Source organism: Pseudomonas lactucae, from assembly GCF_036688725.1.
Classification (GTDB): Bacteria; Pseudomonadota; Gammaproteobacteria; order Pseudomonadales; family Pseudomonadaceae; genus Aquipseudomonas; species Aquipseudomonas lactucae.
The window spans coordinates 171,479-220,408 of the sequence record NZ_JAQQPT010000012.1 but is presented as its reverse complement, the minus strand read 5'-3'; the positions used below and the strand labels follow the sequence as shown (position 1 = coordinate 220,408).

Genomic DNA, 48,930 nt, shown 5'->3' with positions numbered 1-48,930 from the left:
GAAAAATGCTCCGTATCTTTCGATACGGAGCATTTTCTTCGAGCGCTGCGCAGATTGCTAGGTTTTCACACAGCCTGTGATGGTCGGTTTTTTTATGGGCGAAATTTGGGTTCAGACCATTTGCCCGGTTTTTTCGGAGCGAAACCTATACAAAATTATATTTTTGTACAACCATCAAGCCTTGAGCACCGGCACCCCGTCGCGTGTGATCGAGGAGCCCGGCCATGCCACGTCTTCTGGTTTCACTGTTGCTGCTACTCAGCCTGTGCAGTTGCACAGGCGTTGGGGTGGAACACTATGCCGACCAGCGACCGACATTGGACCTGGAGCGCTTCTTCAGCAAACCCGTCAAGGCCTGGGGCATCTTCGAGAAGCGCTCGGGAGAAGTGGCCAAGCGCTTCGAGGTGGAGATTGCCAGCCGACGCGAAGGTAACGCGCTGATTCTCGACGAACGCTTCCTGTACAGCGACGGCACGCGCCAGCAGCGTGTGTGGACGCTCACCCCCGATGGCCCGGGGCGCTGGCGCGGACGGGCGGGTGATTTGGTCGGCGAAGCCCGCGGCGAGGTGGCCGGTAATGCGCTGCGTTGGCGCTATCGTCTGAACCTGCCGGTGGATGGCTCGGTGTACGAGGTGAGCTTCGACGACTGGATGTACCTGATGGACGAGGACACGATGATCAACCGTTCGAGCATGTCCAAGTTCGGCGTGGAATGGGGTCAGGTCACGTTGTTCTTTCGTCGCCAATAACGTGCGAAGCGAGGGTGAAACATGAATTTGCAGACGTTGAGCGAACTGGCCGAAAAAGGCGAAATACAAGAGTTGCAACTGCTGTCGCTGGAGGGCGGTTTCTATATTGCGCGGGTGAAGTTGGAGCACGGCGAAAAGACTCTGCTGGATGATAACGGCAAGACCCTGCGTCTGCGCTCCAGCACTCATCTACGCGACCTGTTGCAGCGCGTTCCAGCGTTTCCCTGTGTGTTGGTGCAGCAGTGCGTGCATGACGAAATGTGCGGTGTGCGTGACGGGGCTATCGGTGCGTTGCGCATTCCGTTTTCGCTGGCGGCGCCCTTTTAATATCCGTGCGTATCGGCTCCCCTCCCCCTTGGTATGGGCGGCCTGGGAAGGCAAGCCTGTTGCGGTGTTCGCGTGACTTAGGCGGCTCGGTCCACGCGGTCCTGCGCCGCTTCGACCAGCATCAGACCCAGCTCAATCATCTGTTGAATAGCCAAAGCCAGATAGCGATGTTGGGAAGGCAGGCTTTCGGCGAACTCGTTGGTCATCGCGCCAGCACCCGCGATGGTTTCGTAGGCATTGGCGAGCAACGATTCGGTGTTGACCTCGGGACGGACGCTGAACAGTTTTACGGATGGATTACATGAATCAGTACACATCTGTTGATCCTCGTTAGGGACCACCACCCAAGGGGTAAGGGTGGCAGCTGTACGCAGGTTAGTAGACCGGGAAAAACAATCCGAAAACCGGCGCGCCCGAGAGCGCCCTGCGCACAGCTACCAATAAGCACAGGCATGAAAGTGCCTGACAGTAAGGACAGCCGTACGCCAGATTATTTTTTCATCGGGCTACTAAACCCGACCGCTGATGGGCAGCGGCTGACGAACCTTAAAGAGGTCGCCCAAAGCGCACAACTCGGGCGATTCTGATGGTTGCGTAGGCAATGTCGCAAGCTTCAAAACCACTCGCGCGCGCCCCATTCCCGCTGCAAATTTTGGCAATAGGCAAAGCATTCGCTCCTGGCGCAAAACCTCGCAACACCTCTCCCCGACGCCCTTTCCTTTGGCTCATACACTTCATTCAGCGCTCACCGAAACATCAGGCATCGACCGCTGGTAGGTAGAGTGTTGATATTTTATTTTCAGTGGTTATAGCCTCCACCACCACACACCACAAGGAGGTGTTGTGGATAGTCGATATTTGATAGGTCACATCGTTGCAGACGGCTGGTACCTGGTACGCACCCGCGGCAGTCACCATCATTTCAAGCACCCGACCAAACCGGGGCTGGTCACGGTTCCCCATCCCAAAAAGGACCTGTTGGACAAGACCGCCAAGAGCATTTTGAAACAGGCTCTGTTGAGTCAATCGTCCCTGGAGGACAACGCTTATGCTGTATCCCATCGCAATTTCAACCGGCGACGCAGACCACGCCTGGGGCGTGGAAGTCCCGGATATACCGGGCTGCTACTCGGCTGGCGACGATCTTGACGACGCCATGGCCATGGCCCGTGAAGCGATCGAAGGGCACTTCGAGATTCTGGCGGAAGACGGCGCGCCGATTCCAGGCGCGCAAAAAGTCACCGTGCATGCCGCCAACCCGCACTACGCAGGCTGCACCTGGGCGGTCGTCGACATCGATGTCACCAAGTACCTGGGCAAGGCGCAGAAACTCAACATCACCCTGCCGGGCTATCTGTTGAACCGCATCGATGAATACGTGCTGCACCACCCTGAAGAAAAAAGCCGCTCGGGTTTTCTGGCGTCGGCGGCGCTCAAGGTATTGCAACAGGATCGGTAACACCTCGTCAGCAAAGTCCTACAGCGGCAAACGGCCGCTACCCAGATAATGCCGGCTCCTCAAGCCCACAGAACGGGACTACTGTAATGCTCGAACCTGGACAACACACGCCAAAACCCATACTGCGCCAGGTGGTGGGTTGGGTACTGGTTTTGCCGTTTCTGCTTGCCTTGGTGAGACTGCCATACCCGCTGGGACTTTTGCTGGCATCGGGATCCATCGCGGCATCGGCGTATGGCACTTGGGTTGCTTGGCATCACGCAAGCCGCCGCGTGAGTGGGTTGGCATTGGTGACCACAGTGCTCAATACGGTCTCGTTCGGCCTGATAGGCACGGCGTCGCTGCCGATGGGTCTTTATTATATTTCGCGGCTTTATTGGTACCCGCCTCTCTCCAGTTGGATTCACTGGAATTTCTAAGTCCAAAGGGAATTTGATCGCAAGAAACGTAGTTTCCGACCGAGAGAATGCAACTACAGTGGCGACATCACCTTTTGCACCTGCCTTTTGAGGAGCCACCCATGTCCTGCGAATACACGCTCATGCCCTCCCCCGTCGGTCAACTCACGCTGGTGGCGCGCGATGGCAAACTTTGCGCCATCCTGTGGGAAACAGAACGCGCCAACCGAGTACGCCTGGGCCCACTGCACGAAGCCAACGACAGCCCGGTACTGCTGGAAGCGCAGCGCCAATTGAACGAATACTTCGCTGGCACACGCAACCGGTTCGAGCTGGAACTGGACTTCGCCGGTACCGATTTTCAGAAGCAAGTCTGGCAAGCCCTGCTAACCATCCCGTTTGGCGAGACCCGCAGCTACAGCCAGATCGCCCGGCAGATCGGCAACCCCAAAGCCGTGCGTGCAGTCGGCGCCGCCAATGGGCGCAATCCAATCTCGATCATTGCACCTTGCCATCGGGTCATAGGGGCCTCGGGTACCTTGACCGGATTTGCCGGAGGGCTTGAGGCCAAGCAGTATCTGTTAACGCACGAAGATCGCGGCCAGGTAAAACTGCCCTTCTGATCATGCACCTGCGATCGGACCACGAGTAAACGACTGGTAATCGAACAAAGGCTCAAAACCCAACGTGCGGTAGAGCGAGCAGCCCTTCTCTGACGCCTCCAGAAAGCAGCGTTGGGCGCCCAGCCTGGAGGCGTGAAGCAGCGCCGCTTGAATCAATCGAGTGCCATAGCCTTTTCCACGGTATCCGGCCATCGTTCCCACATCATTGAGCCTGGCGCCCGCATCGCTTATCGACAACGTCAGGCAAGACATCACCTGTCCCGCCATGGACAAGGTGAAATGGTAAAGCGATTGACCGGCGTCCAAGGCTCGCTGGTGCCGGGCCTGATAGTGCTTGACCCCCTCCGGGAGTATCGAGAACGCACTGCCCAGGGGGGCTGCCCAGTCATCCAAGTTTCGAGTCAGGCTTATCTGCGAACAGCACTCGCTCACGCACGGAACAAAGCGCGACAGTTCCAAAACCATCGCAGTGGTCTTTTCGGCAGCCTGGAAACCGGCCCCAATCAGCAGCGCGCCCCACTGCTCGGCATTTTCCTCATGAACCACTACCTGGACCGGCAGCAAGGTACGGCGAATCTGGTCCAACGTCGCAACCCTTGCATCATCACGACAGGCTCTACCCACACGCACCAGTAACAAGTTCCAAGGGGCCGCGTACTCATCGGTGAAATAGCTAATGACGCGAGCACAATAACGACGCTGCAGTGGGCAAGTCGTGGAAAAGAACTGATCTTCGGTCTGGTGGTAGAGCGTGGTCAGATCGCAGGTGGCGGTAGCAGTCACGGAGGATATCCAGCCAAAAGCCCAGTGTTGCGCCGGCCACGATCGAGGCGCCGTAGGCCCGCTCCGAAAAATCTGGAGAAAAAACTACAGCGTTCGTGAGCTGGCTATTTGTAAAAAGAAATTTCAGCACAGGACTGCGGTCAGTATTTTCATCACCCACTTTTGAGGAAACCGGTCATGAAATTCTCCGCAGTCTCACAAAAGCTGTCGCGCTGGGCGGGCAGCCCCCGGACGTTCTACACGGCGGTGGGGTTGATTCTGGCGTGGAGCCTGAGCGGGCCGTATTTTCAATACAACGACACCTGGCAGCTGATCATCAACACCTCGACCACCATCATCACCTTCCTCATGGTGTTCCTGATCCAGAACACACAGAACCGCGATAACGACATTCTGCACATCAAGATCGACGAGCTGCTGCGCGTCACCAAGGATGCCCAGAACGCAGTGCTGAGCCTCGACGGCCTGGACCGCAAGACCCTGGAAAAACTGCGTGAGGAATACCGTGAAATTGGCAAGACCGACACGTTGAGTGTTAACGGCAACGACGCGACGCCCGCCAAGACCGACCTGAACCAGGCGTAAAAAAACGGCGGTTGGAGAGGCTCCAACCGCCGTTTTGTATTTGCACGCAGGAATCAACCGTCGCCTTGATGACCTTTACCGTAGGTCGATGCCAAGGCACGCGCCTTCTGCAGGCGCTCCTCCAGCTTGGGCAGGGTCTCATCCACCAGGGCCTTTATTTCCGGGACGTCCGACGCCGCGCCTTCCTGCTTGAACAGCGCGATGGCGTCTTCGTTTTCCTTGACCTGTTGCGCGGTGTAGGCCGCGTCAAAGGAGTCGCCGTCCTTGAGTTCAGGCATCAGCGTTTCGGCCTTGTCGACGATCTTTTCGCGCGGGGCCACAGGCAGGTCGAGCTTCTTGGCGATGGCCGCCAAGTGCTGGTTGGCCAGGGTGCGCTCGTTGATCACCTCGATGGTGTAGTCCTTGATTTCCTTGGATGAGGTCTTGGCGTGGGCCATGCGACTGGTTTCGATATCGGCCATGCCTTTGGCCGAGGCCTGCTCGATGAATTCAGCAGGCGACTGGGCGAAAGCATTGCTGGCGCCGAGGCCCAGCAGCATCGCGAAGCTGGCGGTGCGTAACCGGATAGCCATGCGGCTCATGATGGGTTCCTCCAGGGCAAAAATTGGCGCGGGGGAACACACCCCCGCCCTGAATTCGAATTTTCAGGACGCTAAAGGTTTAGAAAAAACTTGCCAGTACGACGAACGGTCATCGACTCCTCAGGCGGGTTTGCTGCCAAACAGGCCATGGCAATGGGGCATGGGCGCGACGCTGACAGAAGGTGACCGGTTGATGGATGCTGCCGGTTCCGAGGCTACGGGTAAAATTTCATCCCGGCATACGGCTGGGTGCGACAGGCTTGCAGGCGCGATGCCAGGTCGCCGACATGGGCTTCAAGCTTATGGCCATCGGGATCGAGAAAATAGAACGACGCGCCTTCGCTGCGGTTGTCGCGCCACTCCTGCACATCGGCGCCCCGCAGGCGCTCAACCAGCGCAGCGAAATCGCCTGCACCCGCGGTAAACGCATAATGGGTGTAATCGGCCGTTGGCATCGAGTCACGCAGTGGATCCAGCGACAAACATAGCCACAGCCCTGGCAATGACAGGTAGGCCCCGTTGTCCCAGGTGGCATCGAGCCGCAGTTGCAGCAGGTCATGGTAGAAGCTGACGCTACGAGGCACGTCGGTGACTGCCAGGGTCAGGTGATTGAGGCCAGAAAACATAAGGATTCCGTATTAGAAAGGCCCTGACGAACGGGGCAAACCGTTGCTGTGGCGACAAGGTAGTATGTTGCACTACAGATCACTACGTTGAGGTTCATATGTCCGTTATGTCTCTACGCATACCCGAAGACATTGCCCACACACTTGCCAGTCTCGCCAAGGCTACCGGACGCAGCAAATCCTTTCTTGCTGTTGATGCGCTACGCGAATACTTGACACGTGAAGCGTGGCAAATCGAAGAGATTCAAAAAGCACTGAAAGAAGCTGATGCGGGTGACTTCGCAACAGCTGCCGAGGTAAAAGCTGTCGCCGACAAATGGCGCAACAATGCAGGTTGAGTGGCTGAGGGCTGCCCTTAGAAACCTTGACGATGAAGCGGCTTACATCGCCGAAGAAAACCCCAAAGCCGCCCATGAGTTTGTCCAGGCGATTTTGAGTGGCCTTGAATACGTCGCGAAGTTCCCAGCGATGGGGAAGGAGGGTCGAGTACCTGGGACGCGCGAATGGGTGGTGCCTCGCTGGCCATACATCGTCCCCTACAGAATTCGAGAGGGGCGATTGCAAGTAATGCGGATTTTCCACACCCGTCGCCAACCGCCCTCATCCTGGTAGCGTCTATCGAGACGTGTAAACACCCTGCGGCCGGCTGATCAAGCTGTGTTTGTGCAACCTCAGTGCCGCTCGCTGGCCAGGCGATGAATCTGGGCCTGCTCCACCAGCGGTTGCGGCGCGCCATGACGCACCGCCGCCAACATCGCACGGCCGACTGTTTCGGTGCTCACCACCCAGCCCGGTTTTACCCGACGCACCAGCGACAGCAACGGCCCGAGCGCGCTGTAGAACCACTGGTACAACGGCGTCTTCGAGCGTACGCCATGCAACGGCTGGATCACTCCCGGCCGGAACAGATACACCGCCTTGAACGGGAGGCGCAGCAACGCGTTCTCGGTCTTGCCCTTGACCCGTGCCCACATCGACTTGCCCGCTTCGGAACTGTCCGTACCGGCGCCGGACACGTAGATAAACGTCATCTGCGGGTTAAGCCGCGCCAGCGTGCTGGCGGCAACCAGCGTCAGGTCATACGTGAGGTGGGTGTACTTGACCTCGTTCATACCCGCCGAAGAAACACCGAGGCAAAAGAAGCACGCGTCGAAACCCTGCAGCAGGTTTTCCAGCGGTTGGAAATCCAGCATGTCGCTGTGCAGCACCTGGTGCAACTTGCCGTGTTCCTGGGTCAACGGTGTGCGGCCAACGGCGACGACTTCCTGAACGTCGGCGGCCAGCAGGCATTCACGCAGAACACCCTGGCCGACCATGCCGGTGGCGCCGAATAACAGAACTCTCATAAGGGACCTCAGCGGCAAGCCGCAAGCTTGAAGCTCAAGTGCAAATCAACTTGTAGCTTAACGCTTGCGGCTCAAGGCTGCCCCTATCAAAACGCGCTGCGGAAAATCTCCTCGATCTGGCGCTGGTCCGCACGGCGTGGGTTGGTCAAACCGCAGGCATCCTTCAGCGCATTACTGGCCAGCAGTGGGATGTCCTGCAACTTGGCCCCCAGGTCGCGCAAGCCGGCCGGAATGTCCACGTCCAGAGCCAGGCTGCGGATCGCGGCGATGGCGGCCTGGGCACCCTCTTCATCGGTAATACCGCGAGTATCGGTGCCCAACGCACGGCCTACATCGCTCAAACGTTTGGCGCAAACGCTGGCATTGAAGCTTTGTACATGGGGCAGCAACACCGCATTGCACACGCCGTGGGGCAGGTCATAGAAGCCGCCCAACTGGTGCGCCATGGCGTGCACGAATCCCAGGGAGGCATTGTTGAAGGCCATGCCGGCGAGGAATTGCGCATAGGCCATGTTTTCCCGCGCGGCCTTGTCGCTGCCGTCGCGTACGGCCAGGCGCAGATTGGCGCTGATCAGCTCGATGGCCTTGATGGCGCAGGCGTCGGTGATCGGCGTAGCGGCCGTGGACACGTAGGCTTCGATGGCGTGAGTGAGGGCGTCCATGCCGGTCGCGGCGGTGAGCCCCTTGGGCATGCCGACCATCAGCGACGGGTCGTTGACCGACAGTAAAGGGGTGACGTTGCGGTCGACGATGGCCATTTTTACGTGGCGGGTTTCGTCGGTGATGATGCAAAAGCGCGTCATCTCGCTGGCGGTGCCGGCGGTGGTGTTGATGGCCACCAGCGGCAGTTGCGGCTTGGCCGATTGGTCGACGCCTTCGTAGTCGCCGATACGTCCGCCGTTGGTGGCGCACAGGGCGATGCCCTTGGCGCAGTCATGGGGCGAGCCGCCGCCCAGAGACACCACGAAATCACAGGCACTTTGCTGCAACAGTGCCAGGCCTTTCTCGACGTTTTCCACATTGGGGTTGGGCTTGGCGCCGTCGTAGATTACCGAATCGATGTCCTGCATCGCCAGCTTCTCGGCGATCATACTGGCCACGCCCGCCTTGGCCAGGCCGGCATCGGTGACAATCAGCGCCTTGCGAAAGCCATAGTTGTGAATGGCGAGCATGGCTTCGTCGAGGCAGTCGGTGCCCATGATGTTGACGGCGGGAATGAAGAAGGTGCTGCTCATGGCGAATCCTCGGATGACGTTTATGCCCTACAGCATCGGCCTCACATGGCTGCGGCATCTTGATCAGGATCAACGCCGGCTCGTGATAAAGTCACCACCCAGCCGATTTCGAGTAGAACCGCCGCAATGAAGGATTTCCAGGATGTTGACGCCCACCTTGAAGACTGGAGCGCACTGCGCGCTGCCTGCGACTTCAGCGGGATTCTGATCGGCAACGGCGCAAGCCGCGCTATTTGGGAAGACTTTGCCTACGACTCACTGTTCGAAAACGCCCGCACAGTCGAAGAAAAACCCCTGGGCCAATCCGAGCTCAGCGTGTTCGACGCCCTGCAAACCCGCAGCTTCGAGCAGGCCCTGGGAGCGTTGAAAACCACCAGCCGGGTCAACAAGGCCCTGGCCGTCAGCTCGGCGGCGCCGCGCAACCGCTACTACGCGATCAAGGAAGCCCTGATCAATACCATCCACAGCGTGCACATCCCGTGGCGCCTGGTGCAGCCGTCGACGCTGGCGACGATCAACACAGAGTTGAAACACTACGCGACGGTGTTCACCACCAATTACGACCTGCTCAACTACTGGGCAATCCTGCACGCCTGCGGTATCGACGACCTGTTCCGCAGCGCCGATGCCAGTTTCGACCTGCGCAACACCCACACCGATACCCCCCGTATCCTTTACCTGCATGGCGGCCTGCACCTGGTGCGCAACCTCGACGGCACCGCGCGCAAATTGCCCTCCACCGACAGCACGTTGCTCAGCAGCTTCGCGATCAACAATACGATCAAGACCCTGGACGATGTGCCGTTGTTCGTCAGTGAAGGCAAGGTGGAGGAGAAGCTCAAGAGTATCCGCAGTTCGGATTATCTGTCGTTCTGTTATGAGCAATTGCTGAGCCACGCGGGCGCGTTGTGCATCTTCGGCCATGACCTGGGGCCGCAGGATAAACACCTGGTGGATGCAATTGGCCAAGCCAATGTGAACACCCTGGCGATCTCGGTATCGGGACGCAGCGATGGCTTTATTCGCCAGCAGAAGCGCCGGTATTCGCAGTTGTTCGATGGCACGGGCGTTGAGCTGAAGTTCTTTGCAGCACGCACGCATCCATTGGGCAATCCGGCACTCTCAGTACCTGTGGAACGCTGATCAAATCGAGTGAATCCTTTAAATAGAGACAAATGACAATAATTCTCGATAGTATTCGCGACTTTTCCCAGTCGCGCTTCGTCAAGAAGGATATCCATGTCTCGTCCCCAGCCCGACCCGTTGTCGGCCGACGCCGTTCGCGGGGTTTATACGGATATTCTGTATTTCCTGCGCAAACGCACGGACAACGCCAGCGACGCGGCGGACATGACCCAGGATGTCTTCACCCAATGGCTGGATTACGGCGACCGGAGCAAGGTCGAGCAGCCGCGGGCGTTCCTGTTCCAGATGGCACGCAACCTGCTGCGTGATCACTGGCGCAAACAGAAGGTGCGCCAGACCGTTCATTCCGATCAGCCGGACAGGGACGCGGAACCTGTCACCGAGGAGCAAAACGAGCCCATGGCCGCTGCACTTCGCCTGCAACGCTTGGAACAGTTGAAGGAAGTCCTCACCGAACTCTCGCCGCGCAGGCGAGAAGCCCTTATGCTGCACCGCTTCGAAGGCCTGAGTCAGGCGCAGATCGCCGAGCGCATGGGGATTTCGACCAGCATGGTGGAAAAGCACATCGCGTTTGCCCTGCTGCACTGCAAGCGACGCCTTCAACCCGAACCCGGCACGGAGCAGCCAGAATGAACCGCCTGAGCGACACCGACGCCCTGGATATCGAAGACAGCGACGCCATCGATGCCCAAGCCGCCAGTTGGTTTGCCCGCAACCGCAACGACGCGGGGCGTGCCGACCGCAAGGCCTTTGCCGCCTGGCTGGCCGAGCCTGCCCATGCCCGCGCCTATGCCGAGTTCGAGCAACTGTGGGCGGACCTGGCCCAGTTGCAGCAACTGAACAAGCCCGTTGTGCTGCCCGCGCGCAAACCGTCGATCTGGCGCCCGGCGGTGGCGGTGGCGGCCGCCTTGTTGTGCGCAGTGCTGTCGCCCTATATCGGCGCGCCCCTGGAGACTTATCACACCCAGGTCGAAGCCCAAGCCAAGGGCATGCGCACCTTGACCCTGCCGGATGGCAGTACCTTGTATGTGAATGCCAACACCGGTCTGCGCGTGGACTTCACCGCGCAACGGCGCATCGTGCACCTGGACAAGGGCCAGCTGTACCTCGAAGTGGCCGCCGATAAAGAACGACCGCTTTATGTGCAGGCAGGCGAGGCGTCCGTACGCGTCGTCGGCACCGGGTTTGATGTGCGGCGCAGCCCGCAGCAACTGGTGGTCAGCGTCGCTCACGGCCAGGTCGCCTTCGAGCCGGCTGCGAACAGCCCGGTCACCCTGCTCGGCGCCCGGCAACGCGCCAGCTACAGCTATGCCAAGGGCACCGTGCAGCAGCAAACGCTCACCACCGAAGAGGTGGCGGATTGGCGCAGCGGGCACCTGTCGTTTCGCAACCGCGAACTGGCCAGCCTGATCGATGAACTGAGCCTGTACCGGCCCCAGGCGCCCTTGCAGGTCAGTAACGCCGTGGCGCACCTGAAGATTTCGGGCAACCTGGATGTGAATGATCCAGACGCCCTGCTCAATGCCCTGCCCGCCCTGCTGCCGGTGAAAACCGTGGCGTCGGCCGATGGCATCCTGCGGATTGAGCCGAACAAATAATCCGCCAAGCCCACACATGAGAATATTTTGCATTTGCATGTGTGGTTTTTTTTGGCTGCCCCGTCTTCCTCCCGTCTGCGTTTGATACGCACACCTTTTTTGGCCATTTGGCCGCACCGGGGGATTTCATGTTTCGCGCGCCTTGCCCTGTTTCGCACCTGTTTTTCCGACCGACCGTTATCGCCGCCGGCCTGGCCTTCAGCCTCACTGCCCAGGCCGAATCGCTGCGCCTGCAACTGCCCGCCCAGCCGCTGGCCGCGTCCCTGAGCCAGGTGGCGCAACAGGCAAAAATCCAGCTGCTGTTCGATGAAGCGTTGCTCAACAACGTGCAGGCACCAGCGCTTGACGGCGACTTCACAGCACAAGTGGCGATTCGCACCCTGCTGAAAAACAGCGCGTTCACCCTGGTCATGGTGGGCAGCACCTACGTGGTAAAACCCATTGATACCAAGACCACCCAAAGTGGCGCGATCCAGCTGGATGCCCTGAGCGTGATCGGCACCGGCAATGAAGTCGACTCCAGCACCGTCGGCCGCTCCACCCTGAGCCAGGCGGATATCGATCGCTACCAGGCCAATAACATCCCCAGCCTGTTGCAGACGCTGCCTGGTGTCAGCCAGGGCGGTTCGCTCAAGCCCGGCGGCCAGACCATTAATATTCGCGGTTTCGGCGATGCCGAAGACGTGCCGTTGACGGTCGATGGCGCCACCAAGAGCGGCTTTGAGCGCTACCAGCAAGGCACGGTGTTTATCGAGCCCGAGCTGATCAAGAGCATCGAAGTCGAGAAAGGCCCCAACTCTCCGTTCACCGGTAATGGCGGTTTCGGCGGTACCGTCAACATGACCACCAAGGATGCCCCGGACCTGCTGGAGGAAGGCCGCAACAGCGGCGCGATGCTCAAATACGGTTACGCCAGCAACGACCACGAACAGGTCTACAGCGGCGCCGTGTACGGCCGCACCGAAGACGGCCGTTTCGATGCCCTGGCCTATTTGACCCAACGCGACGGCGGCGACATGAAAGTCGCCGCCAAGTTGCCCAACGAAAACAACCAATACCCGATCAACCCCCAGCGCCTGCCCAACACCGCCCAGGATGTGGACGGCAAACTGTTCAAGATCAACGCGCACCTCACCGATGAACACAGCGTCGGATTTTCCTACTCGCGCTCCCACAGTAACCGCTGGACACCCTTTTCCGCGGCCAGCTACCCGACACCCCCCACCCAGGCCAACATCGACCGTTATGGCTACGAAGGCGCGCTCAAGCGATTTTTAGCCCACCGCGACACCGTCGACACCACCTGGTCGGGCAAGTACGAATACCAGCCACTGGACAACCCCTTGGTGGACCTGACCGTCAAGTACTCACAGTCCAACACCGACCAGACCGATGCCCGCGACGACACGGCGTTTTTTCAGTTGGCCACCGGCGGGCGCAGGATGGACACCGCCTACACCGACAAAAACCTCGATATCCGCAACGTCAGCCTGTTCGCCACTGGCCCCTTGCAGCATGCGCTCACCATCGGCGGGCAGGTGCGCAAGCACATCCGTGAAACCGAAATGTGGATGCCCGGCGCCACCTACAACACGCCGCGCTACAACAACGGGCACTTCCAGCCGGGCTTCATGCCCCATGGCAAGGTCGATACCAACAGTTTCTTCATTCAAGACGCGGTCACGTTGGGCGACGTGACGGTCACGCCGTCGCTTCGCTACGACCATGTGCGCAACCGTGGCGAAGCCAACGATGCGCCGTACTACAGCAACCCCGACCCGGCGGTCGGCCATGATTACAGCGACCGCACCTACACCGGCTGGTCGCCACGCCTGGCGGTGTTCTGGACCGTCACCCCGCAGGTCGGGCTGTTCGCCAACTGGAGCCAGACCTGGCGTGCGCCGGTGATCGACGAGCAATACGAAGTGCAAGGCGTGGGCAACCGCACGGCCACCAGCGTGGGCCTGGACCCGGAGCGCATCACCTCGATCACCGTGGGCAACATCACCAGCTTCGACAAGCTGATCACCCAGGATGACAACCTGCAAATACGCACGACGCTCTTTCACAACAAGGTCGAAGACGAAATCTTCAAGGCCACCGGCGTAGGTTGCCAGAACCAGGCGGTCAACGGCGGCACCATTGCCACTGCGTGCCCACCGGGGGCGATGGCCAACTATCGCAACATCGGCGGCCTGACCATCAAGGGCTTTGAAGTCGAGTCGTTCTACAACTCCACCTACCTGTTCGGCTCGGTGTCCTACGCCTATGCCAAAGGCCAGCACGAAGGCGCCTATACCAACCCGTGGGGGCCGGACGTCTCGGCACGCGATATTCCGCCCACCAAATGGGTGCTGGTGCTGGGCACAAACATCCCGGCGTGGGATGCCCAGGTAGGCTGGATGGGGCAATTCATCGGCGCGACCGACCGCCTGCCCAGCGATAACTACTCAGGCGGCCCCGGCTCCAGCGTCGGCGACCAGTTCTACGACCAGTACGGCAACAAGCGCTACAACACCCAGGGCCTGTTCGCCAAATGGAAGCCGCAGCAGGCTTACCTCAAGGGCACCGAGGTCAACTTCACCCTGGACAATATGTTCAACAACAACTTCCGCCCGGCCCTGAGCGGCGACCGCGCCTACACCAAGGGGCGTGACGCCAGGATCAGCGTGACGCGCTTCTTCTGACGCTTACCGTGGCGAGGGAGCCGCTTCAGCCCAACATTCCATCCGCGCGCAGCAAGGTTTCCAGGCAGTGTTCGGTGATGTGGTAGAACGCCTTCAGCGCCTGGATCTTCTCCAGCAACTGCGCGTTATCCACAGGCTCGGCGCGCTTGACCGCCAGGATCATCTTGTTTTTGTTGGTGTGTTCCAACGAGATGAACTCGAACACCTTGGTTTCATACCCGCAGGCCTCCAGGAACAGCGCACGTAAAGTGTCGGTGACCATTTCCGCCTGCTGGCCCAGGTGCAGACCGTATTGCAGCATCGGCTTGAGCAGCACCGGGCTCTGGATCTGCAGGCGGATCTGCTTGTGGCAGCATGGCGAGCACATGATGATCGACGCACCGGAACGGATGCCGGTGTGGATCGCATAGTCGGTAGCGATGTCGCAGGCATGCAGGGCAATCATTACGTCCAGTTCGCTGGGCGCCACACTGCGCACGTCACCGCATTTGAACACCAGCCCCGGATGTTCCAGGCGGGCGGCGGCGGTGTTGCACAAGGTCACCATGTCTTCGCGCAGCTCTACGCCGGTGACTTCGCCTTGGGCCTTGAGGGTGTTGCGCAGGTAGTCGTGGATCGCAAATGTGAGATAGCCCTTGCCCGACCCAAAATCGGCGACGCGCACCGGTTGATCGAGCTTGAGCGGTGAAGAGGTCAGCGCATGGCTGAACACTTCGATGAACTTGTTGATCTGCTTCCACTTGCGCGACATGGAGGGGATCAACGCCTGTTTGGCGTCGGTCACGCCCAGGTCGGCGAGGAACGGCCGGCTCAGGTCGAGGAAGCGATTTTTCTCGCGGTTATGTTCGGCCGAAGGCGCCTCGCGCAGTTGCTGCGGCTGACTTTTGAACAGCGAGCTTTTGTTCTTCTTGCTGTATTCCAGCTGCGCTTCATCAGTCAGCGACAGCAGGTGCGCGTTCTTGAACGAAGCCGGCAGCAGCTCGGCAATCGCCGCCACACCGTCGGCCAAGGGCAAATTCTTGGTGATGTCGCGGGTCTTGTAGCGGTAGACGAAGGACAGGCACGGCTGTTCCTTGACGGTGACCGGCTTGATGATCAGCCGTTGCAACTCGGCTTGCGTGCCCACGTACTTGGCCAGCACCAGCTTGATAAAAGCGTTCTGCGCCAGGCTTGCGCTCAGCAGTTCGATGAACTGGGCGTGATGATCCGGTTGAGCAGTGACAGACATGAACAAAAACGCCTCGGGCAGGGAATGCCGGGCATTTTAGGGGGGATGGGAGTTAAGGGCACGGGGTTATTTGCTCAGTGGTCGATTCCAGCAGCCACAGTAGATCCAAATGTGGGAGGGGCGGTGCGACGATTCGACTTGCTCCCTCCCACACTTTTGCTCAGTGGTGTCTGGTTTATTCGAGTACCACCAGGCGATTGGGCAACTCATTACGCGCCTGAGTCACCGGCACATGCACCTTGAGCAATTCGCCACAGGCCTCAATGCAACTGATAAACCCCGCCAGCGTCTGCCCCTGCTTCACCTGCTGGGTAAACACCTTGACGATGGCATCCCAGTTGCTGTCATCCAGGCGCGTGGAAATGCCCTCATCCACCAGAATCTCCACATATCGCTCCGCCTCGCTGACAAAAATCAGCACGCCGGTGCTGCCGACTGTGTGGTGCAGGTTCTGCTCCAGGAATTGTCGGCGTGCCAGGTTCGAAGCACGCCAGTGGCGCACCGAGCGGGGGATAAGCCGCGTGGTGACCGTGGGCAGCCGAAACACCAGGCACAACACGATGAACGTCGCCCACTGCGCCAACAACAGGGTGTACATGGTCAGGTAGCCCGACACGTAATGCACCACCCCCGGCACCACCAACGCGATCAAACTGGCCCACAGCAACGGGATGTAGGCGTAATCGTCGGCACGCGCGGCCAGTACCGTCACCAGTTCGGCATCGGTCTGTTGCTCGACCCGGGCGATGGCTTCGGCGACTTGGCGTTGCTCGTGTTCAGTCAGTAATGCCATGGTTCTACGTGCTCTTTTCTCGTTATTGTCATCACCAGCCGCCCGAAGCGCCGCCGCCGCCAAAACCACCACCGCCGCCACGGAAACCTCCACCGCCACCGCCGCCGCCGCCGCGCCCGCTGCTGCTGAGGATCGCCAGCAGGATCGTACCCACCGGCAGGCCCATGCGATTACACAGCCACAACACGCCGATCAGCAAAACAAACAGGCCAATGGAAAGCCCGGGATTATCCCTGGCAAAGTTGGCATCCGCCACATGGGCGGGCACCGCCAAGGGTTCACCACCGACCACCCGGATCATCGCAGCCACGCCGTCGCTGATGCCCTGGCTGAAATTGCCGGCCTTGAATTTGGGCACAATGACCTGGTTGATGATCACCCAGGACTGCGCGTCGGTCAGCACGCCTTCCAGGCCATAGCCGACTTCGATGCGCAATGTGCGCTCGGCGCGGGCGACGATCAACAGCGCGCCGTTGTCCTTGCCCTTCTGGCCAATGCCCCACGCGCGGCCCAATTGATAACCGTAATCCTCAATGGTCGTGCCTTGCAGGTCGGGCACGGTGACGACCACGATCTGGTCACCCGAGGTTTGCTCGAGCGCCTGCAACTGCTGGGTCAGTTGCTCGCGCACCGCCGGATCGATCATCTGGGCGGTATCCACCACCCGCCCGGTCAACGTCGGGAAGGTCAACGCCGCCTGCGCGGCACCGACCCAGGCCAACAGCCACAGCGCCAGACCTATCCGTAATAAACGCATCGACACCTCAGTGCAGCCTTATTTGAACTTCACTTGCGGCGCTTTATCGGCATCGGCGCTGGTGGCTTCAAATGTCGCGCGGATCGGCAAGTCGCTGTACATCACGCTATGCCACAGGCGACCGGGGAAGGTGCGGATCTCGGTGTTGTAGGCCTGCACGGCCTGGATAAAGTCGCGACGGGCCACGGCGATGCGGTTTTCAGTGCCTTCCAGTTGCGATTGCAGGGCCAGGAAATTCTGGTTGGCCTTGAGGTCCGGGTAGCGTTCGGACACCACCATCAAGCGGCTGAGGGCGCCGCTCAAACCGTCCTGGGCTTGCTGGAACTGCTTGAGTTTTTCGGGGTTGTCGAGGGTGCTGGCATCCACTTGGATCGACGTGGCCTTGGCCCGCGCTTCGATCACGGCGGTGAGGGTGTCCTGCTCATGCGCGGCGTAGCCCTTGACCACTTCCACCAGGTTGGGGATCAGGTCGGCGCGGCGTTGGTACTGGTTCTGCACCTGGCCCCAGGCGGCTTTGGCCTGTTCGTCCAGGGTGGGAATGTTGTTGATGCCGCAACCGCTCAGCACCGTGCTGATCAATAGCAAAGCCGCGGCTTTCAAGCCCCAGCGGTAACCCTGTGCTGCTTGCATGGTGTTTCTCCTGCCCAATCTTGATGGAATATGACGACTAACCCTATAAACCGCGCGCTTGGGGCATAATCCGCCACCACTGGATTGCATCGAGCCAATCAGCTACAAAGATGCCCAGCGCAAATAAGAGTTCCGAGTGTGCTGCATTTATCGGAACAACACCCGAACAACAATAGACGCTCCCCACATTTTGGCCGACGGCATCCATGGATGCTGCGCAGTGAGCCGAAAAAGGATATTCATGAAAAAGCTGTGTTTGCTCGGCCTTGTTGCCACTCTGGCCAGTCACCCCGTATGGGCAGAAACAAAGCCTGCTGCGCTTAAAGACAAGGACGCCTTCGTCAGCGACCTGCTCAAGCAGATGACCCTCGATGAAAAGATCGGCCAATTGCGCCTGATCAGCATCGGCCCCGAAATGCCCCGCGAGCTGATCCGCAAGGAAATCGCCGCCGGCCGCATCGGTGGCACATTCAACTCCATCACCCGCCCGGAAAACCGTCCGATGCAGGACGCGGCCATGCGCAGCCGCTTGAAGATCCCGATGTTCTTCGCCTACGACGTGATCCACGGCCACCGCACCATTTTCCCGATCAGCCTGGCCCTGGCTTCCAGCTGGGACATGGACGCCATTGGCCGCTCCGGGCGCATTGCCGCCCAGGAAGCCGCCGCCGACAGCCTCGACATCACCTTCGCGCCGATGGTCGACATCTCCCGCGACCCACGTTGGGGCCGCACGTCCGAAGGTTTCGGCGAAGACACCTACCTGGTCTCGCGCATTGCCGAAGTGATGGTCAAGGCCTTCCAGGGCGCGAGCCCCGCGAACGCCGACAGCATCATGGCCAGCGTCAAGCACTTCGCCCTGTACGGCGCGGTGGAAGGCGGGCGCGACTACAACGTGGTCGACATGAGCCCGGTCAAGATGTACCAGGACTACCTGCCACCCTACCACGCGGCGATCAAGGCCGGTTCCGGCGGCGTGATGGTGGCGCTCAACTCGATCAACGGCGTGCCCGCCACCGCCAACACCTGGCTGATGAACGACCTGCTGCGCAAGGACTGGGGCTTCAAGGGCCTGGCCGTGAGCGACCATGGCGCGATCTTCGAGCTGATCAAGCACGGCGTGGCCAAGGACGGGCGCGAAGCCGCCAAGCTGGCGATCAAGGCCGGTATCGACATGAGCATGAACGACTCGCTGTACGGCAAGGAACTGCCGGGGCTGCTCAAGTCCGGCGAGATCGAGCAGAGCGACATCGACAACGCCGTGCGTGAAGTACTCGGTGCCAAGTACGACATGGGCCTGTTCAAGGACCCGTACCTGCGTATCGGCAAGGCTGAGGACGACCCGGCCGACACCTACGCCGACAGCCGCCTGCACCGCGCCGATGCGCGTGATATTGCGCGCCGCAGCCTGGTGCTGCTGAAAAACCAGCACAACACCCTGCCCCTGAAAAAATCCGCGACCATCGCCCTGGTCGGCCCGCTGGCCAAGGCGCCGATCGACATGATGGGCAGTTGGGCCGCCGCCGGTAAACCCGAGCAGTCGGTGACCCTGCTCGACGGTTTGAACGCGGTGATCGGCGAGAAAGGCAAGATTATCTATGCCCGTGGCGCCAACATCACCAACGACAAGGCGGTGGTCGACTACCTCAACTTCCTCAACTTCGATGCCCCGGAAGTAGTGGATGACAAGCGCGCGCCGCAGGTGATGATCGACGAAGCGGTCAAGGCCGCCAAAGAGGCCGACGTCGTGGTGGCCGCCGTGGGCGAGTCCCGCGGCATGTCCCACGAGTCCTCCAGCCGCACCGACCTGAACATCCCGCAAAGCCAGCGCGACCTGATCAAGGCCCTCAAGGCCACCGGCAAACCGCTGGTGCTGGTGCTGATGAACGGCCGTCCGTTGTCGATTCTCGAAGAGAACCAACAGGCCGACGCGATCCTGGAAACCTGGTTCGCCGGCACCGAAGGCGGCAACGCCATCGCCGACGTACTGTTCGGTGACTACAACCCGTCGGGCAAGCTGCCGATCACCTTCCCACGCTCCGTGGGGCAGATTCCGACCTACTACAACCACCTGACCATCGGCCGACCGTTCACCCCAGGCAAGCCGGGCAACTACACCTCGCAGTACTTCGATGACACCACCGGGCCCCTGTTCCCGTTTGGTTATGGCCTGAGCTACACCACGTTCAGCCTGTCGGACATGGCGCTGTCGTCCACCACCTTGAACAAGACCGGCAAGCTCGACGCCAGCGTCACCGTGCAAAACACCGGCAAGGTCGACGGCGAAACCGTGGTGCAGCTGTATATCCAGGACGTGGCCGGCTCGATGATCCGCCCGATCAAGGAGCTGAAGAACTTTCAGAAAGTCATGCTCAAGGCCGGCGAAGAGCGCACGCTGCACTTCACCATCACCGAAGAAGACTTGAAGTTCTACAACACCCAGCTCAAGTACGCGGCGGAACCGGGTGAGTTCAATGTACAGATCGGGCTCGATTCCCAGGATGTGCAGCAGCAGACGTTCGAACTGCTCTAACGCGTGACGCGGTCAAAAAATGTGGGCGGGGCTTGCTCCCTCCCACATCTGACCTCAGTGTTCTTGCTAACCGCGCCGGTCCAGCAGGTTCACCACCAGCCGATCTACCCATCCCCACACCCGCTGCTTCACCCGCCGCAACACTGGCCGTGCCTTCCACGCTTCCAGGCTGACCACCTGGCTCTGGGCAAAGTCCGCAGTAAAACTCATCACCACTGCCTGTGTAAGCTCAGGGTCCAGCGCTTCCAGATTGGCTTCCAGGTTGAAGCGCAAATTCCAGTGGTCGAAATTGCACGAGCCGATGCTCACCCAGTCATCCACCAGCACCATTTTCAGGTGCAGGAAGCACGGCTGATATTCGAAAATCTGCACGCCTGCACGTAGCAGGCGCGGGTAATAGCGGTGCCCGGCGTAACGCACCGATGGGTGATCGGTACGCGGGCCAGTCAGCAGCAAACGCACGTCCACACCGCGCCCTGCGGCACGGCGCAAGGCGCGGCGCACGCTCCAGGTCGGCAGGAAGTACGGCGTGGCCAACCAGATCCGCGTCTGACTGTTGTTGAGGGCGCGGATCAGCGATTGCAGGATGTCACGGTGCTGGCCGGCGTCGGCATACGCGACGCGGCCCAGGCCAGGCCCGGTCGCCGGCACCTTGGGCAGGCGCGGCAAACCGAAATGGGTTGCGGGTTTCCAGGCGCGGCGAGCCGCATTGGCGTGCCATTGGCGGTCGAACAACGCCTGCCAGTCCAGCACCAGCGGCCCGTTGATCTGCACCATCACTTCATGCCACTCGGCGGTGTCCTGTCCAGGTGTCCAGAACTCATCGGTGACGCCGGTGCCACCGACCACAGCGACGCCCTGGTCAACCAACAACAGCTTGCGATGGTCGCGGTACAGGTTGCGCATCCAGCGTCGCCAGCTCAGGCGATTGTAGAAACGCAACTCCACACCCACATCGGTCAAGCGCTTGCGCAGCCCGAGGGTAAACGCGAGGCTGCCGTAATCATCGAACAGGCAACGCACCCGCACGCCGCGCTCGGCCGCCTGCACCAGCGCCTGCACCATGGCTTCGGCGCAGGCACCGGCTTCCACCAGGTACAACTCCAGATCGACCTGACGCTCGGCCCGGGCAATGCCCAGCAGCATCTGTGGAAAAAAACGCGGCCCGTCGATCAACAACTCGAACCGGTTGGCGCTGCGCCACGGGAATACCGCGCCGGCCACGTCAGCGCGCCGTGAAAATCAGCACCGCACCCACCGGCACCGACAAACTGATCGACTTGAGCCCCGCTGCTTCACGCAACGCCGCCACTCCCGGCGCCAGGTCGAAATCCTCGGCATGCAACACCAAAGGTTCCAGCGTCACGACCTGAAAACGCCGATCATCCAGGCGCGTGGCCAGCAACTCGGCGCTGTAGGTCTGGGTCTTGCCGTGCAGCGTCACTGAAAGCGGCAGGCGCAGTTCCAATTGCGCGCCAGGAGCCAGGTCGTTGATCGGTTGCAGGTTGATCTGAGCACTGATCAACGCTTCCGGGAAGGTCTTGACCTGAAACAGCGTATTGCGCATGCGTTCATCACGCAGCGGGATGCCGCTGTTGACCGACTCCAGCTCCACCTCCAACTGCGCCGCCCCCTTGCTGTCGACCTTGCCGTGCAACACCAGAAAGCGCTGCACTTCGGCGACTTCGGTGTTTTTGGTGGTGACGAAAGACAGGCGTGAGGACTCGTTGTCCAGGTACCAGTCGGCGTGGGCGGGGACGGCGAACGCGGCCAGCAGGGCCAAAGCCAGGGGTCTGACGTTGAACATAAACACTCGTGGGGCAAAAAACCTGCACGAACCTTAAGCGCATGTCACGAACGGCGCAAACCCAAATGTGGAAGCGGATTTACTGTGGCGAGCAAGCTTGCTTGCGCTGGGGTGCGAAGCGCCCCCAAAAAGCCGGTGGCGACTACGCGATCAAGGGGGGCGGTGCCACGACCCGACAACCTCCCTCCCCACAACAGCGATTTGCCACCGGTTGCGAGGGCACGTACATAGCGTTAATCTCCCTACCGTCGCTGCTCATCAGCGACCGGGCGTGGAATCCCGAGAAAGAAGACGCCACAGCGTCGTCATACAATCAGTCGGCGCTTTTTTGTGCCCGCTGTTTGTGCTTTATGGCGGCTGTGCGTGGGAGGCCTTGTGCCTGCCGAGTCGCTTCTTCTCGGATTCCAACCTGCGTACAGCTGCCACCCTCACGCTTGGAATCGTGACTGGCAGCTCATTTGGGTAGTACCAAGGAGCAAGTTTATGCCGTACGAAAAAACCTCGATTCAAACCGCAATGCCCGCTCAGAACCTCCGGAAATCAGGAGGTCAGCAATGAGCACCCCACTCTCAGCAGAAACCGTTGGCGCTCAAAACTTCGGCGAATGCGGCGAAGAAAACAGCGATTTGAAGCTGTTTCGCGTCAACGCCGGGGTCCCGATTCTGGAAGCCCTTGAACACGCAGCGCACGTGCTCTACTACGCAAACATGCTCTCACTTGAAGCCGCTATGGATCCCAGGGCGGAGAGGTTCGCGTTTGCCTCGCACTACCTGGGTGAGATGGGCAAAGCTATCATCGATGATCTGGTCCTGGGGTTGCAGCCAGGAGGCCCCCACCCGCAGTAAGTAGTTCGCGCCCGGTGCATCGCATCGGGCGCCTGAAGCTCGCTATCAGCTCCCCCCTCGATACCCGCCCACCGCCGATTCACCAGAAAAAACAACTGCCTCGCTGGCCATTTCGGAGCACCCCCGATTAATCTGTAGCTCTGCACATTGCCGGGTAGCTGTCGCCAACTGCAAGGCTGTGACGAAACCGGCGCAGCGGACATTAAGGACGAACAACATAACGCCAAGGTAGCGACCAACCGGTGTTATCACCTACGGAATTGTCAGGTTCCAAATGACGTGTAACGAAATCATATTCATGTGGTGGTAGTTTTTTCGTAGCAATACTGAAATTGCGACCAGCCTGGGCGACCCCTCGCCCCACCTCTTCGCCGGTACCACTAACGCAAGCGATAATAGTCATTACATACTGGCCGGTGCTGCCCTCAAGCTTGCCTTCAATAAGTGCAGTATTAGAAGTTAGGGGTGTTACCCCTGTAATCGTTGTTCCAGGCATTTTCTTCACCTCTTACGAGTATCGGTTGATGATGCCTTGACAGTGTTGGTCGTATATTTTTTTACGGCAGCTGTTAGAAATCACAGTTCCGATAAACGGCAGCGCAGCTGCAGGTTGCTCTTGAAGCGCGGGATGGTGTCGTAATGGGCGTGAGCACGCCAAATCAAAGGCCTTTCCCCTACGCGATGTCATGCCAAACTCACGGCAACAACCGACACCCCTGCCGCTCCCCCACCCACCGCGCCGTGTGCGTACGCCCCAACCCACTCGCCGTCACTTCACTGCGCTCGGGGTTATCCCTGAACGCACTGGTGGGCACGTACTGCTTCACATACCCCAGGCAATACTGCGCCGGGTTGTTCGCCACGTACCGGCACGAGCAGTACTCCTTGGCGGTGTACGCCGCGATGATGTCGGGGAAGGCTTGCAGGTTGACGCGCTCGTGCCACACCCAGCCGAGCAGGGCGAGCAACAGCAGCAGAAACACGCTGGTGAACGGCCGACGACGAATCATGGCTGCACCGCCGCGAGCACGCGTTTGAGCAGTTCGTTGTGACGATAAGCGCCGTCGCGATCATCGCCGTAGCGCACGATCACCAGGTGTTCGGCGGGCATTACGAACAGCGCCTGGCCCCAGTGACCGAGGGCGGCGAAGGTGTCGGCGGGGGCGTCGGGCCAAGGCTTTGGGGTGCCTGTGTTGAGCCACCAATGGCCACCGGGGACGGCTTCGTCCTGGCCGGTTTTGTAGTGATCGAACGGCCGGCGGTTGAAGGCGACCCACTCCTTGGGCAGCAACTGTTGCTCGCCCCAGCGTCCGTCCCGTGCCATCAGCAAGCCGATACGCGCCAGATCGCGGGCGGTGAGGTAGGCGTATGACGAGGCGACGAAGGTTTCGTCGGCGTCGGTTTCCCAGGTGGCGTTGTGAATGCCCAGCGGTTTGAACAGCGCATCCCACGGGTAACTCATGTAGGCCTTGTGGCCGAGCATGCCCTTGAGCGCGGCGGACAATAAATTGCTGTCGCCACTGGAGTAACGGAACGCCTGGCCCGGCGCGCTGAAGGTGTCCATGCTGGCGGCGAACTCCGCCATATCGGTGTGACCACGGGTATAGAGCATCGCCACTACCGAGGATTTCAGCGGCGCGTATTCGTAGTCTTCCTGCCAGTCCAGGCCCGAGGCCCAGTGCAGCAGGTCGGCCATGGTCACCGTGGGGTGCTGTTTCATTGGCGGATAAAAACGCGCCACGGGGTCGCTGAGTTTGAAGCGGTTATCGCCGTAGGCCACGCCGAGCACCGTGGCCATCAGGCTTTTGCTGATCGACCAGGTCAGGTGCGGCGTGCTCACGGTGGTGGGCGCGGCGTAGCGTTCATAAACGATCTGGCCATCGCGGATCACCAATAGCGCATCGGTGCGGACGCCTTGGCGGCTGGCGTCATCACGTGGAGGGAAAGCGTAGGTGTCGAGGGCGTCGACGGCGGGGCCGGCCAGTGGCGTGCCCCTGGCCCAGTCCTTGTCGGGCCAGGTGTCGGCGTGGGCGGTAACGGTGACGAGCAGCAGGGCAACACACAACAAGCCTCTGACCATGGACACGAACTCAAGGGGGCATTCAAGCCCGCGAGGCTAGCCCAGACGTATGACAGATTGGCGACAAAGAGGCTGTCATCCAAGCGTCACCATAACTTCATGGAGATGACACCGGGGCTCCATAGCCTGAGTTTGGACAAACAAGTCGACCGGCCGAACAGTGGCTGGCACTCGGAGATTCGCCATGACTCAGATCGCCCGCATCAGCGACACCGGCAATGAACGCCGTCTGCAAGCCGAACGCCTGGTTGGCGCACAGGCATTGCAGGAAGCACAGGCCCTGCGGTTCAACGTGTTCAGCGGCGAGTTCAACGCCAAGCTGAAAGGCGCGGAACTTGGCCTGGACATGGATGACTATGATGTTCACTGCAGCCACATCGGCGTGCGGGATTTGAACAGCGGCCGGCTGGTCGCCACCACCCGTTTGCTCGACCACCAGGCCGCCAGCACTCTGGGCCGGTTCTATAGCGAAGAAGAATTCAGCCTGCACGGTTTGCTGCACCTGCAAGGGCCGATCCTGGAGATCGGTCGCACCTGCGTCGACCCGGCTTACCGCAACGGCGGTACCATCGCGGTGTTGTGGGGCGAGTTGGCCGAAGTGCTCAACCAGGGCGGTTACAGCTACTTGATGGGCTGCGCGAGCATCCCAATGCACGACGGCGGCATCCAGGCCCACGCGATCATGCAGCGCCTGCGCGAACGCTACCTGTGTAACGAACACCTGCGCGCCGAACCGAAAAAACCATTGCCGGCGCTGGACCTGCCGTCCAACGTCATCGCCGAGATGCCGCCGCTGCTCAAGGCCTATATGCGCCTGGGCGCGAAGATCTGCGGCGAGCCGTGCTGGGACGAAGACTTCCAGGTCGCCGACGTGTTCATCCTGCTCAAGCGCGATGAGTTGTGCCCGCGTTACGCGCGCCACTTCAAGGCGGCCATGTGATGAGCCGCCTGCGCGTGTACGGGCGCATTGCCCGCGTGCTGGTGGTGGTGGCGCTGGGCTTGAGCATGGCCAGTGTGTTTGGCCTGTTCGAACGCTTGGGCGTGGCCAACTCGATGGTGCGCCGCCAACGCTGGTCGCGGTTCTTTATGGCCCGACTGACCAACGCCCTGCCCTTTCGCGTGACGGTGCACGGCGAACTACCGACGCAGCCGATGCTGTGGGTGAGCAACCATGTGTCCTGGACCGACATTCCGCTGCTCGGCGCCGTGGCGCCGATGTCGTTTTTGTCCAAGGCCGAAGTGCGTACCTGGCCGGTTGCCGGTTGGTTGGCGGCCAAGGCCGGCAGCCTGTTTATCCGCCGCGGTTCCGGTGACAGCCAGTTGATCCGCAAGCAGATGACCCGCCACCTGGAGCAACAGCACCCGCTGTTGATGTTCCCGGAAGGCACCACCACCGACGGGCGCAGCCTGCGAACCTTCCATGGTCGCTTGCTGGCCAGTGCGATCGATGCGGATGTGTCGCTGCAACCGGTGGCGATTCGTTACCTGCGCGATGGACAGGTGGATGCGTTGGCGCCGTTCATTGGCGATGACGATTTGCTCTCGCACCTGATGCGCCTGTTCGGCAATGATCAGGGCGATGTGGAAATCCATGTGCTCAAGCCGATTGCCTGCGCCGGGCAGGAACGTGCGGCGCTGGCGTTCCAGGCGCAGCAGGCGGTGCAGAAGGCGTTGTTCGGGCCGTTGCCGGAGACTGAGCAGGTAGACGCCCGACCTGCCTTCGCTGCCTGACATGAGCTAAACACTGTTCCAAATATGGGAGGGGCTTGCTCCCGATAGCGGGAGCAAGCCCCCTCCCACATTTAGATCTCGGTATTCAGTTGGTGTTGTGCGAATGCCTGCAACTCGGGGTAGAACACCCGGAAGTCTTCACTCAACGGTTCGTACAGTTCATGCAATTCGCGCATTGCAAACCCTAGCGCGTCGGGGTCGCTCAGCCGTCGCGAAATCCCCCACAACACCTGCTCCATCACCGCGAACTCACGGTACGAGCCCAGCCAATCGTCCGCCGCCATATACGGTGCAATCTGCGCCAGCCGCCCCGGCAGCTGCGGTTCGGCCGCCAGTACGCGGTACACCTGCGCCGTAAAGCGCTCCAGCGGCTGGTCGGCATACAGCGCCCAATCCCGCGCCAGGCAGTGATCGAAAAACACATCGAGGACAATTCCCGCATAACGCCGGCGAGTCAGGCTGAAGCGCGACAACGCCTCGCCCACCAACGGGTGGCTGTCGGTAAAGCGATCGATAGCGCGGTGCAACTGGATCGCCGCTTCGATGGGCGGGCTGAACTGCCCTTGCAGGCGGCCCTTGACGAAATCGCCATACAGGCTGCCCAGCAGTTGCGCTGGAAGTTGGCCGCCCAGGTGCAGATGTGCGAGATAATTCATGGCGCGCAGTCTAGCACTGCCGCCAACGTATCGTTATAACCCGATATACCGATTTAGCCTGGACTCAGATCAAAATCATATTGGTATATCGGGATATAGCGATTTAAAGTTCGCCTCATCGCGATATAACGCTTCAAGCCACCGAGCAACTGCCATGTCCATCGACCTCGACGAAATAATAAAAGCCCTGGCGCACCCAGTACGACGAGACATCCTCACCTGGCTCAAAGACCCGAAAGTGCAGTTCCCCGAGCAACTGCACAACCACGAATACGGCATCTGTGCCGGGCAGATCGACCAGCGCTGCGGCTTGTCCCAGTCAACCGTGTCGGCCCACCTGGCGACCTTGCAACGGGCGGGACTTATCAGCAGCCAGAAGGCCGGGCAGTGGCATTTTTTCAAGCGCAATGAGGACGTGATCCAAGCCTTCCTCGCGGCGCTTATCACTGAACTCAGCGCTGAAATCAGCGCGCCGCTGTAAAGGACACGAAAATGCCTCTCTCGCTACTTATCCTGGCCCTGAGCGCCTTCGCCATCGGCACCACCGAGTTCGTCATCATGGGCTTGCTGCCCGATGTGGCGGCGGACCTCGGCGTGTCGATTCCCGGCGCCGGCTGGCTGGTCACCGGCTACGCCCTGGGCGTCGCCATCGGCGCGCCATTCATGGCTCTGGCCACCGCCAGGTTGCCACGCAAGGCGGCCCTGGTAGCGTTGATGGGGATCTTCATTATCGGCAACCTGCTCTGCGCCCTGGCCAGTGACTACAACGTGCTGATGGTTGCCCGTGTGGTCACCGCACTGTGCCATGGCGCGTTCTTCGGAATCGGTTCGGTGGTCGCCGCCAACCTGGTGCCGGCCAACAAACGCGCTTCGGCCGTGGCCCTGATGTTCACCGGTTTGACCCTGGCCAACGTGCTCGGTGTGCCGCTGGGCACCGCGCTGGGCCAGCAAGCCGGCTGGCGCTCGACCTTCTGGGCCGTGACAGTGATTGGTGTGGTCGCGCTGATCGGCCTGATCCGCTTCCTGCCGGCCAAGCGTGACGAAGAAAAACTCAATATGCGCGCCGAACTGGCGGCCCTCAAAGGTGCCGGTATCTGGTTGTCGCTGAGCATGACCGCGCTGTTCGCCGCGTCCATGTTCACCCTCTTCACTTACGTTGCGCCGCTGCTCGGCGATGTCACCGGCGTGTCGCCCAAAGGGGTGACCTGGACGCTGCTGTTGATCGGCCTGGGCCTCACCGTCGGCAACATCATCGGCGGCAAGCTGGCCGACAAGCGCCTGGCGGCCACCCTGATCGGCGTGTTTATCAGCATGGCCGTGGTGACCACCGCGCTGAGCTGGACCAGCGTCGCGGTGATCCCGACTGAAATCACCCTGTTCCTGTGGGCCACCGCCTCGTTTGCCGCCGTGCCGGCGCTGCAGATCAACGTGGTGACCTTCGGCAAGGCCGCACCGAACCTGGTATCCACCTTGAACATCGGCGCCTTCAACATCGGCAACGCCCTCGGCGCCTGGGTCGGCGGCAGCGTAATCGCCCACGGTTTCGGCCTGACCAGCGTGCCTTTGGCGGCGGCGGCCCTGGCGATCCTTGCGCTGCTGGTGACCCTGATTACTTTCCGTCAGAGCGGCGACGCCGACCTGGCCCCTGCGACCAACTGATCAACTCACTTGAAGGGTGTTATCTCATGACGACTATTTTCGATCCGATCACACTGGGCGACCTGCAACTGTCGAACCGCATCATCATGGCGCCGCTGACCCGCTGCCGTGCCGATGAAGGCCGCGTGCCCAACGCGCTGATGGCCGAGTACTACGTGCAGCGTGCCTCCGCCGGGCTGATCCTCAGCGAGGCCACTTCCGTGACGCCGCTGGGCGTAGGCTACCCGGACACGCCGGGCATCTGGTCCAACGATCAGGTACGCGGCTGGGCCAACGTGACCAAGGCCGTGCACGGCGCGGGCGGCAAGATCTTCCTGCAACTGTGGCACGTGGGCCGCATCTCCCATGAGTCGTACCTGAACGGCGAAACCCCGGTGGCGCCGAGCGCGATTCAAGCCAAGGGCCATGTCAGCCTGGTGCGTCCGCTGGCCGACTACCCGACGCCGCGCGCCCTGGAAACCGCTGAAATCGCCGACATCGTCGACGCTTACCGCACCGGTGCCGAAAACGCCAAGGCGGCCGGCTTTGACGGCGTGGAAATCCACGGTGCCAACGGCTACCTGCTCGACCAGTTCCTGCAAAGCAGCACCAACCAGCGCACCGACAACTACGGTGGCTCCCTGGAAAACCGCGCGCGCCTGCTGCTGGAAGTGACCGATGCCGCCATCGAAGTCTGGGGCGCCGGCCGTGTGGGTGTGCACCTGGCACCGCGTGCGGATGCCCATGACATGGGTGATGACAACCTGGCGGAAACCTTCACCTACGTCGCCAGCGAACTGGGCAAGCGCGGCATCGCGTTTATCTGCTCGCGCGAGAAAGAAGGCGCCGACAGCCTCGGTCCACAACTGAAGAAAGCCTTCGGCGGCGTGTACATCGCCAACGAGCGCTTCACCAAGGACAGCGCCAACGCGTGGCTGGAAGAGGGCAAGGCGGACGCAGTGGCGTTTGGCGTACCGTTCATTGCCAACCCGGACTTGCCGGCGCGCTTGAAGGCCGATGCGCCGCTGAACGAAGCGCATCCGGAAACCTTCTACGGCAAGGGCGCGGTGGGTTACATCGATTATCCGACGCTGTAATCACCTGAAACGCAAACCAAATGTGGGAGGGGCACCGCCCCTCCCACGTTTTGACCGCATGTATCCGTTTGGTAACATCGCTTCACAGAACCGCAACAAAATCCCTACAAAATACTTAGGCGGCTACCTATCAACCGCCCGCCAGCCCGTATATAAAGTCACCCCACCTATCAGGCAGAAGGACGATTGACTGTCCTTGGGCTTTACTGTTGACACAACCTGATGCAATTACGCATTTTGTCTCAATTGCGCAGGCTGGGGCTCAAGCGCAGCATATCGAGCCCCGCGTCCACCCAGCGTTCGGCTTCCTGGTGCAACTGGAAGCTGTCGGGTACCAGCAACCATTGACCGATCAGCCCGTTGATGTAGGCATGAATGCACACGGCGGCGCGGGTAGTGTCGAGATTTTCCGGAAGCTGTCCGCGATGGACCGCGTTACGCAGTGTCAGGCCGATGCGCAGGTTGCATTCCAGGCTGTGGGTCTGGCGCTGGCGGCGCATGTCACACATTTCATCGGTGAATTCGCACTTATGAAACAAAATCTCGTTGATGCGCCGGGTTTTCGGGTCCAGGGCCACTTGATGAAACAGATGAATCAGCAGCTTGCGCATGCAGCCCAGCGGGTCGAGCTCATCCTCGCTTTCGCTGGCCCTGGCCAACTCATCCAGCGGCTCATGCAAGGTATCGAGCAGCGCCTGCAGCAGATCGGATTTATTGCTGAAGTGCCAGTAGATGGCGCCCCGCGTCACACCGGCCAACGCGGCGATATCCGCCAACGTAGTCCGCGCAACGCCGCGCTCGTAAAAAGCGTGCTCGGCGGCATCGAGAATTTGGCTGCGCGTTTCCTGAGCTTCCTCTTTGGTGCGACGAACCATGGCAGTACAACCTCAATCAGGACACTTGAGACTATCGTTAACGCAGCGTTAATAGACGTTAACGATCATCAGAGAATTTTGTGGGGCGAACACCGTCATGGGTGCCGAACGTAATGAAATCGAGGTTTCGAACGTTGCTTTGTCAACATTGCGCGAAACCTGTCAAGAGTTTACAAACAACCATGAACGTAAGTATATTGCGTAGCAAGCTACTTATCTACTCGCCGTTTGTTTTTTACCCTTCCACACTTCTTGTGCGCACCCTGCGCGCCTGACCCGAGGATCTTCATGCAACTTAAGCCAGCTGTTACCGCTCTGGTCACTGCCGTCGCCCTGGCATCGCTGCTCAGCGGATGTAAAAAGGAAGAAGCGGCTCCGCCCGCTCAAATCCCTCAGGTCGGCGTGGTCACCATTCAACCGCAAGCCTATACCCTGACATCCGAGCTGCCAGGCCGCACCACCGCCTACCGCATCGCGGAAGTTCGCCCACAGGTCAATGGCATCATTCTCAAGCGCCTGTTCAAAGAAGGCGCGGACGTGAAGGAAGGCCAGCAGCTTTATCAGATCGACCCGTCGGTGTACGACGCGACCCTGAAAAGCGCACAAGCCACCCTGACCCAGACCAAGTCCATCACCGACCGCTACAAGCAGTTGGTCGATGAACAAGCCGTCAGCCGCCAGGAATACGACACCGCCGTCGCCAACCGCATGACCGCCGAAGCAAACGTTCAAACGGCCCAGATCAACGTGCGTTACACCAAAGTGTTCGCGCCGATCTCCGGGCGTATCGGCCGTTCTTCGGTGACCGAAGGCGCGCTGGTCAGCAATGGCCAGGCCGATGCCATGGCGGTGATCCAGCAACTGGACCCGATCTACGTCGATGTGACGCAGTCGTCCGCTGAAATGCTCAAACTGCGCCGCGACCTGGAAAGCGGCCAGCTGGAAAAAGCCGGCGCCAATGCCGCCAAGGTCAAGCTGACCCTGGAAGATGGCAGCGACTACGGCCAGGAAGGCAAGCTGGAGTTCTCCGAAGTGTCGGTCGACCAAACCACCGGTTCGGTGACCCTGCGCGCCGTGTTCCCCAACCCTGACCACAACCTGTTGCCGGGCATGTTCGTACACGCCCAGTTGCAAGCCGGTGTGAACAGCAAGGCCATCCTGGCACCGCAGCAAGGCGTGACCCGCGACATCAAGGGCATTCCGACGGCGCTGGTGGTGACCAAGGACAACAAGGTCGAGCAACGCACCCTGGTGGCCAACCGCACCGACGGCGCCTACTGGCTGGTGGAAAAAGGCCTGGATGCCGGCGACCGTGTGATCACCGAAGGCCTGCAGTTCATCAAGCCGGGCATCGAAGTCAAGGTCAAGGACGCTGACAACGCCAAGCCCGCCGGTTCCGCTCCTGCTGCCGCTGCTGGCAAAGGGGAATAACCCATGTCGAAATTTTTTATCGACCGTCCCATTTTCGCCTGGGTAATTGCCCTGGTGATCATGCTGGTCGGGACACTGTCGATCCTGAAGTTGCCCATCAACCAGTACCCGGCCATCGCGCCGACCGCTATTGATATCCAGGTGACCTACCCAGGCGCGTCCGCACAAACCGTGCAGGACACCGTGGTGCAGGTCATCGAGCAACAGCTCAACGGTATCGACAACCTGCGTTATGTCGCCTCGGACAGTAACTCCGACGGCAGCATGACCATCACCGCGACGTTCAACCAGGGTACCAACCCGGACATCGCCCAGGTCCAGGTGCAGAACAAGCTGAACCTGGCGACCCCACTGCTGCCTCAAGAAGTGCAGCAGCAGGGTATCCGCGTGACCAAGTCGGTGAAGAACTTCCTGATGGTGATCGGTCTGGTGTCGGAAGACGGCAGCATGACCAAGGACGACCTGTCCAACTACATCGTGTCCAACATCCAGGACCCGATTTCCCGTACAGCGGGTGTCGGTGACTTTCAGGTATTCGGTTCGCAGTACGCCATGCGTATCTGGCTGGACCCGGCCAAGCTGAACAACTACCAGTTGACACCGGTCGACGTCAGCACCGCCATTTCCGCGCAGAACGTGCAGGTGGCCACCGGCCAATTGGGTGGCCTGCCCGCCCTGCCCGGCACCCAGTTGAACGCAACCATCATCGGCAAGACTCGCCTGCAAACCGCAGAAGAGTTCGGCAAGATCCTGATGAAGGTCAACGCCGATGGCTCGCAGGTTCGCCTGCGTGACATCTCGCGTATCGAACTGGGCGGCCAGAACTACAGCATCAGTGCGCAGTTCAACGGCAAGCCGGCTTCGGGCATGGCGATCAAACTGGCCTCGGGCGCCAACGCCCTGGACACCGCCAAGGCCATCCGGGCCACCGTGGCGTCCCTGGAGCCGTTCTTCCCGCCAGGCATGAAAGCCGTGGTGCCGTATGACACCACACCGGTGGTGACCGAATCGATCTCCGGCGTGGTACACACCCTGGTCGAAGCGATCGTGCTGGTGTTCCTGGTGATGTTCCTGTTCCTGCAGAACTTCCGCGCCACCATCATCACCACCATGACGGTACCGGTGGTATTGCTGGGTACCTTCGGGATCCTGGCAGCGTTCGGTTTCACCATCAACACCCTGACCATGTTCGGCATGATCCTGGCCATCGGCTTGCTGGTGGACGATGCCATCGTGGTGGTGGAAAACGTCGAGCGGGTGATGGCCGAGGAGCACCTGTCGCCCAAAGAAGCCACGGTCAAGTCCATGGGCCAGATCCAGGGCGCCCTGGTGGGTATTGCGCTGGTACTGTCGGCGGTATTGCTGCCGATGGCGTTCTTCGGTGGTTCCACCGGTGTGATCTACAAACAGTTCTCCATCACCATCGTTTCGGCCATGGCGCTGTCGGTACTGGTTGCCCTGATCTTCACCCCGGCCTTGTGCGCCACCATGCTCAAGCCGATCGACCCTGAGAAGCACGGCCAACCCAAGCGTGGTTTCTTCGGCTGGTTCAACCGCACCTTCGACCGTGGCGTTATCAGCTACGAGCGCGGCGTGGGCAACATGATCAAGCACAAGTACCCGGCGTTCTTTGTGTACCTGATCATCTTTGTCGGCATGATCTGGCTGTTCACCCGCATTCCAAGCGCGTTCCTGCCCGAGGAAGACCAGGGTGTGATCTTCGCCCAGGTACAGACCCCGGTCGGTTCTTCGGCTGAACGTACGCAAAAAGTCATCGACGACATGCGTGCTTTCCTGCTCAACGACAAGGAAGGCGAACCCGGAGAGGGCAAGGCCGTGAAATCGGTGTTTACCGTCAACGGCTTCAACTTCGCCGGTCGCGGCCAGAGCTCGGGCCTTGCGTTCGTGATGCTCAAGCCATGGGATGAGCGCGACGCTTCGCAGTCGGTATTCGAAGTGGCCAAGCGTGCCCAGGGTTACTTCTTCGGGGCCTTCAAGGACGCCATGGTCTTTGCCATCGTGCCGCCTTCGGTTCTGGAATTGGGTAACGCCACCGGCTTCGACGTGTTCCTGCAGGACCAGGGCGGTGTCGGCCACGAAAAACTGATGCAAGCGCGCAACCAGTTCCTCGGCATGGCCGCCCAGAGCAAGATCCTGGCCGGTGTGCGCCCCAACGGCGTGAACGATGAGCCGCAGTACGAACTCACCGTCGACGACGAGAAGGCCAGTGCCCAAGGCATTACGCTGTCGAGCATCAACCAGACCCTGGCGATTGCCCTGGGTGGCAGCTACGTCAACGACTTCATCGACCGTGGCCGTGTGAAGAAAGTGTACGTGCAGGGCGACGCCGCCAGCCGGATGTCCCCGGAAGACCTGAACAAGTGGTTCGTACGCAGCGACTCCGGGAAGATGGTGCCCCTGTCGGCCATTTCTTCGGGCAAGTGGATCTACGGTTCGCCCAAGCTCTCGCGCTACAACGGTGTTGCGGCGATGGAAATCCTCGGTACCCCGGCACCGGGCTACAGTACCGGTGATGCCATGGCCGAAGTCGAACGCATCGCCAAGCAATTGCCGGCGGGCGTGGGCTATGCCTGGACGGGTCTGTCGTACGAGGAACGTCTGTCCGGCTCCCAGGCGCCTGCGCTGTATGCCCTGTCGCTGCTGGTGGTGTTCCTGTGTCTCGCGGCGCTGTACGAAAGCTGGTCGATCCCGATCGCGGTGGTACTGGTAGTGCCGTTGGGTGTGGTGGGTGCGTTGATCGCCACCAGCCTGCGCGGCCTGTCCAACGACGTGTTCTTCCAGGTGGGCTTGTTGGTGACGGTGGGCCTGGCGGCGAAAAACGCCATCCTGATCGTCGAGTTCGCCAAAGAACTGCATGAACAAGGCAAAGGCATCGTCGAGTCGGCCATCGAAGCATCCCGCATGCGTCTGCGCCCGATCATCATGACCTCCATGGCGTTCGTGCTCGGCGTACTGCCGCTGGCGATCTCCTCGGGCGCCGGTTCCGGCAGCCAGCACGCCATCGGTACCGGCGTGATTGGCGGTATGATCACGGCCACTGTCCTGGCAATCTTCTGGGTGCCACTGTTCTTTGCAACCGTGTCCGCCGCAGGCGAGCGTAAACAGACTGAACCCAAGCACACTCCTAAAGAGGCTGGCCAATGAGCAAGTCGCTACTTTCCTTAGCCGTCACGGCATTCGTGCTCAGTGGCTGCTCGCTGATACCTGACTATCAGCGCCCCGAAGCGCCGGTGGCGGCGCAGTTCCCGCAAGGCCCGGCGTATTCGTCGGCCCAGGCGCCGAACCAGACCGCCACCGAGCAGGGCTGGAAGCAGTTTTTCCATGACCCCGCACTGCAACAGCTGATCCAGACCGCGCTGGTGAACAACCGCGACCTGCGTGTCGCGGCCCTCAACATCGACGCGTATGCCGCGCAGTACCAGATCCAGCGCGCCGACCTGTTCCCGGCCGTCTCGGCCACGGGCAACGGCAGTCGTTCGCGTACGCCGGCCAAGCTGTCGCAGTCCGGTCAGGCGACCATCGCCAGCCAGTACTCGGCGGGCCTGGGGATCAGTTCCTACGAGCTGGACCTGTTCGGCCGCGTGCGCAGCCTGAGTGAAGAAGCACTGCAAAAGTACTTCGCCACTGAAGAAGCGCGGCGCAGCACCCAGATCAGCCTGGTAGCCAGTGTGGCCAACGCCTATCTGACCTGGCAGGCGGACAAGGAACTGCTCAAGCTCACCCAGGACACCCTGGGCGCTTACGAACAGAGCTTCAAGCTGACCTCGCGCAGCAACGAAGTCGGCGTGGCCTCGGCCCTCGACCTGAGCCAGGCGCGTACCTCGGTGGAAAACGCCCGGGTCGCCCTGGCGCGCTATACCCGTCAGGTGGCCCAGGACGAAAACAGCCTGACCCTGCTGCTGGGCACTGGCCTGCCGGCCAATATCGCCAGCAAGCCGCTGTCGGATGACCTGCTCAGTGAAGTGCCGGCCGGGTTGCCGTCGGACCTGTTGCAACGTCGCCCCGACATCGTGCAGGCCGAGTACAACCTCAAGGCGGCCAACGCCAACATCGGCGCGGCCCGTGCCGCGTTCTTCCCGAGCATCAGCCTGACGGCCAGCGCCGGCACCGCCAGCCCGACACTGGGCGGCCTGTTCAAGGGCGGCTCGGGCACCTGGTCGTTCGCGCCGCAGATCAACATCCCGATCTTCAACGCCGGTAGCCTGCGCGCCAGCCTGGACTACTCGAAGATCCAGAAAGAGATCAACGTGGCCAACTACGAGAAGGCTATCCAGACCGGCTTCCAGGAAGTTTCCGACGGCCTCGCCGCGCGTGAGACCTACAAGCAGCAACTGGATGCCCAGCGTGGCTTCGTCGCGGCCAACCAGGATTACTACCGCCTGGCCGAGCGCCGCTACCGCATCGGGGTCGACAGCAACCTGACCTTCCTCGACGCCCAGCGCCAACTGTTCAGTGCCCAGCAATCGCTGATCACCGACCGCCTGGCGCAGCTGACCGCCGAGGTCAACCTGTACAAGGCCCTCGGCGGCGGCTGGAACGAGCAGACCGCACGGAACGAGCCACAGAAAGAGCAGGCGCCAGAGCTGAAGTTGTTCTGATAGCAGCGCTGTAAACAAAAAACCGCTTCCAGGCCAGGAAGCGGTTTTTTTATGCATCGCCATTTATTCACAACGTCCGGCTGCAACAGGTTGACCGGCTAAAAGGCCCCACTTGAAAAGCACAGGCTCAGGCTAAGGTTTCATGCCAACGTGACTCGCTTGAGCCTGGAAGGTATAGCCCGCAATTTCATAATTGATTGGGTTCCCTTGCGGGTCGTAGACAATGAGTGAGAAATTAAAGGAGCCGTTAAACCAAAACCCCTCATTTGAATCCCCGGCATACCTGACCCGCAACGTACCCTTGGGATCTGAAACGCGCTCGAACTCAGGGTTCAAGTAAAAGTAAACCTCGACACTACCAGGCTCCCCATCAGGCCCTGTGATCGGATAGTTGGTATCAGATTTCAACCCGCCCCCTCGAAACGTGAGAGTCGCTCGGTCACTGTCATCAGGCGGCGTGCACTTTATAGAATAAGTATCGTCCGGGAAGAGCAAAAAGTTAATCTTACTGAGATTAAGATCTTCAACATGGTCATCACCCGTTACCCTGATCCAGCAAATACTGGGGACATCCTCATCGACAGCGCGAGGTGTATAGACGAACAGGCCTTCTGCTGCGCCTTTGTCCGTCAGCAAGGATGTAAACTCAAGGACATGGCAAACAACGTCTATCGTTCCCATGTCACGCGACTCAAAGTAGATTGAAAAGTGCAGGCGTATATCTATCTGGCCGCCTCTGCAGTCAAGGCGCTCAACCGTCAAGGCGCCTGTATAGTCCGCGGGAAAGTATCCGATGTATTCTTCCAAGGCAAAAGCGGCCTTGATGCCTGGATCTTGTGGTCCAATCGGATAGGTCTGGCCTGCTCTCAACGTTGTTGCCCGCAGAGTCAGTTCATTTTTCGAACTAGGGTTATCCTTGAAACCTAACTTTATCGAAAATTCTGAATTCTCCTTATAGATCAGCTCAACCTTGTCGAACTCGACGGAAATTCTCTTTCCATCTCCATTGTTCAAATCCGCGCTAAATATATTCCGGGGTGTCAAGTGCATCCCCATCTCCGATCCAAAGCTCATGAGTGAGTCTCCGTTACACGCATCAATAGACTGCTGCCATCTCGACACTACCCCCCGTAACTCCGGCCATCTACTGTCAACCCTGACAGTAGACACCCACGCCGGAACACCTGAACCTGACGAATTAAGCGCCTTGCTTTCCCCTTAACTTTTCGGGGTAAAATTGGTCACAGATTCTTACAGACCACAGAGGGAGCTTGTCGTAATGATCGTAGGAATCGACCTGGGGACCACCAACAGCCTCGCGGCCGTCTGGCGTGGCGATGCCGCCGAACTGGTGCCCAATGCCCTGGGCCAGTTGCTCACGCCAAGCGTGGTAGGGCTGGATGATCAGGGTCGCGTGCTGGTCGGCCAGGCTGCCAAAGAGCGTCTGCATACCCACCCGCACCTGACCACATCGCTGTTCAAACGCTACATGGGCAGCGCCACCGAAGTGCGCCTGGGCGATCGTTCGTTCCGCCCCGAAGAACTCTCGGCGCTGGTGCTCAAAAGCCTCAAGGAAGACATCGAACGCACCTACGGCCATACCGTCACCGAAGCCGTGATCAGCGTGCCCGCCTACTTCAGCGACGGCCAGCGCAAGGCCACGCGCATCGCCGGTGAGCTGGCCGGGCTCAACGTCGAAAAACTGATCAACGAACCCACCGCCGCCGCCCTCGCCTACGGTCTGCATCAGCGCGACAAGGAGACCTCGTTCCTGGTGTTCGACCTCGGCGGCGGCACCTTTGACGTGTCGATCATCGAACTGTTCGACGGTGTGATGGAAGTGCGCGCCAGCGCCGGTGACAACTTCCTCGGGGGCGAAGACTTCGACACCCTGTTGCTGGAACACTTCGTCGACAGCCAGCGCACCGCCGCGGGTTTCCCACCCACCAGCAGCGTGCTGCAAGCCCTGCGCCGCGAGGCCGAGCGCGTGCGCAAAGCCCTGGGCCAGGACGACAGCGCCGACTTCACCCTGCGCGTCGACGGCCAGCAATGGGTCAAGACAATCACCCAACAGGAACTGGCCAAACTCTACACGCCGCTGCTCGAACGCCTGCGCGCGCCCATTGAACGCGCCTTGCGCGATGCACGGATTCGCGTCGGCGACCTCGATGAAATCCTGCTGGTGGGCGGCACCACGCGCATGCCGCTGGTGCGCAAACTCGCCGCCGGACTGTTCGGGCGCTTCCCGTCCATCAGCCTTGACCCCGACCAGGTGGTCGCCCACGGCGCGGCGATCCAGGCGGCGCTCAAGGCGCGTTCCGCTGCGCTTGAAGAAGTGGTGCTGACCGATGTGTGCCCCTACACCCTGGGCATCGAAACCTCGAACCAGTACGGCGGCCATATCGAAAGCGGCCATTACCTGCCGTTGATCGAACGCAACAGCAGCGTGCCGGTGAGTCGGGTCAAAAGCGTGTTTACCCTGCACGATGACCAGACCCGCGTCCTGCTGAAGATCTACCAGGGCGAAAGTCGCCTGGTCAAAGACAACATCGAGCTGGGCCAGCTGGAGATTCCGGTGCCCAAGCGCAAGGCCGGTGAAGTCGCGCTGGATGTACGTTTCACCTATGACAACAACGGCCTGCTGGAAGCCCAGGTGAATATCCCGCTGACCGGCGAGCAACATTCGTTGGTGATCGAGAACAACCCCGGCGTGCTGAACCCGCAGGAAATCCAGCAACGCCTGCAAGCCCTGGCGCAGTTGAAGGTTCACCCGCGCGACCAACAGGTCAACACCGTGCTCACCGCGCGCCTTGAACGGCTCTACCAGGAAAGCCTCGGCGATCTGCGCGAGCAGCTCGGCCACTGGGCCGCGCAATTCCAGCAGGTGCTCGATACCCAGGACGAACGCCGCATCCGTGAGGCACGCAGCGAACTGACCCGTCAACTTGAGCAGCTCGACAACGGGTTCTGGCGCTGAGGGAAAAGCACATGGAGTGTTGGGCCGTATTGCAACTGCCGGAAGATGCCGACGAGCGCACCATCAAGCGCACCTATGCGCGGTTGCTCAAAAGCTGCCGCCCGGACGACGACGCCGCAGGCTTCCAACGCCTGCGCGAAGCCTACGAGCAAGCCTTGAACGAGGCGCGCTGGCGAGCCGACGACGAGGCAGAGCAAAGCGTCGAGGCGCCGCGGGTCGAACAGGCCCACGACAACCTCGGCGACCTGGCCGAACGGATGGACGTGCGCCCCGTGAGTCCGGCGCCCTTCGACGCGCCCGCGCCCAACCCGGCGCAGGCCTTGCTCAGTGGACTCACCATCGGCAACCTCGATGAGCGCTGGGCCCAAGCGCGGCAACAGGGCTGCGCCGACGCGTTCCAGGCGGGTCTGCTGCGCCATTGTTTCGACGTGCCGGGTGAGCGCAGTGCAATCGCCGGGTGGGCGGCGCAGCATCTGGACTGGCTGACCCCATGGCAACAGGTGGCCATGACCCCCTGGCAGCATGAAGCGCTGACCGGCGAACTGTTGCAAGACTACCGCCGCGCCCTGCAGGAACTGCTGGAGCAAAAGGCCGAGCGCGAGTTCATCACCCAGCTCACTCACTGCAACAACCAGTCGTGGCTGCGGGTGTTCGACCTGCAACAGCAGTGGCAACGCATCCTCCTGCATCTGCTGCATAACACCCAATGGAGCGTCCCGCTGTTCGAACGTGTGTGCCAGGCCTTCGGCTGGGACGACCAGAAAGGCGTGTACCCGGAACCGGCGTGGATGTGGCGTGAACTGGTGTCGCGCTGCGAGCAGGAAAGCTTCTACGCCAACCTGCAAGAAAAGGCCCAGGACTTGCGACGCAACGCTGCCGATGCGTTGGCCGCGCGCCTGTTGCTGACCCCGCTGTCGGCCACGCAGCAAAAACGCATCATCGACACCTTTGGCGAAAACGAGTGGAACGCCTGCCAGCACCTGGCGCAGGTGTTGACCTGGCGCTACCCGCAACTGGCCGAACGCCTGCCCCACACCGACCTGTTCTTCTGGCGCAAATTCGTGCCGCGGCCGATCTACACCCAGGTATTTATCCGGTTGTGGGCGGTGTTCGCACTGGGCATCGGCCTGAGCATTGCCCACACAGAGACGAAATCACTGAACCTGACGGCGGTGATCATCTTCCTGCTGCTGGCGTTCGTGCCGGCCGGGATCGGCTTTCGCGTCACTCAAATGTGGGCCGGGATGAGCTCCGTCTACCGGGTTCAGGACCTGTGGCTGAGCCAGTACCTGATCCCCAAGCGCCTGAACCCCAACCAATATTGGCTGGTGATTCGCCACGGCGTACCGCAGGCAATCATGCTGGTGGCCTGCGGGTTGATGCTGGGGGTGTTGGGCATGGTCACCTATGCCGGCATGATCCTGATCAACCTGCTGCACAAAAAGCGCATCGGCCAGATGAGCCAGAAGTTCAGCGAAGGCTACCCCTGGCTCAATGGCCTGCATTGGGCATTCTGGAGCCCATGGCAAGCCGTGTTCCTGGTGGTGATGGTAGCGGTGATCGTGGCCGCCCAGCACTATTTGCCCGTCGTGCCCTGGACCCACTTCGACCTGCCCAAGCGATAGCGCAATGCCGGGCGCCAGCCCGGCAACTTGCGTTCGATCATCGCCCACAACCCGCTCTCCCCCACTTTCTTCGCCCCCGCACCGCCAAGCACCATGGCCGCCACCTGCATAACCTCAATAACAACAGGTCAGACGCCATGAGCACATTCCATCCTCGCCAGCTGTTGCTGGCTGCCGCTGTCGCCAGTGCTGCCTTGCCGGTCTTCGCCGAAGAGCACGGCTTTCTCGAAGATGCCAGCGCCAACCTCAACCTGCGCAACTTTTACATCAACCGCAACTTCACCAACCCGACCAAAACCCAGGGCGGCGCGCAGGAGTGGACGCAGAGTTTCATCCTCGACGCCAAATCCGGCTTTACCCAGGGCACGGTAGGTTTTGGTGTGGACGTTTTGGGTCTGTACTCGCTCAAGCTCGACGGCGGGCGTGGCACCGGTGGCACCCAGTTGCTGCCGTTGGACCATGACGGCCGTCCGGCGGATGAATTCGGCCGTCTCGGTGTGGCGTTCAAGGCGCGTATTTCGAAGACCGAAGTCAAGGTCGGCGAGTGGATGCCGGTGCTGCCGATCCTGCGTTCCGACGATGGCCGTTCCCTGCCGCAAACCCTGCGCGGCGGGCAGATCACCTCCAGGGAAATCGACGGCCTGACCCTCTATGGCGGCCAGTTCCGCGCCAACAGCCCGCGCGATGACAGCAGCATGAACGACCTGTCGATGACCGGTAAACCCGCGTTCACCTCAGACCGCTTCAACTTCCAGGGCGGCGAATACGCCTTCAACGACAAACGCACCCAGGTTGGCCTGTGGAATGCCCAGCTCAAGGACATCTACAGTCAGCAGTTCATCAACCTGGTCCACAGCCAGCCTCTGGGCGACTGGACCCTGGGCGCCAACCTCGGGTTCTTCTATGGCAAGGACGACGGCAGCGCCCGCGCCGGCGACCTGGACAACAAGACCTGGTCCGGCCTGTTCTCGGCCAGATACGGCGGCAACACCTTCTACGTGGGCCTGCAAAAACTCACCGGCAACAGTGCCTGGATGCGTGTCAACGGCACCAGCGGCGGCACCCTGGCCAACGACAGCTACAACTCAAGCTACGACAATGCCCAGGAGAAATCCTGGCAGTTGCGCCATGACTACAACTTCGCCGCCCTTGGCGTGCCGGGCCTGACCTTGATGAACCGTTATATCAGCGGCAGCAACGTACACACCGGCACCATCACCGACGGCAAGGAGTGGGGTCGCGAAAGCGAATTGGGCTACACCGTGCAAAGCGGCAGCCTGAAAAACCTCACCATGCGCTGGCGCAATTCCAGCATGCGGCGTGACTACAGCAACAACGAGTTCGACGAAAACCGGTTGATCGTCAGTTACCCGCTCAGTCTGCTATAAACCGGCGCGACACTTGCGGTATCGTGCGCGCCTGCCGCCGCTGGCTCTCCCGGCGGCGGCCTCTTATTCGAGCCCGCACCCACCATGAAATCCTTTGCCCTCGCATCCGCCGTGCTGGCCCTGGCCGTGAGCCTCAGTGGCTGTATCGGTGCGCCTGTCGCATTGACGCCGCAGACCGAACAACGCTTGCAAGCCCAGGCGCCGATCCGCTTTCTGCTGACCTTCGATGACGGGCCCAGCGCGTCGGGCTACAACAACCCGACCCGCTCGGTGGTCGCCGACCTGGCCAACAACCCGGTGTTGCCGGGGATCAAGGCGGTGTTCTTTTTGCAGACCGAAGCGACTCGCTCCGGCGGCAGTTCACGCGGCCGCAAGACCATGGAGCGCGAATACGCGGGCGGGCATGTGCTGGCCTTCCACACCGCCACCGCGTTTCATACCAACCACCGCTGGCTGAACGACGCCGAGCTTGAGCGCACCCTCACCCAGGGCGCCGCCGACATTGCGGCGATCACCGGTGCGCCACCGACCCTGGTGCGCCCGCCGTTCTGGAACTACGACCGCCGCACCTTCGCCGCCTATCAGCGCCATGGCATGCACGTCCTGTTGACCGATTTGAGCGCCAACGACGGCAAGATCTGGGGGTTCAACGCAAGCCCGCGCCGGCGCGCCAATCTGTATCGACAACTGTCGGTGGTGCGCGAGCATATTGCGTTGGGTGAGTTGCCGACAGTGGACGGCGTGATACCGGTGGTGGTGACCTTCCACGACATCAACCGCTACACCGCGCGGCACATGCAGGAATACCTGCAGATCCTGATGGACAGCGCCCGCATCAACGGCATGAAGACGGCGACCGAGCCGTTCTACACCGACCACGCCGCGCTGGAACGCGCGGCGCTGGCGCGGACGGTGAAGGATGTGAACGAGCAAGTGCATCTGCCGGGTGTGTGGAACTGGGTGTGGGACGCCGATTCCCACTGAGATCTACAGCCCTTGTGAAGAGCAAACATGTGGGAGGGGGCTTGCCCCCTTCCACATTTTCTAGCGTATTTCAGTCCTGGCGGGACTCCACTCCCAACTCATCCCACACCGACTCCGCCAGGTGGAACGTGGCATTCGCCGCCGGAATCCCGCAATAGATCGAGCTCTGCATCAGCACTTCCTTGATCTCGGCGCGGGTCACGCCATTGCTGGCCGCGGCGCGCAGGTGCAGCTTGAGTTCTTCGGCGCGGTTCATACCGATCAGCATCGCGATGGTGATCAGGCTGCGGGTGTGCCGAGGCAGGCCCGGGCGGGTCCAGATGTCACCCCAGGCGTGGCGGGTGATCATTTCCTGGAATTCGCTGTTGAACTCGGTCAGGGCATTGAGGCTGCGGTCGACATGGGCATCGCCCAACACCTCGCGACGGACTTGCAGGCCTTCGGCATAACGTTGTTTCTCGTCCACAAAAAGCTCCTTAACGGGCCAGCAGAAATTCAATCACCCGATCGCTGAACGCAGCACCGGCCTGGACATTCGACAGGTGGGCCGCAGGGAACTCGGCATACTCGGCGCCCTGCACACGCTGCTGGATAAAGTGGCCACCGGCAGGCGGTGTGACGGCGTCTTCAGTGCCGGCAATCACCAGGGTCGGCACCTTGATTGCAGACAGCTGCTCGCGAAAATCCGCATCGCGCACGGCCGCGCAATTGGCCGCATAGCCTTGCGGCGAGGTGGCCGCGAGCATGTCGGTGATCCGCGTGGCCTGGTGCGGATTGGCCGCGGCGAAATCGGCGGTGAACCAGCGTGCAATCGATGCATCGCGCAGCGCAACCATCGCCGCCGCGCCGTCGCGCAGTACCGTTTCGATGCGCGGGTTCCAGATGTCCGGCGTGCCGATCTTGGCGGCGGTGTTGCACACCACCAGGCGCCGCAGACGCTCGCCGGCGTTGATCCCCAGCCATTGGCCGATCAGGCCGCCCATGGACAGGCCGCAAAAGTGCGCGCGTTGAATATCCAGCGCATCCAGCAGCGCAATCACGTCGTGGCCCAACTGCTCGATGCTGTACGGCCCCTCGGTCACCAGGGATTTGCCATGACCGCGGGTATCGAAACGCAGCACGCGAAAATGCTCGGTAAAGGCCGGGACCTGCAGATCCCACATATGCAGGTCGGTGCCCAGGGAGTTGGACAGCACCAACACCGGTGCATCGACGGGTCCATCGAGTTGGTAATGCAGTTCGCCCTCGGCGAGTTGTACAAATGCCACAGTGGCCTCCTCAGGCAGTCAGTGCAAAATGTTCGGTGACCGCGCGCGTGACCCAGGTGCGCGCCTGGCCCAGGTAGTGGGCGGGGTCGAGCAGGCGGTCCAGTTCGGCCGCCGAGAGTTCGGCGGTGATCTGCGCTTCATCCGCCAGCACGGCGCGCAGGTGACGCCCCGCTGCGACGGCACGCTTGCAGCATTGCTCCAGCAGGTGGTGCGCGGTTTCACGGCCCAGGCGCTGGGCGAGCACGATACTCACCGCTTCGGCCAGCACCAGGCCCTGGGTCAGGTCGAGGTTATGCTGCATGCGCTCGGGGTCGACTTCCAACCCTTCGCTCACCAGCAGCGCCTGTTGCAACGCGCCCGAGACCAGGCGGCAAATATCCGGCAGGGTTTCCCATTCGGCATGCCACAGGCCCAGGCTGCGTTCGTGTTCCTGAGGCATGGCGCTGAACATCGTCGACACCAGGCCAGGCACGCGGGTCGCCGTGCTGATCAGTACGGCGGCGCCGACCGGGTTGCGCTTGTGCGGCATGGTGGATGAACCGCCCTTGCCCGGCGCCGACGGTTCAAACACTTCTGCCGCTTCGGTTTGCATCAGCAGGCTGATGTCCCGCCCCAGTTTGCCGAGGCTGCCGGCAATCAGGCCCAGCACGCCGGCGAACTCCACCAGGCGATCACGCTGGGTATGCCAGGGCTGTTCGGGCAGGCCCAACTGCAACTCCGCCGCCAGGGCTTCGGCCACCGGCATGGCCTGTTCACCGAGCGCCGCCAGGGTCCCGGAGGCGCCGCCGAACTGCAGCACCAGCAGGCGCGGCTTGAGTTCGGCGAGACGTTGCCGGCTGCGCGTCACCGCGCCCAGCCAACCGGCGATTTTCATACCCAGGGTGACGGGCGTCGCGTGCTGCAACCAGGTGCGCCCGGCCATTGGCACCTCGGCGTAACGCTGGGCCTGGGCGGCCAGCACGTCACCCAAACGGGCCAGGTCGGTTTCGATCAACCCCAGCGCGCGCCGCAGTTGCAGCACCAAACCAGTGTCCATCACGTCCTGGCTGGTGGCGCCCAGGTGCACATAGCGCTCGGCCCCGGCATCTTCACTGGCGATCAACTTGCCCAGCGCCTTCACCATCGGAATCGCTGAATTGCCCGCCGTGGCAATCGCGGCGCCCAGGGCATCCACGTCGTACAGCGAGGCCAGGCACGCCTGGGCAATCGGCGCGACAGCGGCCTGCGGGATCAACCCCACCCGCGCCTGCGCCCGGGCCAGCCCGGCCTCAAAATCCAGCATGCCCTGCAAACGTCCCCTGTCGCAGAACACCTCGGCCATGCTGTCGGCGGTGAAGTAGGCGTCGAACAGTTGGTTGCTCGTGCGCAGTGTCATAACTCGTCCTTTACAGATCGTGGTGCAGGTAAGCGGCCTGCTTGGGCAGGCGCAGGCTGAACAGGAAGGCCACCGCCATCATCGCCGTGACATACCAATAGAAGGTGTTTTCCATACCAATGGATTTAAGGCTCAACGCCACGACTTCCGCCGAACCGCCAAACACCGCATTCGCCACCGCATACGCCAGGCCCACGCCCAAGGCACGCACCTGAGGCGGGAACATCTCGGCTTTGACCAGCCCGCTGATCGAGGTGTAGAAACTCACGATCGCCAACGCCAGGGTGATCAATACAAAGGCCAGGAACGGGCTGCTGACGGTCTTCAGGGTCAACAGGATCGGCACCGTGAACAGAGTACCCAGGCCGGCAAACCAGAGCATTGAATTACGTCGGCCGATCTTGTCGGCCAGCATGCCGAACAGCGGCTGCATGCACATATACAAAAACAGCGCGCCGGTCATGATGTAGCTCGCGGTCTTGGCGTGCATGCCGACGGTGTTCACCAGGTACTTCTGCATATAGGTGGTAAAGGTGTAGAAAATCAGCGAGCCACCGGCGGTGTAGCCCAGCACCGTGATGAACGCCCGGCCGTGGTCGCGAAACAGCGCGACGATGCTGCCGGCGTCCTTGTCCTGGCGGATCTCCTTGCTGGTGGTTTCCTTGAGGGTGCGCCGCAGCAACAGCGAGATCAGCGCCGCCACCGCGCCGATCACGAAGGGAATCCGCCAGCCCCAGGCCCGCAGTTCTTCTTCGCTGAGGACCTGTTGCAGGATCACCACCACGAGCACCGCCAGCAGTTGCCCGCCGATCAGGGTCACGTATTGGAACGACGCGAAAAAGCCGCGCTGGCCCTTGAGCGCGACTTCACTCATGTAGGTGGCGGTGGTGCCGTATTCACCGCCCACCGACAAGCCCTGGAACAGCCGCGCCACCAGCAGCAGGGCCGGGGCCCAGGCGCCGATGTCCTTGTAGGTGGGTAAAAAGGCAATGACCAGGGAACCGGCGCACATCATCAGCACCGAGATCATCATCGAATTTTTGCGACCGTGTTTGTCGGCTACGCGGCCAAACAGCCAGCCGCCGATGGGCCGCATCAGGAACCCGGCGGCGAACACGCCGGCGGTGTTGAGCAGTTGCACCGTGGGGTCGTCAGATGGAAAAAACGCCGGGGCAAAATAGATGGCGCAGAAGGCGTAGACGTAGAAGTCGAACCATTCGACCAGGTTGCCGGAGGAGGCACCGACAATCGCAAAGATTCGTTTACTGCGTTCTTCTCCGGTGTAATGACTGGTTTTTGTGGTCATGATTTTTTCACTCAGTGGGAACGGTTATAGCCTAGACATACTTTGCAACAACCATGTTCCGCAAGCAGACTTTTGGATCTGTGTAGTCTGGGCCGGCCTCATCGGGGGCTTGCTCCCGATGGGGCCCTACAGCCAACTCAATAATCGAAAAACACCGTTTCCTTATCTGTCCCCTGCAAAATCACATTCCACTGATACACCCCATCATCCCCCGGCTTGGCAATCAGCGTACCGCGCCGCTGCGCCGGCACACACGCCAACAACGGGTCGTCCCCGTTCAGCGCTTCACCGTCAAAATAAATCCGCGTCAACAGGTGCTTGACCAAGCCCCGCGCAAACACCAGCACCACCAAATGCGGCGCCTGGGTCGTGCCCTTCAACCCCGGCACACTGCCCGGCCTGATGGTGGTAAAGCGGAAACGCCCCTCGGCATCCACCGGCACACGCCCAAACCCTTCGAAGTTGGGGTCGACGGCCTTGTCCTGCTCATCTTCGGGGTGGTCATATTTGCCGGCGGCGTTGGCCTGCCAGACTTCGAGCATGGCGTCGTTGACCGCATCGCCGTTGCCATCCACCACTTGCCCGCTGATCGCCACACGGTCACCGAGAGTGGCGGCGCTGGTCAGGTCCTCGCGGTTCAGCCAGGTCAGGCCGATGTGGTAATACGGCCCAACGGTGTGGGACGTGGTTGCGTAAAGGCTCATCTCATTTCTCCATCGGCGTGGCGTCGCGGCCGCGCAGGACGATGTCCCAGCGGTAGCCGAGGGCATAGGAAGGAATGGTTTTTTCCAGGTCAAAACGCGCGATCAGGCGTTCCTTGGCGCTGGTATCGGGCACGCAGTTGTAGATCGGGTCGTATTCCAGCAACGGGTCGCCGGGGAAATACATCTGCGTCACCAGGCGCGTCAGCACGCTGGGGCCGAACAGTGAAAAGTGGATATGCGCCGGGCGCCACGCGTTGTGGTGGTTGCCCCACGGGTAGGCGCCGGGCTTGATGGTCTGGAACTGGTACCAGCCGTCGGCGTCGGTGACGGTCCGCCCGGTGCCGGTAAAATTCGGGTCCAGCGGCGCGTCGTGCAGGTCGCGCTTGTGGTTGTAGCGACCGGCGGCGTTGGCCTGCCAGATCTCCACCAGGATGCCCGGC

50 protein-coding genes and 1 pseudogene (1 of these 51 running past the window's edge) are annotated in these 48,930 nt (G+C 60.9%); 27 read left to right on the top strand and 24 right to left on the bottom strand.

Annotated elements, in window-relative coordinates; genetic code table 11:
- Window positions 1-224: 224 nt before the first annotated feature.
- Both V6M90_RS16080 and V6M90_RS16075 read left to right on the top strand, forming a co-directional pair.
- Entirely contained in the window at window positions 225-749 is a 525-nt protein-coding gene (locus tag V6M90_RS16080) for a DUF3833 domain-containing protein (protein ID WP_332846763.1), read from the top strand.
- A 21-nt stretch (window positions 750-770) separates the two neighbouring features.
- The gene (locus tag V6M90_RS16075) at window positions 771-1,076 is read left to right on the top strand and encodes a DUF6482 family protein (protein WP_003172455.1); all 306 of its coding nucleotides are present in this window, start codon (window positions 771-773) and stop codon (window positions 1,074-1,076) included.
- Between the two features lie 77 nt (window positions 1,077-1,153).
- Here V6M90_RS16075 and V6M90_RS16070 read toward each other — a convergent pair whose 3' ends face one another.
- Window positions 1,154-1,393, bottom strand: coding sequence for a DUF6124 family protein (locus V6M90_RS16070; RefSeq protein ID WP_003172454.1), 240 nt, complete (start codon window positions 1,391-1,393; stop codon window positions 1,154-1,156).
- A 526-nt stretch (window positions 1,394-1,919) separates the two neighbouring features.
- Between V6M90_RS16070 and V6M90_RS16065 the strand changes: the two are divergent.
- The 4 genes and pseudogenes from V6M90_RS16065 to V6M90_RS16050 form a co-directional block, all read left to right on the top strand.
- A pseudogene (locus V6M90_RS16065) lies at window positions 1,920-2,096 on the top strand (type II toxin-antitoxin system HicA family toxin); the annotation flags it as partial.
- 28 nt (window positions 2,097-2,124) lie between these two features.
- Window positions 2,125-2,535: a type II toxin-antitoxin system HicB family antitoxin gene (locus tag V6M90_RS16060; protein ID WP_003172451.1), complete on the top strand. Its 411-nt coding sequence runs from the start codon at window positions 2,125-2,127 to the stop codon at window positions 2,533-2,535.
- An 86-nt stretch (window positions 2,536-2,621) separates the two neighbouring features.
- Entirely contained in the window at window positions 2,622-2,954 is a 333-nt protein-coding gene (locus V6M90_RS16055; protein WP_141064226.1) for a hypothetical protein, read from the top strand.
- Between the two features lie 101 nt (window positions 2,955-3,055).
- Window positions 3,056-3,556, top strand: coding sequence for a methylated-DNA--[protein]-cysteine S-methyltransferase (locus V6M90_RS16050; protein ID WP_003172450.1), 501 nt, complete (start codon window positions 3,056-3,058; stop codon window positions 3,554-3,556).
- Here the strand turns inward: V6M90_RS16050 and V6M90_RS16045 are convergent, their stop codons facing one another.
- Complete coding sequence (locus tag V6M90_RS16045) at window positions 3,557-4,339, bottom strand: GNAT family N-acetyltransferase (protein WP_003172449.1); 783 nt, start codon at window positions 4,337-4,339, stop codon at window positions 3,557-3,559. It abuts the gene before it with no gap.
- Window positions 4,340-4,516: 177 nt separating this feature from the next.
- Between V6M90_RS16045 and V6M90_RS16040 the strand changes: the two genes are divergently transcribed.
- Window positions 4,517-4,924, top strand: coding sequence for a low affinity iron permease family protein (locus tag V6M90_RS16040; protein ID WP_141064228.1), 408 nt, complete (start codon window positions 4,517-4,519; stop codon window positions 4,922-4,924).
- A 53-nt stretch (window positions 4,925-4,977) separates the two neighbouring features.
- On the opposite strand, the gene V6M90_RS16035 is transcribed toward V6M90_RS16040, so the two are convergent.
- Both V6M90_RS16035 and fos read right to left on the bottom strand, forming a co-directional pair.
- Window positions 4,978-5,505: a DUF4142 domain-containing protein gene (locus V6M90_RS16035; RefSeq protein WP_042944321.1), complete on the bottom strand. Its 528-nt coding sequence runs from the start codon at window positions 5,503-5,505 to the stop codon at window positions 4,978-4,980.
- A gap of 215 nt (window positions 5,506-5,720) precedes the next feature.
- Complete coding sequence (gene fos, locus V6M90_RS16030; protein WP_332846762.1) at window positions 5,721-6,131, bottom strand: fosfomycin resistance glutathione transferase; 411 nt, start codon at window positions 6,129-6,131, stop codon at window positions 5,721-5,723.
- 98 nt (window positions 6,132-6,229) lie between these two features.
- Here fos and V6M90_RS16025 point away from each other — a divergent pair, with 98 nt between their 5' ends.
- Both V6M90_RS16025 and V6M90_RS16020 read left to right on the top strand, forming a co-directional pair.
- Window positions 6,230-6,469, top strand: coding sequence for a CopG family ribbon-helix-helix protein (locus V6M90_RS16025; RefSeq protein ID WP_003172444.1), 240 nt, complete (start codon window positions 6,230-6,232; stop codon window positions 6,467-6,469).
- Window positions 6,459-6,743 (top strand): type II toxin-antitoxin system RelE/ParE family toxin, encoded by a 285-nt coding sequence (locus tag V6M90_RS16020; protein ID WP_042944318.1) that lies wholly within the window; start codon window positions 6,459-6,461, stop codon window positions 6,741-6,743. The genes V6M90_RS16025 and V6M90_RS16020 overlap by 11 nt, the downstream gene beginning before the upstream one ends.
- A 59-nt stretch (window positions 6,744-6,802) precedes the next feature.
- On the opposite strand, the gene V6M90_RS16015 is transcribed toward V6M90_RS16020, so the two are convergent.
- Entirely contained in the window at window positions 6,803-7,477 is a 675-nt protein-coding gene (locus tag V6M90_RS16015) for an NAD(P)H-binding protein (RefSeq protein WP_003172443.1), read from the bottom strand.
- A gap of 86 nt (window positions 7,478-7,563) precedes the next feature.
- Window positions 7,564-8,712 carry an L-threonine dehydrogenase gene (gene yiaY / locus V6M90_RS16010; RefSeq protein ID WP_003172442.1) on the bottom strand — a complete coding sequence of 383 codons (1,149 nt, stop codon included), beginning with the start codon at window positions 8,710-8,712 and terminating at the stop codon, window positions 7,564-7,566.
- Window positions 8,713-8,838: 126 nt separating this feature from the next.
- Between yiaY and V6M90_RS16005 the strand changes: the two genes are divergently transcribed.
- From V6M90_RS16005 to V6M90_RS15990, 4 genes are all read left to right on the top strand, one after another.
- Window positions 8,839-9,855 (top strand): DUF4917 family protein, encoded by a 1,017-nt coding sequence (locus V6M90_RS16005; protein ID WP_305428659.1) that lies wholly within the window; start codon window positions 8,839-8,841, stop codon window positions 9,853-9,855.
- Window positions 9,856-9,951: 96 nt separating this feature from the next.
- Window positions 9,952-10,491: an RNA polymerase sigma factor gene (locus V6M90_RS16000; RefSeq protein ID WP_003172439.1), complete on the top strand. Its 540-nt coding sequence runs from the start codon at window positions 9,952-9,954 to the stop codon at window positions 10,489-10,491.
- On the top strand, window positions 10,488-11,456 hold the full coding sequence (locus V6M90_RS15995) for a FecR family protein (RefSeq protein WP_141064231.1): 969 nt from the start codon (window positions 10,488-10,490) through the stop codon (window positions 11,454-11,456). The genes V6M90_RS16000 and V6M90_RS15995 overlap by 4 nt, the downstream gene beginning before the upstream one ends.
- Before the next feature lie 128 nt (window positions 11,457-11,584).
- Window positions 11,585-14,143 carry a TonB-dependent receptor gene (locus V6M90_RS15990; protein ID WP_332846761.1) on the top strand — a complete coding sequence of 853 codons (2,559 nt, stop codon included), beginning with the start codon at window positions 11,585-11,587 and terminating at the stop codon, window positions 14,141-14,143.
- A 25-nt stretch (window positions 14,144-14,168) separates the two neighbouring features.
- On the opposite strand, the gene V6M90_RS15985 is transcribed toward V6M90_RS15990, so the two are convergent.
- From V6M90_RS15985 to V6M90_RS15970, 4 genes are all read right to left on the bottom strand, one after another.
- Window positions 14,169-15,371 (bottom strand): class I SAM-dependent methyltransferase, encoded by a 1,203-nt coding sequence (locus tag V6M90_RS15985; protein ID WP_003172434.1) that lies wholly within the window; start codon window positions 15,369-15,371, stop codon window positions 14,169-14,171.
- 175 nt (window positions 15,372-15,546) lie between these two features.
- Entirely contained in the window at window positions 15,547-16,164 is a 618-nt protein-coding gene (locus V6M90_RS15980; RefSeq protein ID WP_332846760.1) for a TPM domain-containing protein, read from the bottom strand.
- Between the two features lie 31 nt (window positions 16,165-16,195).
- Window positions 16,196-16,921 carry a TPM domain-containing protein gene (locus tag V6M90_RS15975; RefSeq protein WP_332846759.1) on the bottom strand — a complete coding sequence of 242 codons (726 nt, stop codon included), beginning with the start codon at window positions 16,919-16,921 and terminating at the stop codon, window positions 16,196-16,198.
- Window positions 16,922-16,939: 18 nt separating this feature from the next.
- The gene (locus V6M90_RS15970; protein ID WP_010212287.1) at window positions 16,940-17,551 is read right to left on the bottom strand and encodes a LemA family protein; all 612 of its coding nucleotides are present in this window, start codon (window positions 17,549-17,551) and stop codon (window positions 16,940-16,942) included.
- A 241-nt stretch (window positions 17,552-17,792) separates the two neighbouring features.
- Between V6M90_RS15970 and bglX the strand changes: the two genes are divergently transcribed.
- Window positions 17,793-20,084 carry a beta-glucosidase BglX gene (gene bglX, locus V6M90_RS15965; protein ID WP_141064235.1) on the top strand — a complete coding sequence of 764 codons (2,292 nt, stop codon included), beginning with the start codon at window positions 17,793-17,795 and terminating at the stop codon, window positions 20,082-20,084.
- 66 nt (window positions 20,085-20,150) lie between these two features.
- On the opposite strand, the gene V6M90_RS15960 is transcribed toward bglX, so the two are convergent.
- Entirely contained in the window at window positions 20,151-21,308 is a 1,158-nt protein-coding gene (locus tag V6M90_RS15960) for a phospholipase D-like domain-containing protein (protein ID WP_332846758.1), read from the bottom strand.
- A gap of 1 nt (window position 21,309) precedes the next feature.
- Complete coding sequence (locus tag V6M90_RS15955) at window positions 21,310-21,891, bottom strand: YceI family protein (protein WP_332846757.1); 582 nt, start codon at window positions 21,889-21,891, stop codon at window positions 21,310-21,312.
- 554 nt (window positions 21,892-22,445) lie between these two features.
- Here V6M90_RS15955 and V6M90_RS15950 point away from each other — a divergent pair.
- Window positions 22,446-22,736 carry a DUF3077 domain-containing protein gene (locus V6M90_RS15950; protein WP_003172423.1) on the top strand — a complete coding sequence of 97 codons (291 nt, stop codon included), beginning with the start codon at window positions 22,446-22,448 and terminating at the stop codon, window positions 22,734-22,736.
- A 202-nt stretch (window positions 22,737-22,938) separates the two neighbouring features.
- Here the strand turns inward: V6M90_RS15950 and V6M90_RS15945 are convergent, their stop codons facing one another.
- The 3 genes from V6M90_RS15945 to V6M90_RS15935 all read right to left on the bottom strand — a co-directional run bounded on the left by V6M90_RS15945 (window position 22,939) and on the right by V6M90_RS15935 (window position 24,816).
- Window positions 22,939-23,232: a hypothetical protein gene (locus V6M90_RS15945; RefSeq protein WP_141064238.1), complete on the bottom strand. Its 294-nt coding sequence runs from the start codon at window positions 23,230-23,232 to the stop codon at window positions 22,939-22,941.
- A 199-nt stretch (window positions 23,233-23,431) separates the two neighbouring features.
- Window positions 23,432-23,746, bottom strand: a complete 315-nt coding sequence (locus V6M90_RS15940) for a hypothetical protein (protein WP_003172420.1) — start codon at window positions 23,744-23,746, stop codon at window positions 23,432-23,434.
- On the bottom strand, window positions 23,743-24,816 hold the full coding sequence (locus V6M90_RS15935; RefSeq protein WP_003172418.1) for a serine hydrolase domain-containing protein: 1,074 nt from the start codon (window positions 24,814-24,816) through the stop codon (window positions 23,743-23,745). The genes V6M90_RS15940 and V6M90_RS15935 overlap by 4 nt, the downstream gene beginning before the upstream one ends.
- A 184-nt stretch (window positions 24,817-25,000) precedes the next feature.
- Here V6M90_RS15935 and olsB point away from each other — a divergent pair, with 184 nt between their 5' ends.
- Together olsB and V6M90_RS15925 are read left to right on the top strand one after the other, a co-directional pair.
- Window positions 25,001-25,756, top strand: coding sequence for an L-ornithine N(alpha)-acyltransferase (gene olsB / locus V6M90_RS15930; protein WP_003172415.1), 756 nt, complete (start codon window positions 25,001-25,003; stop codon window positions 25,754-25,756).
- Window positions 25,756-26,547 carry a lysophospholipid acyltransferase family protein gene (locus tag V6M90_RS15925; protein WP_141064239.1) on the top strand — a complete coding sequence of 264 codons (792 nt, stop codon included), beginning with the start codon at window positions 25,756-25,758 and terminating at the stop codon, window positions 26,545-26,547. Before olsB ends, V6M90_RS15925 begins: the two co-directional genes overlap by 1 nt.
- 71 nt (window positions 26,548-26,618) lie before the next feature.
- On the opposite strand, the gene V6M90_RS15920 is transcribed toward V6M90_RS15925, so the two are convergent.
- Window positions 26,619-27,203, bottom strand: a complete 585-nt coding sequence (locus V6M90_RS15920; protein ID WP_305428651.1) for an acyl carrier protein phosphodiesterase — start codon at window positions 27,201-27,203, stop codon at window positions 26,619-26,621.
- Window positions 27,204-27,357: 154 nt separating this feature from the next.
- Here V6M90_RS15920 and V6M90_RS15915 point away from each other — a divergent pair, with 154 nt between their 5' ends.
- Genes V6M90_RS15915 through V6M90_RS15905 form a run of 3 tightly spaced genes read left to right on the top strand, consistent with a single transcriptional unit; the run spans window position 27,358 to window position 29,938 of the window.
- The gene (locus V6M90_RS15915; RefSeq protein ID WP_042944312.1) at window positions 27,358-27,684 is read left to right on the top strand and encodes an ArsR/SmtB family transcription factor; all 327 of its coding nucleotides are present in this window, start codon (window positions 27,358-27,360) and stop codon (window positions 27,682-27,684) included.
- A gap of 11 nt (window positions 27,685-27,695) precedes the next feature.
- Window positions 27,696-28,862 carry an MFS transporter gene (locus V6M90_RS15910; RefSeq protein ID WP_003172411.1) on the top strand — a complete coding sequence of 389 codons (1,167 nt, stop codon included), beginning with the start codon at window positions 27,696-27,698 and terminating at the stop codon, window positions 28,860-28,862.
- 26 nt (window positions 28,863-28,888) lie between these two features.
- Entirely contained in the window at window positions 28,889-29,938 is a 1,050-nt protein-coding gene (locus V6M90_RS15905; RefSeq protein ID WP_003172410.1) for an alkene reductase, read from the top strand.
- A gap of 242 nt (window positions 29,939-30,180) precedes the next feature.
- Here the strand turns inward: V6M90_RS15905 and V6M90_RS15900 are convergent, their stop codons facing one another.
- Complete coding sequence (locus V6M90_RS15900; RefSeq protein WP_003172409.1) at window positions 30,181-30,813, bottom strand: TetR family transcriptional regulator; 633 nt, start codon at window positions 30,811-30,813, stop codon at window positions 30,181-30,183.
- Between the two features lie 288 nt (window positions 30,814-31,101).
- Here V6M90_RS15900 and V6M90_RS15895 point away from each other — a divergent pair, with 288 nt between their 5' ends.
- The 3 genes from V6M90_RS15895 to adeC are packed head-to-tail and all read left to right on the top strand — an operon-like array spanning window position 31,102 to window position 36,863.
- Window positions 31,102-32,244: an efflux RND transporter periplasmic adaptor subunit gene (locus V6M90_RS15895; RefSeq protein WP_003172408.1), complete on the top strand. Its 1,143-nt coding sequence runs from the start codon at window positions 31,102-31,104 to the stop codon at window positions 32,242-32,244.
- 3 nt (window positions 32,245-32,247) lie between these two features.
- The gene (locus V6M90_RS15890; protein WP_078823568.1) at window positions 32,248-35,409 is read left to right on the top strand and encodes an efflux RND transporter permease subunit; all 3,162 of its coding nucleotides are present in this window, start codon (window positions 32,248-32,250) and stop codon (window positions 35,407-35,409) included.
- Window positions 35,406-36,863 (top strand): AdeC/AdeK/OprM family multidrug efflux complex outer membrane factor, encoded by a 1,458-nt coding sequence (adeC, locus tag V6M90_RS15885; protein WP_332846756.1) that lies wholly within the window; start codon window positions 35,406-35,408, stop codon window positions 36,861-36,863. Before V6M90_RS15890 ends, adeC begins: the two co-directional genes overlap by 4 nt.
- Window positions 36,864-36,995: 132 nt before the next feature.
- On the opposite strand, the gene V6M90_RS15880 is transcribed toward adeC, so the two are convergent.
- Window positions 36,996-37,937 (bottom strand): hypothetical protein, encoded by a 942-nt coding sequence (locus V6M90_RS15880; RefSeq protein ID WP_332846755.1) that lies wholly within the window; start codon window positions 37,935-37,937, stop codon window positions 36,996-36,998.
- A gap of 205 nt (window positions 37,938-38,142) precedes the next feature.
- Between V6M90_RS15880 and V6M90_RS15875 the strand changes: the two genes are divergently transcribed.
- From V6M90_RS15875 to V6M90_RS15860, 4 genes are all read left to right on the top strand, one after another.
- On the top strand, window positions 38,143-39,840 hold the full coding sequence (locus tag V6M90_RS15875; RefSeq protein ID WP_078823567.1) for a molecular chaperone HscC: 1,698 nt from the start codon (window positions 38,143-38,145) through the stop codon (window positions 39,838-39,840).
- 11 nt (window positions 39,841-39,851) lie between these two features.
- Window positions 39,852-41,465, top strand: a complete 1,614-nt coding sequence (locus V6M90_RS15870) for a J domain-containing protein (RefSeq protein WP_332846754.1) — start codon at window positions 39,852-39,854, stop codon at window positions 41,463-41,465.
- A 137-nt stretch (window positions 41,466-41,602) separates the two neighbouring features.
- Window positions 41,603-42,853 carry an OprD family porin gene (locus V6M90_RS15865; protein ID WP_003172403.1) on the top strand — a complete coding sequence of 417 codons (1,251 nt, stop codon included), beginning with the start codon at window positions 41,603-41,605 and terminating at the stop codon, window positions 42,851-42,853.
- A gap of 84 nt (window positions 42,854-42,937) precedes the next feature.
- The gene (locus V6M90_RS15860; protein WP_003172402.1) at window positions 42,938-43,837 is read left to right on the top strand and encodes a polysaccharide deacetylase family protein; all 900 of its coding nucleotides are present in this window, start codon (window positions 42,938-42,940) and stop codon (window positions 43,835-43,837) included.
- A 70-nt stretch (window positions 43,838-43,907) separates the two neighbouring features.
- Here the strand turns inward: V6M90_RS15860 and pcaC are convergent, their stop codons facing one another.
- From pcaC to pcaH, 6 genes are all read right to left on the bottom strand, one after another.
- The gene (pcaC, locus tag V6M90_RS15855; RefSeq protein WP_332846753.1) at window positions 43,908-44,303 is read right to left on the bottom strand and encodes a 4-carboxymuconolactone decarboxylase; all 396 of its coding nucleotides are present in this window, start codon (window positions 44,301-44,303) and stop codon (window positions 43,908-43,910) included.
- Window positions 44,304-44,313: 10 nt separating this feature from the next.
- Window positions 44,314-45,105, bottom strand: coding sequence for a 3-oxoadipate enol-lactonase (pcaD, locus tag V6M90_RS15850; protein ID WP_141064243.1), 792 nt, complete (start codon window positions 45,103-45,105; stop codon window positions 44,314-44,316).
- 10 nt (window positions 45,106-45,115) lie between these two features.
- Window positions 45,116-46,480 carry a 3-carboxy-cis,cis-muconate cycloisomerase gene (locus V6M90_RS15845; protein ID WP_332846752.1) on the bottom strand — a complete coding sequence of 455 codons (1,365 nt, stop codon included), beginning with the start codon at window positions 46,478-46,480 and terminating at the stop codon, window positions 45,116-45,118.
- A 10-nt stretch (window positions 46,481-46,490) separates the two neighbouring features.
- Window positions 46,491-47,786, bottom strand: coding sequence for an MFS family transporter (locus V6M90_RS15840; protein ID WP_003172398.1), 1,296 nt, complete (start codon window positions 47,784-47,786; stop codon window positions 46,491-46,493).
- A gap of 137 nt (window positions 47,787-47,923) precedes the next feature.
- Window positions 47,924-48,490, bottom strand: a complete 567-nt coding sequence (gene pcaG / locus V6M90_RS15835) for a protocatechuate 3,4-dioxygenase subunit alpha (protein ID WP_332846751.1) — start codon at window positions 48,488-48,490, stop codon at window positions 47,924-47,926.
- Window position 48,491: 1 nt separating this feature from the next.
- A protein-coding gene (gene pcaH, locus V6M90_RS15830) for a protocatechuate 3,4-dioxygenase subunit beta (RefSeq protein ID WP_003172396.1) crosses the window boundary here: on the bottom strand, window positions 48,492-48,930 show its 3' portion. Its footprint extends 266 nt past the window's final position; 439 of the gene's 705 nt are visible here — the last part of the coding sequence; the start codon falls outside the window, past its right edge; the stop codon is at window positions 48,492-48,494.

Bases quoted from the DNA above. Each gene is read 5' to 3' on its own strand.
- V6M90_RS16080 (WP_332846763.1), top strand. From the start codon at position 225: ATGCCACGTCTTCTGGTTTCACTGTTGCTGCTACTCAGCCTGTGCAGT.
- V6M90_RS16075 (WP_003172455.1), top strand. From the start codon at position 771: ATGAATTTGCAGACGTTGAGCGAACTGGCCGAAAAAGGCGAAATACAA.
- V6M90_RS16070 (WP_003172454.1), bottom strand. From the start codon at position 1,393: ATGTGTACTGATTCATGTAATCCATCCGTAAAACTGTTCAGCGTCCGT.
- V6M90_RS16060 (WP_003172451.1), top strand. From the start codon at position 2,125: ATGCTGTATCCCATCGCAATTTCAACCGGCGACGCAGACCACGCCTGG.
- V6M90_RS16055 (WP_141064226.1), top strand. From the start codon at position 2,622: ATGCTCGAACCTGGACAACACACGCCAAAACCCATACTGCGCCAGGTG.
- V6M90_RS16050 (WP_003172450.1), top strand. From the start codon at position 3,056: ATGTCCTGCGAATACACGCTCATGCCCTCCCCCGTCGGTCAACTCACG.
- V6M90_RS16040 (WP_141064228.1), top strand. From the start codon at position 4,517: ATGAAATTCTCCGCAGTCTCACAAAAGCTGTCGCGCTGGGCGGGCAGC.
- V6M90_RS16035 (WP_042944321.1), bottom strand. From the start codon at position 5,505: ATGAGCCGCATGGCTATCCGGTTACGCACCGCCAGCTTCGCGATGCTG.
- fos (WP_332846762.1), bottom strand. From the start codon at position 6,131: ATGTTTTCTGGCCTCAATCACCTGACCCTGGCAGTCACCGACGTGCCT.
- V6M90_RS16025 (WP_003172444.1), top strand. From the start codon at position 6,230: ATGTCCGTTATGTCTCTACGCATACCCGAAGACATTGCCCACACACTT.
- V6M90_RS16020 (WP_042944318.1), top strand. From the start codon at position 6,459: ATGCAGGTTGAGTGGCTGAGGGCTGCCCTTAGAAACCTTGACGATGAA.
- V6M90_RS16015 (WP_003172443.1), bottom strand. From the start codon at position 7,477: ATGAGAGTTCTGTTATTCGGCGCCACCGGCATGGTCGGCCAGGGTGTT.
- yiaY (WP_003172442.1), bottom strand. From the start codon at position 8,712: ATGAGCAGCACCTTCTTCATTCCCGCCGTCAACATCATGGGCACCGAC.
- V6M90_RS16005 (WP_305428659.1), top strand. From the start codon at position 8,839: ATGAAGGATTTCCAGGATGTTGACGCCCACCTTGAAGACTGGAGCGCA.
- V6M90_RS16000 (WP_003172439.1), top strand. From the start codon at position 9,952: ATGTCTCGTCCCCAGCCCGACCCGTTGTCGGCCGACGCCGTTCGCGGG.
- V6M90_RS15995 (WP_141064231.1), top strand. From the start codon at position 10,488: ATGAACCGCCTGAGCGACACCGACGCCCTGGATATCGAAGACAGCGAC.
- V6M90_RS15990 (WP_332846761.1), top strand. From the start codon at position 11,585: ATGTTTCGCGCGCCTTGCCCTGTTTCGCACCTGTTTTTCCGACCGACC.
- V6M90_RS15985 (WP_003172434.1), bottom strand. From the start codon at position 15,371: ATGTCTGTCACTGCTCAACCGGATCATCACGCCCAGTTCATCGAACTG.
- V6M90_RS15980 (WP_332846760.1), bottom strand. From the start codon at position 16,164: ATGGCATTACTGACTGAACACGAGCAACGCCAAGTCGCCGAAGCCATC.
- V6M90_RS15975 (WP_332846759.1), bottom strand. From the start codon at position 16,921: ATGCGTTTATTACGGATAGGTCTGGCGCTGTGGCTGTTGGCCTGGGTC.
- V6M90_RS15970 (WP_010212287.1), bottom strand. From the start codon at position 17,551: ATGCAAGCAGCACAGGGTTACCGCTGGGGCTTGAAAGCCGCGGCTTTG.
- bglX (WP_141064235.1), top strand. From the start codon at position 17,793: ATGAAAAAGCTGTGTTTGCTCGGCCTTGTTGCCACTCTGGCCAGTCAC.
- V6M90_RS15955 (WP_332846757.1), bottom strand. From the start codon at position 21,891: ATGTTCAACGTCAGACCCCTGGCTTTGGCCCTGCTGGCCGCGTTCGCC.
- V6M90_RS15950 (WP_003172423.1), top strand. From the start codon at position 22,446: ATGAGCACCCCACTCTCAGCAGAAACCGTTGGCGCTCAAAACTTCGGC.
- V6M90_RS15945 (WP_141064238.1), bottom strand. From the start codon at position 23,232: ATGCCTGGAACAACGATTACAGGGGTAACACCCCTAACTTCTAATACT.
- V6M90_RS15940 (WP_003172420.1), bottom strand. From the start codon at position 23,746: ATGATTCGTCGTCGGCCGTTCACCAGCGTGTTTCTGCTGCTGTTGCTC.
- V6M90_RS15935 (WP_003172418.1), bottom strand. From the start codon at position 24,816: ATGGTCAGAGGCTTGTTGTGTGTTGCCCTGCTGCTCGTCACCGTTACC.
- olsB (WP_003172415.1), top strand. From the start codon at position 25,001: ATGACTCAGATCGCCCGCATCAGCGACACCGGCAATGAACGCCGTCTG.
- V6M90_RS15925 (WP_141064239.1), top strand. From the start codon at position 25,756: ATGAGCCGCCTGCGCGTGTACGGGCGCATTGCCCGCGTGCTGGTGGTG.
- V6M90_RS15920 (WP_305428651.1), bottom strand. From the start codon at position 27,203: ATGAATTATCTCGCACATCTGCACCTGGGCGGCCAACTTCCAGCGCAA.
- V6M90_RS15915 (WP_042944312.1), top strand. From the start codon at position 27,358: ATGTCCATCGACCTCGACGAAATAATAAAAGCCCTGGCGCACCCAGTA.
- V6M90_RS15910 (WP_003172411.1), top strand. From the start codon at position 27,696: ATGCCTCTCTCGCTACTTATCCTGGCCCTGAGCGCCTTCGCCATCGGC.
- V6M90_RS15905 (WP_003172410.1), top strand. From the start codon at position 28,889: ATGACGACTATTTTCGATCCGATCACACTGGGCGACCTGCAACTGTCG.
- V6M90_RS15900 (WP_003172409.1), bottom strand. From the start codon at position 30,813: ATGGTTCGTCGCACCAAAGAGGAAGCTCAGGAAACGCGCAGCCAAATT.
- V6M90_RS15895 (WP_003172408.1), top strand. From the start codon at position 31,102: ATGCAACTTAAGCCAGCTGTTACCGCTCTGGTCACTGCCGTCGCCCTG.
- V6M90_RS15890 (WP_078823568.1), top strand. From the start codon at position 32,248: ATGTCGAAATTTTTTATCGACCGTCCCATTTTCGCCTGGGTAATTGCC.
- adeC (WP_332846756.1), top strand. From the start codon at position 35,406: ATGAGCAAGTCGCTACTTTCCTTAGCCGTCACGGCATTCGTGCTCAGT.
- V6M90_RS15880 (WP_332846755.1), bottom strand. From the start codon at position 37,937: ATGAGCTTTGGATCGGAGATGGGGATGCACTTGACACCCCGGAATATA.
- V6M90_RS15875 (WP_078823567.1), top strand. From the start codon at position 38,143: ATGATCGTAGGAATCGACCTGGGGACCACCAACAGCCTCGCGGCCGTC.
- V6M90_RS15870 (WP_332846754.1), top strand. From the start codon at position 39,852: ATGGAGTGTTGGGCCGTATTGCAACTGCCGGAAGATGCCGACGAGCGC.
- V6M90_RS15865 (WP_003172403.1), top strand. From the start codon at position 41,603: ATGAGCACATTCCATCCTCGCCAGCTGTTGCTGGCTGCCGCTGTCGCC.
- V6M90_RS15860 (WP_003172402.1), top strand. From the start codon at position 42,938: ATGAAATCCTTTGCCCTCGCATCCGCCGTGCTGGCCCTGGCCGTGAGC.
- V6M90_RS15845 (WP_332846752.1), bottom strand. From the start codon at position 46,480: ATGACACTGCGCACGAGCAACCAACTGTTCGACGCCTACTTCACCGCC.
- V6M90_RS15840 (WP_003172398.1), bottom strand. From the start codon at position 47,786: ATGACCACAAAAACCAGTCATTACACCGGAGAAGAACGCAGTAAACGA.
- pcaG (WP_332846751.1), bottom strand. From the start codon at position 48,490: ATGAGCCTTTACGCAACCACGTCCCACACCGTTGGGCCGTATTACCAC.